General features: G+C 39.7%; 58 protein-coding genes, 1 rRNA gene and 1 pseudogene (1 of these 60 running past the window's edge). 40 read left to right on the forward strand and 20 right to left on the reverse strand.

Going from position 1 to position 56,930, the window contains the following annotated elements; all coding sequences use genetic code 11:
* A 5S ribosomal RNA gene (gene rrf, locus I6F42_RS14635) occupies positions 1–115 on the forward strand.
* Between the two features lie 424 nt (positions 116–539).
* Here the strand turns inward: rrf and I6F42_RS14640 are convergent.
* Positions 540–875: pseudogene (locus I6F42_RS14640) on the reverse strand (DapH/DapD/GlmU-related protein); the annotation flags it as partial.
* Between the two features lie 145 nt (positions 876–1,020).
* Here I6F42_RS14640 and I6F42_RS14645 point away from each other — a divergent pair.
* On the forward strand, positions 1,021–1,614 hold the full coding sequence (locus I6F42_RS14645) for a hypothetical protein (protein WP_007584915.1): 594 nt from the start codon (positions 1,021–1,023) through the stop codon (positions 1,612–1,614).
* Positions 1,615–1,616: 2 nt separating this feature from the next.
* On the opposite strand, the gene I6F42_RS14650 is transcribed toward I6F42_RS14645, so the two are convergent.
* Positions 1,617–1,997, reverse strand: coding sequence for a hypothetical protein (locus I6F42_RS14650; RefSeq protein ID WP_197152622.1), 381 nt, complete (start codon positions 1,995–1,997; stop codon positions 1,617–1,619).
* A 99-nt stretch (positions 1,998–2,096) separates the two neighbouring features.
* Between I6F42_RS14650 and I6F42_RS14655 the strand changes: the two genes are divergently transcribed.
* Positions 2,097–2,537 (forward strand): TerB family tellurite resistance protein, encoded by a 441-nt coding sequence (locus I6F42_RS14655; RefSeq protein WP_169045274.1) that lies wholly within the window; start codon positions 2,097–2,099, stop codon positions 2,535–2,537.
* Positions 2,538–2,558: 21 nt separating this feature from the next.
* Here I6F42_RS14655 and I6F42_RS14660 read toward each other — a convergent pair whose 3' ends face one another.
* Positions 2,559–3,125 carry an NADPH-dependent FMN reductase gene (locus I6F42_RS14660; RefSeq protein WP_007584922.1) on the reverse strand — a complete coding sequence of 189 codons (567 nt, stop codon included), beginning with the start codon at positions 3,123–3,125 and terminating at the stop codon, positions 2,559–2,561.
* Positions 3,126–3,244: 119 nt separating this feature from the next.
* Here I6F42_RS14660 and I6F42_RS14665 point away from each other — a divergent pair, with 119 nt between their 5' ends.
* Positions 3,245–4,144: a LysR family transcriptional regulator gene (locus I6F42_RS14665; RefSeq protein ID WP_197152623.1), complete on the forward strand. Its 900-nt coding sequence runs from the start codon at positions 3,245–3,247 to the stop codon at positions 4,142–4,144.
* A gap of 32 nt (positions 4,145–4,176) precedes the next feature.
* Here the strand turns inward: I6F42_RS14665 and norR are convergent, their stop codons facing one another.
* Positions 4,177–5,733 carry a nitric oxide reductase transcriptional regulator NorR gene (gene norR, locus I6F42_RS14670; RefSeq protein ID WP_197152624.1) on the reverse strand — a complete coding sequence of 519 codons (1,557 nt, stop codon included), beginning with the start codon at positions 5,731–5,733 and terminating at the stop codon, positions 4,177–4,179.
* Between the two features lie 160 nt (positions 5,734–5,893).
* Here norR and I6F42_RS14675 point away from each other — a divergent pair, with 160 nt between their 5' ends.
* Genes I6F42_RS14675 through hmpA form a run of 3 tightly spaced genes read left to right on the forward strand, consistent with a single transcriptional unit; the run spans position 5,894 to position 8,597 of the window.
* Positions 5,894–6,163, forward strand: coding sequence for a hypothetical protein (locus I6F42_RS14675; RefSeq protein WP_007584928.1), 270 nt, complete (start codon positions 5,894–5,896; stop codon positions 6,161–6,163).
* Positions 6,163–7,395, forward strand: coding sequence for an NnrS family protein (locus tag I6F42_RS14680; protein WP_197152625.1), 1,233 nt, complete (start codon positions 6,163–6,165; stop codon positions 7,393–7,395). The genes I6F42_RS14675 and I6F42_RS14680 overlap by 1 nt, the downstream gene beginning before the upstream one ends.
* Before the next feature lie 20 nt (positions 7,396–7,415).
* Entirely contained in the window at positions 7,416–8,597 is a 1,182-nt protein-coding gene (gene hmpA / locus I6F42_RS14685) for an NO-inducible flavohemoprotein (protein ID WP_197152626.1), read from the forward strand.
* An 80-nt stretch (positions 8,598–8,677) separates the two neighbouring features.
* On the opposite strand, the gene I6F42_RS14690 is transcribed toward hmpA, so the two are convergent.
* From I6F42_RS14690 to I6F42_RS14700, 3 genes are all read right to left on the reverse strand, one after another.
* On the reverse strand, positions 8,678–9,049 hold the full coding sequence (locus tag I6F42_RS14690; protein ID WP_197152627.1) for a hypothetical protein: 372 nt from the start codon (positions 9,047–9,049) through the stop codon (positions 8,678–8,680).
* Positions 9,049–10,668, reverse strand: coding sequence for a S41 family peptidase (locus I6F42_RS14695; protein ID WP_197152629.1), 1,620 nt, complete (start codon positions 10,666–10,668; stop codon positions 9,049–9,051). The genes I6F42_RS14690 and I6F42_RS14695 overlap by 1 nt, the downstream gene beginning before the upstream one ends.
* 99 nt (positions 10,669–10,767) lie before the next feature.
* A complete protein-coding gene (locus I6F42_RS14700; RefSeq protein WP_029751433.1) occupies positions 10,768–11,421 on the reverse strand; it encodes an endonuclease in 654 nt (217 codons plus the stop codon).
* A gap of 231 nt (positions 11,422–11,652) precedes the next feature.
* Here I6F42_RS14700 and I6F42_RS14705 point away from each other — a divergent pair, with 231 nt between their 5' ends.
* Positions 11,653–12,621 carry a DnaJ C-terminal domain-containing protein gene (locus I6F42_RS14705; protein ID WP_197152631.1) on the forward strand — a complete coding sequence of 323 codons (969 nt, stop codon included), beginning with the start codon at positions 11,653–11,655 and terminating at the stop codon, positions 12,619–12,621.
* The gene (locus I6F42_RS14710) at positions 12,621–12,941 is read left to right on the forward strand and encodes a chaperone modulator CbpM (protein ID WP_007584937.1); all 321 of its coding nucleotides are present in this window, start codon (positions 12,621–12,623) and stop codon (positions 12,939–12,941) included. The genes I6F42_RS14705 and I6F42_RS14710 overlap by 1 nt, the downstream gene beginning before the upstream one ends.
* A gap of 75 nt (positions 12,942–13,016) precedes the next feature.
* Here I6F42_RS14710 and I6F42_RS14715 read toward each other — a convergent pair whose 3' ends face one another.
* A complete protein-coding gene (locus I6F42_RS14715) occupies positions 13,017–13,742 on the reverse strand; it encodes a membrane protein (protein WP_024591693.1) in 726 nt (241 codons plus the stop codon).
* A gap of 313 nt (positions 13,743–14,055) precedes the next feature.
* Between I6F42_RS14715 and I6F42_RS14720 the strand changes: the two genes are divergently transcribed.
* Positions 14,056–14,436 (forward strand): hypothetical protein, encoded by a 381-nt coding sequence (locus tag I6F42_RS14720; RefSeq protein ID WP_008138697.1) that lies wholly within the window; start codon positions 14,056–14,058, stop codon positions 14,434–14,436.
* On the opposite strand, the gene I6F42_RS14725 is transcribed toward I6F42_RS14720, so the two are convergent.
* A complete protein-coding gene (locus I6F42_RS14725; RefSeq protein ID WP_007584940.1) occupies positions 14,437–14,877 on the reverse strand; it encodes a PaaI family thioesterase in 441 nt (146 codons plus the stop codon).
* Positions 14,878–15,044: 167 nt separating this feature from the next.
* Here I6F42_RS14725 and lexA point away from each other — a divergent pair, with 167 nt between their 5' ends.
* The 5 genes from lexA (at position 15,045) to I6F42_RS14750 (ending at position 20,321) form a co-directional block, all read left to right on the forward strand.
* Positions 15,045–15,662, forward strand: coding sequence for a transcriptional repressor LexA (lexA, locus tag I6F42_RS14730; protein WP_197152633.1), 618 nt, complete (start codon positions 15,045–15,047; stop codon positions 15,660–15,662).
* Positions 15,663–16,145: 483 nt separating this feature from the next.
* Complete coding sequence (coxB, locus tag I6F42_RS14735) at positions 16,146–17,288, forward strand: cytochrome c oxidase subunit II (RefSeq protein WP_024594300.1); 1,143 nt, start codon at positions 16,146–16,148, stop codon at positions 17,286–17,288.
* The gene (ctaD, locus tag I6F42_RS14740) at positions 17,288–18,880 is read left to right on the forward strand and encodes a cytochrome c oxidase subunit I (protein WP_007584944.1); all 1,593 of its coding nucleotides are present in this window, start codon (positions 17,288–17,290) and stop codon (positions 18,878–18,880) included. Before coxB ends, ctaD begins: the two co-directional genes overlap by 1 nt.
* Positions 18,880–19,410, forward strand: a complete 531-nt coding sequence (locus I6F42_RS14745; protein WP_002959612.1) for a cytochrome c oxidase assembly protein — start codon at positions 18,880–18,882, stop codon at positions 19,408–19,410. Before ctaD ends, I6F42_RS14745 begins: the two co-directional genes overlap by 1 nt.
* A gap of 35 nt (positions 19,411–19,445) precedes the next feature.
* Positions 19,446–20,321 carry a cytochrome c oxidase subunit 3 gene (locus I6F42_RS14750; protein ID WP_002959610.1) on the forward strand — a complete coding sequence of 292 codons (876 nt, stop codon included), beginning with the start codon at positions 19,446–19,448 and terminating at the stop codon, positions 20,319–20,321.
* Here I6F42_RS14750 and I6F42_RS14755 read toward each other — a convergent pair.
* Positions 20,224–20,532, reverse strand: coding sequence for a DUF2909 family protein (locus I6F42_RS14755; protein WP_197152635.1), 309 nt, complete (start codon positions 20,530–20,532; stop codon positions 20,224–20,226). The two genes, I6F42_RS14750 and I6F42_RS14755, sit on opposite strands and share 98 nt — an antisense overlap.
* Before the next feature lie 14 nt (positions 20,533–20,546).
* Between I6F42_RS14755 and I6F42_RS14760 the strand changes: the two genes are divergently transcribed.
* The 13 genes from I6F42_RS14760 to I6F42_RS14820 all read left to right on the forward strand — a co-directional run bounded on the left by I6F42_RS14760 (position 20,547) and on the right by I6F42_RS14820 (position 32,627).
* Positions 20,547–21,287 (forward strand): SURF1 family protein, encoded by a 741-nt coding sequence (locus I6F42_RS14760; protein ID WP_197113245.1) that lies wholly within the window; start codon positions 20,547–20,549, stop codon positions 21,285–21,287.
* A complete protein-coding gene (locus I6F42_RS14765; protein ID WP_007584950.1) occupies positions 21,277–21,771 on the forward strand; it encodes a hypothetical protein in 495 nt (164 codons plus the stop codon). Before I6F42_RS14760 ends, I6F42_RS14765 begins: the two co-directional genes overlap by 11 nt.
* Before the next feature lie 28 nt (positions 21,772–21,799).
* Positions 21,800–22,789: a heme A synthase gene (locus I6F42_RS14770; protein ID WP_007584952.1), complete on the forward strand. Its 990-nt coding sequence runs from the start codon at positions 21,800–21,802 to the stop codon at positions 22,787–22,789.
* A gap of 12 nt (positions 22,790–22,801) precedes the next feature.
* Positions 22,802–23,731 carry a heme o synthase gene (gene cyoE / locus I6F42_RS14775; RefSeq protein WP_002959598.1) on the forward strand — a complete coding sequence of 310 codons (930 nt, stop codon included), beginning with the start codon at positions 22,802–22,804 and terminating at the stop codon, positions 23,729–23,731.
* A complete protein-coding gene (locus I6F42_RS14780) occupies positions 23,728–24,345 on the forward strand; it encodes an SCO family protein (protein ID WP_101163186.1) in 618 nt (205 codons plus the stop codon). Before cyoE ends, I6F42_RS14780 begins: the two co-directional genes overlap by 4 nt.
* 152 nt (positions 24,346–24,497) lie before the next feature.
* Positions 24,498–24,770, forward strand: a complete 273-nt coding sequence (locus tag I6F42_RS14785) for an STAS domain-containing protein (protein WP_002959595.1) — start codon at positions 24,498–24,500, stop codon at positions 24,768–24,770.
* Between the two features lie 8 nt (positions 24,771–24,778).
* Positions 24,779–25,141, forward strand: coding sequence for a response regulator (locus tag I6F42_RS14790; RefSeq protein ID WP_007584956.1), 363 nt, complete (start codon positions 24,779–24,781; stop codon positions 25,139–25,141).
* 10 nt (positions 25,142–25,151) lie between these two features.
* On the forward strand, positions 25,152–27,242 hold the full coding sequence (locus I6F42_RS14795) for a chemotaxis protein CheA (protein ID WP_197152638.1): 2,091 nt from the start codon (positions 25,152–25,154) through the stop codon (positions 27,240–27,242).
* Positions 27,239–27,724, forward strand: a complete 486-nt coding sequence (locus I6F42_RS14800; protein WP_165722797.1) for a chemotaxis protein CheW — start codon at positions 27,239–27,241, stop codon at positions 27,722–27,724. The genes I6F42_RS14795 and I6F42_RS14800 overlap by 4 nt, the downstream gene beginning before the upstream one ends.
* Before the next feature lie 45 nt (positions 27,725–27,769).
* A complete protein-coding gene (locus tag I6F42_RS14805) occupies positions 27,770–30,076 on the forward strand; it encodes a methyl-accepting chemotaxis protein (RefSeq protein ID WP_197152640.1) in 2,307 nt (768 codons plus the stop codon).
* Positions 30,077–30,155: 79 nt separating this feature from the next.
* Positions 30,156–30,986, forward strand: coding sequence for a protein-glutamate O-methyltransferase CheR (locus tag I6F42_RS14810; protein WP_197152642.1), 831 nt, complete (start codon positions 30,156–30,158; stop codon positions 30,984–30,986).
* Positions 30,970–31,587: a chemoreceptor glutamine deamidase CheD gene (gene cheD / locus I6F42_RS14815; RefSeq protein WP_007584962.1), complete on the forward strand. Its 618-nt coding sequence runs from the start codon at positions 30,970–30,972 to the stop codon at positions 31,585–31,587. Before I6F42_RS14810 ends, cheD begins: the two co-directional genes overlap by 17 nt.
* An 8-nt stretch (positions 31,588–31,595) precedes the next feature.
* Positions 31,596–32,627, forward strand: a complete 1,032-nt coding sequence (locus tag I6F42_RS14820) for a chemotaxis response regulator protein-glutamate methylesterase (RefSeq protein ID WP_010554950.1) — start codon at positions 31,596–31,598, stop codon at positions 32,625–32,627.
* On the opposite strand, the gene I6F42_RS14825 is transcribed toward I6F42_RS14820, so the two are convergent.
* Complete coding sequence (locus I6F42_RS14825; protein WP_197152644.1) at positions 32,617–33,654, reverse strand: polysaccharide deacetylase family protein; 1,038 nt, start codon at positions 33,652–33,654, stop codon at positions 32,617–32,619. The two genes, I6F42_RS14820 and I6F42_RS14825, sit on opposite strands and share 11 nt — an antisense overlap.
* Before the next feature lie 42 nt (positions 33,655–33,696).
* On the opposite strand from I6F42_RS14825, the gene I6F42_RS14830 reads away from it, so the two are divergent.
* Positions 33,697–34,968, forward strand: a complete 1,272-nt coding sequence (locus I6F42_RS14830; protein WP_197152646.1) for an MATE family efflux transporter — start codon at positions 33,697–33,699, stop codon at positions 34,966–34,968.
* A gap of 14 nt (positions 34,969–34,982) precedes the next feature.
* Here the strand turns inward: I6F42_RS14830 and I6F42_RS14835 are convergent, their stop codons facing one another.
* Together I6F42_RS14835 and nfuA are read right to left on the reverse strand one after the other, a co-directional pair.
* Positions 34,983–35,252 carry a hypothetical protein gene (locus I6F42_RS14835; protein ID WP_002959572.1) on the reverse strand — a complete coding sequence of 90 codons (270 nt, stop codon included), beginning with the start codon at positions 35,250–35,252 and terminating at the stop codon, positions 34,983–34,985.
* A gap of 9 nt (positions 35,253–35,261) precedes the next feature.
* Positions 35,262–35,837, reverse strand: coding sequence for a Fe-S biogenesis protein NfuA (nfuA, locus tag I6F42_RS14840; RefSeq protein WP_007584966.1), 576 nt, complete (start codon positions 35,835–35,837; stop codon positions 35,262–35,264).
* Between the two features lie 146 nt (positions 35,838–35,983).
* On the opposite strand from nfuA, the gene I6F42_RS14845 reads away from it, so the two are divergent.
* Positions 35,984–38,533, forward strand: coding sequence for a M14 family zinc carboxypeptidase (locus tag I6F42_RS14845; RefSeq protein ID WP_197152649.1), 2,550 nt, complete (start codon positions 35,984–35,986; stop codon positions 38,531–38,533).
* 224 nt (positions 38,534–38,757) lie between these two features.
* Here I6F42_RS14845 and I6F42_RS14850 read toward each other — a convergent pair whose 3' ends face one another.
* Complete coding sequence (locus I6F42_RS14850) at positions 38,758–39,435, reverse strand: ComF family protein (RefSeq protein WP_197152650.1); 678 nt, start codon at positions 39,433–39,435, stop codon at positions 38,758–38,760.
* Positions 39,436–39,509: 74 nt separating this feature from the next.
* On the opposite strand from I6F42_RS14850, the gene bioH reads away from it, so the two are divergent.
* The 3 genes from bioH to I6F42_RS14865 all read left to right on the forward strand — a co-directional run bounded on the left by bioH (position 39,510) and on the right by I6F42_RS14865 (position 41,505).
* Positions 39,510–40,247, forward strand: a complete 738-nt coding sequence (gene bioH, locus I6F42_RS14855; protein WP_101163194.1) for a pimeloyl-ACP methyl ester esterase BioH — start codon at positions 39,510–39,512, stop codon at positions 40,245–40,247.
* A 90-nt stretch (positions 40,248–40,337) separates the two neighbouring features.
* Complete coding sequence (locus tag I6F42_RS14860) at positions 40,338–40,646, forward strand: hypothetical protein (protein WP_007584971.1); 309 nt, start codon at positions 40,338–40,340, stop codon at positions 40,644–40,646.
* Positions 40,647–40,650: 4 nt separating this feature from the next.
* Positions 40,651–41,505 carry a putative metalloprotease CJM1_0395 family protein gene (locus I6F42_RS14865; RefSeq protein ID WP_197152651.1) on the forward strand — a complete coding sequence of 285 codons (855 nt, stop codon included), beginning with the start codon at positions 40,651–40,653 and terminating at the stop codon, positions 41,503–41,505.
* 72 nt (positions 41,506–41,577) lie between these two features.
* Here I6F42_RS14865 and I6F42_RS14870 read toward each other — a convergent pair whose 3' ends face one another.
* The 4 genes from I6F42_RS14870 to greB all read right to left on the reverse strand — a co-directional run bounded on the left by I6F42_RS14870 (position 41,578) and on the right by greB (position 45,613).
* Positions 41,578–43,905, reverse strand: coding sequence for a Tex family protein (locus tag I6F42_RS14870; protein ID WP_197152652.1), 2,328 nt, complete (start codon positions 43,903–43,905; stop codon positions 41,578–41,580).
* 168 nt (positions 43,906–44,073) lie between these two features.
* Positions 44,074–44,655, reverse strand: coding sequence for a CBS domain-containing protein (locus tag I6F42_RS14875; protein ID WP_010554942.1), 582 nt, complete (start codon positions 44,653–44,655; stop codon positions 44,074–44,076).
* A 50-nt stretch (positions 44,656–44,705) separates the two neighbouring features.
* The gene (locus I6F42_RS14880; RefSeq protein ID WP_007584977.1) at positions 44,706–45,017 is read right to left on the reverse strand and encodes a hypothetical protein; all 312 of its coding nucleotides are present in this window, start codon (positions 45,015–45,017) and stop codon (positions 44,706–44,708) included.
* 116 nt (positions 45,018–45,133) lie between these two features.
* Positions 45,134–45,613 (reverse strand): transcription elongation factor GreB, encoded by a 480-nt coding sequence (gene greB, locus I6F42_RS14885; RefSeq protein WP_007584978.1) that lies wholly within the window; start codon positions 45,611–45,613, stop codon positions 45,134–45,136.
* A gap of 195 nt (positions 45,614–45,808) precedes the next feature.
* On the opposite strand from greB, the gene ompR reads away from it, so the two are divergent.
* The gene (gene ompR / locus I6F42_RS14890; protein ID WP_002959552.1) at positions 45,809–46,528 is read left to right on the forward strand and encodes a two-component system response regulator OmpR; all 720 of its coding nucleotides are present in this window, start codon (positions 45,809–45,811) and stop codon (positions 46,526–46,528) included.
* Between the two features lie 5 nt (positions 46,529–46,533).
* Positions 46,534–47,847, forward strand: a complete 1,314-nt coding sequence (gene envZ, locus I6F42_RS14895) for a two-component system sensor histidine kinase EnvZ (protein WP_024607434.1) — start codon at positions 46,534–46,536, stop codon at positions 47,845–47,847.
* Between the two features lie 22 nt (positions 47,848–47,869).
* On the opposite strand, the gene I6F42_RS14900 is transcribed toward envZ, so the two are convergent.
* Positions 47,870–49,912, reverse strand: a complete 2,043-nt coding sequence (locus tag I6F42_RS14900) for a glycoside hydrolase family 97 protein (protein WP_165722791.1) — start codon at positions 49,910–49,912, stop codon at positions 47,870–47,872.
* Between the two features lie 158 nt (positions 49,913–50,070).
* Between I6F42_RS14900 and I6F42_RS14905 the strand changes: the two genes are divergently transcribed.
* Positions 50,071–50,694, forward strand: coding sequence for a hypothetical protein (locus I6F42_RS14905; protein WP_010554939.1), 624 nt, complete (start codon positions 50,071–50,073; stop codon positions 50,692–50,694).
* Positions 50,684–51,916 carry a hypothetical protein gene (locus I6F42_RS14910; protein ID WP_197152653.1) on the forward strand — a complete coding sequence of 411 codons (1,233 nt, stop codon included), beginning with the start codon at positions 50,684–50,686 and terminating at the stop codon, positions 51,914–51,916. The genes I6F42_RS14905 and I6F42_RS14910 overlap by 11 nt, the downstream gene beginning before the upstream one ends.
* A 221-nt stretch (positions 51,917–52,137) precedes the next feature.
* Here the strand turns inward: I6F42_RS14910 and speE are convergent, their stop codons facing one another.
* On the reverse strand, positions 52,138–53,001 hold the full coding sequence (gene speE, locus I6F42_RS14915; protein WP_010554937.1) for a polyamine aminopropyltransferase: 864 nt from the start codon (positions 52,999–53,001) through the stop codon (positions 52,138–52,140).
* Positions 53,002–53,199: 198 nt separating this feature from the next.
* Here speE and speA point away from each other — a divergent pair, with 198 nt between their 5' ends.
* The 3 genes in view from speA to I6F42_RS14930 are tightly spaced (at most 60 nt apart) and all read left to right on the forward strand, a layout consistent with a single transcriptional unit that may run on beyond the window.
* Entirely contained in the window at positions 53,200–55,080 is a 1,881-nt protein-coding gene (gene speA, locus I6F42_RS14920; protein WP_024591379.1) for a biosynthetic arginine decarboxylase, read from the forward strand.
* Between the two features lie 60 nt (positions 55,081–55,140).
* Positions 55,141–56,019: an acyltransferase gene (locus tag I6F42_RS14925; RefSeq protein WP_197152670.1), complete on the forward strand. Its 879-nt coding sequence runs from the start codon at positions 55,141–55,143 to the stop codon at positions 56,017–56,019.
* Between the two features lie 25 nt (positions 56,020–56,044).
* On the forward strand, positions 56,045–56,930 hold the 5' portion of the coding sequence (locus I6F42_RS14930) for an acetyltransferase (protein ID WP_197152654.1). Its footprint extends 35 nt past the window's final position; only the first 886 of its 921 coding nucleotides appear in the window; the start codon lies at positions 56,045–56,047; its stop codon lies beyond the right edge, outside the window.

Below are 56,930 nucleotides of genomic sequence, written 5' to 3' on the forward strand. Positions count from 1 at the left end.
CTTGGTGACAATAGCGTTTTGGACCCACCTGATTCCATGCCGAACTCAGTAGTGAAACGAAACAGCGCCGATGATAGTGTAGCATTTGCTATGTGAAAGTAGGACATTACCAGGCTTCAAATTGTAGAAAGCCCGAATCTAACGATTCGGGCTTTTTTACGTCTGCAGAAAAGTAAATGCGCGCAATTAATACACACTCACATCAACACACATCACGTAGGGCGGCCGAGCATAGCGACTCCCGACGCTAGAATCACACCAAAAACCCTCAATACCCCAGTCGGCCAATAAAGTAGCATTTGCTACGTGACTCTCCACCGCTGTGGGCACTACGACATCCTACTGCGTAGCGCACCGACTTCAAATTGTAGAAAGCCCGAATCTAACGATTCGGGCTTTTTTACGTCTGCAAAAAAGTGATTCAGGGATTCCTCTATAGCGGAGTGTCTCTTAGTGAATAATTCACTTAATTTAACGAGTTAAAGTGCTCGCTGATGCGAGCGTAGCGACTCCCAACGTTAAAATCACATCGAGAATAACTACAGTGTTCTTATTTCACGAGCTGGGTTACCCGCTACTGCGGTATTAGGCATTACATTTTTAGTAACGACAGCACCCGCACCCACAATACTGTTTTCACCAATACTCACACCCGCTAAAATAATTACACCTGTGCCAACCCATGCGTTATTGGCTAACGCGATAGGCGCTGCAAAGTTTTCTTACTAAGCCTTTTTGCTGGATTAGTAGCATGTAACACAGCTAAAAGCTGAACTTTCGGGCCAATTAAGCAGGCATCACCAATGGTGATTAAGTAATTGGCCAGTGGCTAGTTGAGGTGTGTAATTAATATTTATAAAAGTAGGATTGTTAATGAAGGCTGAGATATTTAGTCGTTAATCGCTATTTAGTAGTTTTACCTAGTTGTCTTGTTCTAAATTTTATATAGATACTTCTAATAAAGTACTTAAGAAAACTGTACTATTACAGGTGTTTTAAAATAACTATAACGAGAAACATATGAAATTATTAACTGCAGCAACTTTAATAGTTGCTTCATCGACAGCTTTTGCACGCCCTGCACCGCTAGTGTCTATTCCTACTCATGATGCCTTTTTTAATAGTATTGCAGCGCATTGCGGTAAAGCTTTTGAAGGTGAAGTAGCGGTAGATAACGCGAAAGGGCCAAGCTCATTTACAGATAAAAAGCTGGTTATGCATGTACGTAAATGTAGCGAGACTGAGTTACAAGTGCCGTTTCATGTAGGAGACGATGCATCACGTACGTGGATCATAACTAAAACGGGTAGTGGCTTGAGTTTAAAGCACGATCATCGTCATAAAGATGGAATAGACGACGCATCAACTATGTATGGTGGCCATACGCTTGATGCAGGGTTCGCGCAAATGCAGTCGTTTCCAGCAGACCAATACTCTAAAGAGTTATTCGTGAAAGAAGGCATTGCACAGTCTGTAGGTAATACATGGCAAATGTATATTTACCCAGAAGTATTTACTTATCGATTAATTCGCCAAGGACGTGAGTTTAAGGTGGATTTTGATTTAACTAAACCGATTACTCCACCATCAGCACCTTGGGGTTATAAAGACTAAGGTTACTTACCCTTGTTTGTATCTTCTTTAGTTTCGCATTGTAGTAAAACACTTAAATCTGGTTGGTAAGCACGTGGTTTTGTTGGAAAGCGCTCGTACTCTTGCACGCCTTCAAGTATTTTCAACATAAAGGTATTGCCGCGGCATAGACGGTCAGCATGGCGTAATAAAAATACACTTTGATTGGTAAAGTGTTTGTAATCGTCTGACTGGATTTCTATTTTATAGTTGTCTTCGCCAATTTTTGTCTGGTAGTAATGCACTTTGTTGTCAAAGTCGTAGAGCTTCTCTGTTTCGGCTTTTTCAGCAAGTGCAGTATTTCCACTCGAAAGGGCCACCAGTGTAGCGCCTATAAATAAGCGTGGTGCGTTTATTCCTTTCATAAAATGTATCCTTTAATTTGCGAACTTTATACCCATTAATAAGAGTAATAAGGTCGATTTCTTTACGTATTAGTCTAACACCCAAAAAGGGAAAGTGTGATGTTCAAACAAATAAAACAACTTTTTGCTGTATTCGATGAACCGCAGCCAAGTATGCAAGAGCACGATTTAAAAACAGCTGTTGCTGCATTATTAATTGAAGTTATGCGTGCAGATACCAAGCTTGAACATGATGAGCAACGAACCCTGACTGTAACCTTAAAAAAGTATTTTAATTTAACAGATATTGAGGTTAATGAGCTTACTAATAACGCGGCAAGCAGCTTAGATGATTCGATAGATTACTTTCAGTTTTCAAAACAGATTAATGAGCATTGCAGCGCGGCGCAGCGAATTGAAATAATAGAGTTATTATGGCGCTTAGCGTATGCCGATGGAGAAATAGATCCCCAAGAAGACTACGTAATACGTAAAGTAGCAGGGCTTTTATATGTAACGCATACCGATTTTATCGCCGCAAAACTCGCGGCGACAAAGTAATTAGTTATTTAGGCGTGCAAGTTACCTTAACTTACTTGCAACGCTTACTAACTGATGAGCAAGCGCCGATACTCGCTCTGCAGTAACAGGTTCATTAATTTGCCCATTTTCATCAAACAATGTGTGTACAGCGGGTACTGCAAGTTGATCGGCAAGCACTAACGATCCAATACCACTTAATATATCACGTACATGATTTAAACCGCGTAACCCACCAAGTCCACCTGGTGATGCTGAAAACAGCGCCACTACTTTATTGCGAAAAGCAGGAACAGCACCTTGTTCCGTGCGCGATGCCCAATCAATCGCATTTTTAAGTGCTGCAGTTATAGATCCGTTGTACTCTGGGCTTGCTAGTAAAATACCGTCAGCTGCACGTAGTTTGTCTTTTAAAAGCTGTACATCGCTTGGTGTACCTTGCGCTTCAATATCTTCGTTAAATAGTGGGATGTTTAATTCGTTTAGTTTTATTACTTCTACTTCAGCACCTGTTTGTAGAGCAAAACGTGCTGCCTCATTAATAATTTTTTGATTAAAGCTTTCTTGTCGAAGACTTCCTGCTAGGGCGATAATTTTTGGTGCTGACATGCTATTGACCTTTTAGTGTTTAAACTTACAACGCTAATGTAGCAAAATTTTGCTTGTAGAAAACCCCAATAAACGCAACACTTGTGTGCGTAAATGCACATAAGTATAAGGTAAGCAGCATGGCGATAAAATTTGAAGATTGGCAAGACGTTAAAGTAGCGTTTGAAGTAGCACGATTAGGCACGTTAACGGCGGCAGCAGAAGAGCTTAATGTGCACCACAGCACAGTACTTAGGCGAATTAATAATCTTGAAAAAAACTTAAATGCACGCCTTTTTCATCGCCATGCCCGTGGTTACAAGGTTACTGAAATTGGCACCAAGTTATTTGCAACGGCGCAGACTATCCATGGCTCCTTAGAGCAGTTACATAACGATATAGCAGCAGCTGATAGCACCCTTAGAGGGAGTTTATTGCTAACGACGGTAAGTGGCTTTATGGATGTACTTGGTGATGTATGTGAGCAATTTCAGGCATTACATCCGCAAGTGCAGTTAGAAGTTATTTTAGAACAAAAAAGGTTAAGGCTCGATCACGGACAAGCACATATTGCAGTTCGTGCAGGCCCAAGGCCTGATGAAGGCGATTATATTGCTCAGCATTTAGCGCAGTTATCATCGGGTTTATACGCTAATAAACGTTACATTAATAAGTACGGCATGCCTAAATTATTAAGTGATTTACAACAACATAATTTTGTATCGGGTGTGGCGGGTTTTAATGCTCGCGTGCCTTATTTTGCATGGGCTGATGAACATATTCCTGCATCGCAAATTAAGCTGCGAGTATCTGAAACCGCAGAAGCGACTCGTGCAATAATTAAAGGGCTAGGCATTGGCGGATTACAGCATGACGTAGCGGCGCAATATTCTGATTTAGTGCCTATATTACACAGTGAGTTAAGCTGGCCTACCGATGTATGGTTAGTCACGCATCACTTAGTGCATCGCACTGCTAAAGTACAAGCTTTTGCAGGGTTGTTAAAAATACATTTTAGTAAGTTAGCTGCTAATCAATAGTTTTAGCAGCATTTTAGCTGTGTTTTAAATAATTATAGCGTTTTTTTTATTTCTATCCCTAGGCGTTTAGCCAAGCGTACTAAGTTAGCTCTATCTAATTCAAGTACTCTTGCTGCTGCTGACCAGTTGTAGTTATGCTTCTTTAATTGCTCGGTTATTACGTTGTATTGCAACGATTCTACAGCTTGCTTTAAAGGTTGGTTGATTAAGCTGTTGGTTGTAATTTGGCTTGCTACTAGAGAGTTTTGCGGCGCACTCGGGGTTAAATCACAGTGCTCGCTTGTAATGGTTATTATTGGATTTTGCCATTGGCTTTGTTTTGCTTTTAGGGCGCTGCGGCTAATGACATGTTCAAGCTCGCGAACGTTACCTGGCCAGTTGTACTGATTAAGCAGTACTTGTGCTTCAGGGCTTAGTTTTAATTGTTTTATCCCTAATTTACGGGCTGTTTGCTCAATAAAATAACCAGCTAAGAGTGTTATGTCGTGCTCGCGTTTACTAAGTGGTGGCACAGTAATAGGGTAGACACTGAGGCGATGGTATAAATCGGCTCTAAAGCGACCTTGAGCTACTTCTTCTTTTAAGTTTCTGTTGGTTGCAGCAACGACGCGTACATCTACGTACTTTGGCGTGTCTTCTCCTACCGTTTGTATTTCGCCACTTTGTAGCACTCGTAATAGTTTACTTTGCATGGCCAGGGGCAGTTCGCCTATTTCATCTAAAAATAACGTGCCGCCATCAGCTAATTGAAATTTACCTTGGCGCGAGTTTTGTGCGCCTGTAAAAGCCCCTTTCGCATGACCAAAAAATTCACTTTCGGCGAGGTTTTCAGGAAGTGATGCACAATTTAAGTGAATAAGCGGTTGATCTTTTCGAGCTGAATTTAAGTGAATATTACGCGCTACAAGCTCTTTCCCTACTCCTGTTTCACCTAATATAAGCACACTAAAGTTAGATGCTGCAACGAGTTTAATTTCGTTTTTAAGTGTTTGCATTAGCGGACTTTGACCAATAATTTCACCGCCGTCCCGTGTTAACGCTTCACGATTTAGTTCTTGCACTAATGCACTTGAGTGCTGTGCATGCTGTTTGTAATGGGCAAGCTCTAAAGCTGTTTTAAAATGCGCACTACACAGCGTTTGTAAGGTATTGAGTGTATCAGCGCTTATGCTGTTAAATGCATTGGCGTTAAGGCTATCAAACGTAAGTACGCCAAGTAGCGCGTTTTTATCATAAAGAGGTAAGCCTAAACATGCATGTACCGGTATGTCGCCGGTTTTAGCTAATAGCAATCCGTCGTATGGATCGGGTAGTGGGCAGTCGTGCGCAAATTGCAGCGCGAGTGTGCTTTTGCAAATAGCTTCTAGGCGAGGGTGTTCTACTATTTTAAATCGTCTGCCAAGGCTGTCGGACATTAACCCTTTAATTGCCAGTGGTTTTAATTGCTCGCCCTGAAGCACTAATAACGCACTTGCATCACTAGGGATAACCCGCTCAACCGTTGCTAGTAATTGATCAAAGCTATGCTCGTGTAGTGTACTTTGAGCAAGCTCTAGAGCAACTTGTGTAAGGTTGAATTGCTGGTTCATGTCAAAATGACCTGTTTGTGTTCTTATGAGTTAATTTATAGTAGGTCATAAAGACTCATACTGTAAAGTGGTTTAATTTAACTTATTGAATTTAATTAATTAAATTTGTTGGCACAGTATGTGTAATAGCTAAGTAACGTAGTTAGTTACAGAGATCGCCATGAACACACTAATGCTGAATAATTTAAATAATCAAACACAGTTTAGTTCACTATACGAAACAGTATTATTTGCTGCCAATACTGCATTAGCTGTGAGTTTAGTGTGTATTACGGCAAGTATTTTAATTAGCTACCCGTTTGCTGAGTACTTTTCCATGGCGGTGCAAGTATCAGCTCATATTGGGACTATTGTTATTGCTGCTATTTTAAAAGTAAGTTACGTACTGCGCTGTGTTGCACAACATGGTTTAGGACAGGAGGTACGATAATGCGCCCTATAAACTTAACTGAGCCAATGCCAGCACGCGTTGCTATTCATCAAGTATCTCAATGGCCATTATGGATGCTCGCTTTTAGACCTTTCTTTTTAGGCGGTGGCTTATTGGCATTTTTGTCGGTGGGGTATTGGCTACTTATTTTAACAGGCTATGCAAGTTGGCACTTATCGATACCTGCAACATTATGGCACGCGCACGAAATGCTGTTTGGCTTTGCAGGAGTTGTAGCTGTTGGCTTTTTACTTACCGCTGCACAAACATGGACAGGCGTACCGAGCATAAGTGGCAAAGTTCTTATGTGGCTTACGTTTATATGGCTTGCAGCGCGCTTAGCCTTTTTTGTGATATTGCCTGATATTGCTCATTTTAATTTATATGCTGCACTTACATTACAAGTTATTTGGTGGCTAGGCGCCATAGCAGTACTGGCTAATATGTTATTAAAAGCCAATAGCAAAAGTAACTATCCGTTTTTAGCTATTTTAGCTGTGCTTTGTGGGCTCAATGTATTGTATTTAATACTTGTTTTAAAACAAAACATGCAGCTTGCACTTGGTGTGGTTGATACCGCAGTACTGGTAATTACTTTACTAGTTGGCATTGTTGCGGGTCGCGTTCTACCATTTTTTACCGCTAAAGGTCTAGGTTTAACCGCACAAGTTCGCACTCCTAAAATAGATAAAGCGGTGATGTATTTATCTATTTTGGCTATCACTTTATTTTTCATCAACAAGTTGTTTTTGAACACGATTAATCCTGCGTTAGTTGTTGCAACTGTTGCTGCGCTTCACCTGGTCAGGGCTGGTTTTTGGTGGGATAGCAAGGTATTGAGAGTGCCGTTGTTATGGTCTTTACATTTTTCCTACTTAGCGTTAGGCGTAGGGTTAATGATGGTTGCATTTAGCTTTTATAGCAGTGCAATACAATTTAAAGATGCGCTGCACTTAATCACTATTGGCACAATAGGTATGATGATTTTAGCAATGATGACGCGTGTATCACATGGTCATACAGGGCGTACACTCGCTATTCCTCATTACATGGCTGTTGCTTTTGCGTTTTTGCTTGTGGCCGCTATTACTCGTTCATTACTCCCTTTTATTATTGGGCCTCACCTTGCTTGGCAAATAAGTGCTTTGCTGTGGTTAGTGGCTTTTTCATTATTTTTAATTCACTGCACACCTATATTAACGCGGCGTCGTGTTGATGGGCGTCGTGGTTAGTTCATCCATAGGAAACACATATGTTATCTGATAAAACCATTGAGATTGTAAAAAGCACAGTTCCGTTATTAGCGCAGGCGGGTACGGTTGTTACCGATCATTTTTATAAGCGTTTATTTAGCCATAATCCTGAGCTTAAAAATATTTTTAATATGGCGAATCAAGATACAGGTCGTCAGCAATTTGCACTTTTTAATGCATTGGCTGCGTATGCACAAAATATTGATAATTTAGCCGTATTAAAAGAAGCGCTAACACGTATTAATCATAAGCATACAAGCTTGAATATTTTACCTGAGCATTACCCTATTGTAGGTGCACACTTAATTGGTACGCTTAAAGAGCTTCTTCCTGAGCAATTTACTCCCGATGTTGAATACGCTTGGCGCGAAGCTTACGGCGTACTTGCTGATATTTGTATAACCGAAGAAGCTGCTTTGTATGAGCACAGTAAAAATAAACACGGTGGTTGGGCGGGAACTCGCCAATTTGAAATAACCAACAAACAGGCTGAATCAGAACTAGTAACGAGCTTTACACTTACGCCAGTTGATGGCGAAGCTGTTATTACACATAAACCAGGGCAGTATTTAGGTATTAAAGTTAAGCCAGAGGGCGCTGAATATGAAGAAATTCGCCAGTATTCTATTTCGCAAAAAAGTAACGCTAAAAACTACCGTATTAGTGTTAAAAAAGAGCTACAGCCAAAGCCTGGCATGGTGTCTAATTATTTACACTCATTAGAGCAAGGCACTATTGTTGAGTTATACCCGCCGGCAGGAGACTTCTTTTTACGCAATAACACAAACCCAGCGGTACTCATTTCAGCAGGTGTTGGGCAAACGCCAATGTTGGCTATGCTTGAAACGTTATTAAGTGACAACTCTAATCAAGAGATTATGTATTTACATGCCTGCGAAAATACTCAGCAGCATTCGTTTTCAAAATATTTAAATGAGTTAAATGCAGTTTATAACCGCTTACAAACAATGACGTGGTTTAACCAAGCGACAGAGGGCGCTGACTTTACTGGGTTAATGAACCTAAACGCAGTACAAGCACAGCTACCATTGAGTAATGGTGACTTTTACTTATGTGGTCCTGCCGGTTTTATGGCATTTATAAAAAACCAGTTACTTGAGTTAGGTGTTAAAAACGAGCAGATTCATTATGAAGTGTTTGGTCCGCATCAAGACTTGTAATAACGCTTTAAAATAGAAAAAGGCGCGCAGCGATATGCTGCGCGCCTTTTTTATTAATTTATAAACATTAATAAAGTGCCTTATAACTCTTTACAGGTAACACCTTCAAGTACTGTAGTAAGCTCTTTTTTAGGATAGTAAAGCTCGCATTGGTTATTACGTAGTTGCAAAATAAACTTCTCAGATTTTATATTATGCGCGCCCATAATTACTCTGCCATCAGACCCTTTACTCATTGCATGATCAATTAGCAGTTCGCTACGTTTAGTAAATACCGAATCGGCAAGTGTTACTAATGTGCCTCCCTTAGCATGTTGAATTGCCTGTTGTAGTGTTGTAATAACGCTGGGATTAACGCTCGTTAATATAGCGGGTTTAGCAGGCTCACTATCTACACTTTGGCATCCGCCTAAAGCGAGCAAGGTGGCTAATGGGAGTAATAATTTAGCCATTACCTTTCCTCACCCAGCGTTGGCCAAGTTAAGTCCATATTACGCTGGGTAAATTGTACCGGCATATTTAAAGGAATGAGAGATTCACGAGAGCTTGAAAAATTAGCTGGTTCTGCTTTTGCAGCAGCCGTTCTAACTGGACAACTGCCATTTTCAACATGAAATAATGCGGTGGCTAAAACGGCCTCGTCACTGTCGCCTAACTGATGATCAAAGTCGTCCTCAATTTCACAACCTTGAACATCAGCATCAAATTGTGGAGTAGGGGTTGGTGTAAAACCCGCAGCGTATTCGCCAAATCCTTTGCTATTTACGCCACTAAACTGAATAGTGTAATAGGTTGTTGCGCAGTTATGAGTTGGGGTGAAGCCATAGGGCTTACCGCAGGTTGTGTCGCCAATTAAAATAACTTCTGCGTCTATACCTTTTAAACCATTAATAAAAGCTTCTGATGCCGAACAGGTGCCTGATGTGCTTAATACATAAACCTTCGATAGGTTTAAATCAGGTAGGTTTTCACCTGTGCTAAAAAAAGTAGAGTAATCTATTTCTTCATCAATAAATGGGAAGGGCGAATCAACGGGTTGTTTATCGTTTTGTTGAGTTTGATAATAAAAGCGGTTGTTAACGTTGGCATTACCGGCAACCATATAAGCTAATTGTGCCGACAGTGCTAATAAACCACCACCGTTATATCTAAAGTCGATTACAAGCTCATCAATACCATCGGTTTTAAACTTATTTACCGCATCAATAAGCCCTTCTTGGGCAATGCTTATATGGCTATTAAATTGCATGTAACCCACGCTTGAACCATTTGCGGTTGTAATCGTTTTAACATTTTGAACAGGTGTTTGTTCAATATTACCAGCGGTTACATTAAATGTTTTTTCGGCGCCATCGTTACTGCGTACAACAATAGTATGTGAGTCGCCGTTAGTAGGACTAAATAAACCTTCGTTAAGCGTATCTACACCCGACTCTGTATTGGTATTAATGCTAACACCGTCAACTGAAAGTACGGTATCACCACGTTGAAAGCCTATTTGGCTTGCAGGCGAATCATCTTCAAGATAAGCAACGCGTAAAATACGATCGGCTGTATCGCCAATAAACGCCCAATTTATACCGTAACCAGAAGTAACGCCCGATTGCGCTTCTTGAAAGTAATCTTCAGTAGGTTCTGAAAAATGAAAGTTATCTTTTTTTGCACCTGAGTCGGTAAGCTGCTCTGTTTTTAATTGAGCGAAGTAATCGGCTACTGTTGTAAAGCTTTCAGGGTCGTTATCGGCAATCTCATCATACCAAAGGTAGGTTTCGTCGCTCCAAGAGCGAAGCCAAATTTTTTCATAAAGGGCAGAACCCGCTTGATCTGGGTAGGGGTTGTTGTTATTAAAAGGATCGTTACCCGTACGAAGGGTTTCGCAAAAGTTTTTTAAATCGTTAGAGGGTTCAAATACCCCCGCAGTCCATGTAGGGGGGTTACTTGAGGTTTTTGTAACTATAGGTGTGGTAACTACAGGAGCTGAGTCGATACCGCCTCCGCCGCCACAACCCGTTAAAGCAAAGCCCGAAAGTGCTGCAAAAATGGCAAGCGAGGTTTTATTATTTTTAAACATAGTTAAGGACTTTCTGTAAATAAGTTGTTTAAAATATTACAACACTCGCTCGTTTATTCAACATTTATAACTTTGATTTATGTAAATGAGTGTTAAAGCTTAGAGCTTGCTCGCACTACTTGTATCTGCAAATGCTTGCTTTTTCCACGCATTAAATAACTTTTGCTGTTTATCAGAGATTTTTAAACCGTATGTTTTCTGCATGTAAGCGTAAGTGTCGGCTATACGTTTACGTGCATAGACAGGCGGTTCAACTACACGTTGCTTAAAGTTTACTTTTACTTCGCAGCGACCATACTGTGTGGCGTTTTCGCTAAGCATGCCAAAACGATAATTAGAGCGATCGGCATTAATTTCGCCAATAGCTGGCGCTAAGTTATTTATATCAGCTTCCATTTTTCTAAATTTAGCACTTACTTTACGGCAGTTTTTACGTCCGCCATCTTGCCAACATTGTAGCTGATGACCAAATTCCCACGCCGGAACAATATGTTCCCACTCAATGCGTAGTGCTCGCACATTTACTTTGCCTGAGCGGGTAAGTGTATTTCGAGGAATGTAACCACAGTTAGAAGGATCAGGAATGAGTTTTTTGCCTTCTTTTTTAATATCACAACCGCAGTAAATACTTTTGGCGTTGTCAGGGAGGGTTTTAATTAAATGTCTTTTAGCCGTTGAAAAACGGGTAAATTGTTCGGCAGATACCGAAAAACACACACAACAAGCCAGTAAGGCCAGAATAAATCGAGTCATATCCATCACAAATGTGAACTACAGGAACAGGCAGTTTAAAGCCTTGAAGATAAAAGATAAAGTTAACTTAAGGCCTGCACTTATATTACTAAAAAGTGTCCGATTAATTTTTTATTCAAAGTTATTTTCACTATTCATTTATTTCTTACGATTTATCGTATTTTAATCACACAAGATTATACGTTAAGGAGTATGCTTAAAGCTTACTCAATATGGGGATTTGGATTGCAAATGAAATTTGTTGATTATTATGCAGTGCTTGGAATATCGCCTGACGCAGACGATAAAGCAGTTAAAGTAGCTTATAAAAAGTTAGCCAGAAAATATCACCCAGATGTAAGCAAAGAGCCTCAAGCAGAAGATAAGTTTAAAGAAATAGCAGAAGCTTACGAAGTCATTCATAACAAAGAAGAACGCACTAAATACGACGAGTTACGCCGTCATCAACAAAATCGTGCTCGTCAACAGCAAGGTAATTATGGTGGTAACAATGCCTCATCACAAAGTAATTATCAGCAAAGCGATCCTCAAACCGATCAAGAGTTTTCTGATTTTGTTAATTCAATGTTTGGCGGCGCCGGTGGATTCAATCGTTCCGGGCAGGGCCGAAGTAACGCCGCTCGCGCGCAAAAAGGACAAGATGTGGAAATAGAGTTCCCGATTTTTCTTGAAGAGACTTTAGTTGATACCGTTAAGCCTGTTGAGTTTATGTTACCGCAGCGAGATAGTAGTGGTCGTGTCTCTGAAATTAAAAAATCACTTAAAGTGAAAATTCCCGCAGGTTCAGTAAATGGCGAACGAATTCGACTAAAAGGGCAAGGCGGATTAGGGTCAGCGAACGGGCAAAATGGCGATTTGTACTTACAAATTAGTTTAGTGCCCCACCCATTATTTGATGTTGAAGGTCATAACCTAAATATAATCGTCCCTCTTGCACCATGGGAAGCGGCTCTTGGTACAAAAATAAATTTACCTACGTTGGCAGGCAAAATCCAATTAACTATTCCATCTAATAGTCAGTCTGGCCAACGCTTGCGTATTAAAGGCAAGGGATTAATGAGTAAAAAAGCCAAAGGTGATTTATTTGCTGTGCTTAAAATTGTTAATCCAACATCTGTTGATGATACCAGTAAAAAACTTTGGGAAGAATTAGCCGAAAAAGCTCACTTTGATCCCCGTAATAACTGGAGCAAGCCATAATGCAAATTATCGTGACACAAAAAGATGATTTACTTACTAGCAAAGAGCTATGTTTGAGTAGTGATATTAGCGAAGCAATTTTATATGAGCTAGTTGAGCACAATATTGCGGTTCCAATTGAGGGGAAGCATGTTACGCAGTGGCAATTTACGGTATCTGCAGTGACCTTAGTTAAAAAAGCGGCCCGTATTCAACATGACTTTTCGTTAGATTGGTCGGCAATAGCTTTAGTTTTACAATTGCTGGATGAGCGTGATGAGTTGATTTTCGAAAACGAAATGTTAAAGCGACATTTGAGTCGATTTAAACACTTGGAATAAAATCTGCCCTTGGGTACTTCCTAGGGCTTATTTACTCTTTGGTGAGAGTGCGCTAGTTCTTAAAAACCAATATGACTACTTTGATTTATTCTTACTTTTAATTCGGATAAATCGTTTTAGTCGTATGTTTTGCATAAGTAGTAATATTCCACTTAGGCAAAAAAGTACGCTGGTTGCTGCAAAACTAATAAGCAGCGGATTATTAAAATCCTCTCGCTCATCGTAATCCATAATATGTAACATCCAAAAAAAGTCGAAAATTCGCCATAGTGTGCTGCGAACGGTGACAACTCTGCCGTTATTTTCTGACAAGTACAGTGTTGTGTTAAATGTGTCGTCAAATTGTACCTGCCAAACATTGGTTTTATATCCAACTTCTCGCATACCTTGCTTTAGCAGTACAGCGCTTGTCACTTGAGCATCAATAAGTAAGTGTGCTTTAGCATTTGCGGTAATTTGTATTTTAGTTGGCGGCTCAAAAGGCCGGCCTGTTATACCGTTAAAGCTTTGCTGTTCATCTTTATTTATTACTGTAATTATAGGTGTGGTTAAAAAGTTCTCAAAAATTATTTGTGTTGGATTAACCACCTGAGATGCAATATCGTTAAGGGAGGCAACATAATCAGCCTGCGTAAATGGGTTATTAAGAGTACGTGTTGCAAGATGCTCCCCATGAACTTTATCAAGAGGAATAGCGCTCATGACTAAACCGCCTAATAGCCAAGCTAAAATTTGTAATGTGAGCAAATAACCGAGCCATTTATGTAACTTGCGAGCATACTTAAATATTTTTTTATTCATGTTTTAGTCTTATTATTTTTAGAGGCTAGTTTATTACATTAATGGGATTAGTTACTGCGACATTTTGTCGCAGTTTAAACTATAGCTTACTGTAATCATTTAAAAATAAAAAAGATTACACTTAAATTGCTAACATGACTTATTTGTTTAATTGAGCTGAGTGTTTGATATCCAGCTAGCTTTAAACGCTAAAAAATACTTAAAAGCTGCGAAATATCCATATAAAGTGGTTAATAGAGCATAGTTGATTTGGTATAACGGTAAAACTGCGTTAAAGTTTGCAATGAAATTATTAGAGGATAAATACGAAACGATGTCGGAAATTCAATTTTTAAATGTAGATCTTGAGCTTGAATCAAAGCAAGATATTAGTTTGCTAGTGGCAGACTTGAAAAAAGTCGCGACGATTTTACATTATGACAAAGACGAATACCGTCAATTAGCGCGTATTGAAGCAACAGGTGTAGTAAACACGCCTGACAAAGCAATAAACCATATATGTGAGCTTATTGAATCGTGTTCGCGTAACGCGCTAAAGCAATGGTTAAGCTGTTCACGTAGAACGTTTGATATTGGTTTTGAATCAGGCACTTCCCCTAAGTGCTTTAATCAAGCCTTAGATGCAGATACATTACTACGTATATCTGCGATTGGTGCGGGTATGGAAATTACAATTTACCCAATCGAAAAGTAACTACCTTCGCTCTACGACTGCTGCGGTCATTTTTGATACGCAGCACAGCTCATTGCGGCTATTTGTAATTTTTATTTCCCACACTGAACTACGTTTGCCAATATGAAACGCTCTTGCCGTTGCTGTTAAAGTGCCGTTGCGAGATGCTTTTAAATGACTTGCGCTAATTTCCTGCCCCACGCAGTAAAATTTTGTAAAATCGACAACAAAGTTAGCTGCATAGCTGGCAACTGTTTCGGCAAGTACAACGTTAGCACCGCCGTGAACCATTCCCATTGGGTTATGATGCTCAGGAATTGCCGGCATAGTGGCTACTAAGTAATCATCACCAATTTCAGTGACTTCTATTCCCATGGTTTTCATTAATGTTCCTTGGCCATCAATGCCTTGTTCTAACTGCTTGCACAGCTCTAAAGTGATGGGCTGGTACCAAATACTCATAATGACTCCTTTGCTTTTTTAATCATTTATAAACCTAGCTTTAGTTATATCCCTAAAATGTACACAAGTGAAATTACTTTGGCTATTTTAAGGCTTAATTTAAATTTGCGATTTTTATTTAACTGTATATACTCACAGTTAAATGTACTGTATGGAAAACCAGTTGTATGCGACCATTAACGAACCGCCAAGCTCAAATACTCGAACTAATTAAAGTTTTTATTAAAGACACTGGTATGCCTCCTACACGTGCTGAAATAGCGCAAACATTAGGTTTTAAAAGTGCCAATGCTGCTGAAGAACATTTAAAAGCACTTGCTAAAAAAGGCGCAATTAAAATGAAACCAGGTGCAAGCCGTGGTATTCAGTTAATTGAAGAAGAAGAGCCAGAACAATTAGGTTTACCGCTTATAGGGCGTGTTGCTGCTGGTTCACCTATTTTGGCGCAAGAGCACGTTGAAAGTCACTGCAGAATCGATCCATTAATGTTTAAACCGGCTGCAGATTTTTTACTACGCGTTAACGGTATGAGCATGAAAGATATTGGTATTATGGATGGTGATTTACTTGCTGTACATCGTACTCAAACCGCTGAAAACGGGCAAATTGTTGTTGCCCGCCTAGACGAAGACGTAACTGTAAAACGTCTTGAGAAAGCGGGTCGTAAAGTATTACTTCATGCTGAAAACGACGATTTTGAATCTATTGAAGTAGATCTTGAGAATGAGTCTTTTAATATTGAAGGCTTAGCCGTTGGCGTTATAAGAAACGCTGATTGGATGTGACTTTAAAAATAGCTTTTAAACAAGCAGTTTTATAAATGCGTACTAATTAGTACGCATTTTCTGTTTTAAATTCGCACTAAAAATAGGGCATAAATAGCTCACTGACAATTTAAGCTGTAAACTTTTTTACACTTATATTTTCCCCCTCCGAATGCGTTAAACCCCTTTGTTTTACTCATCTTTTGAACTTCCTGTTACCTAGTTGGTTACTGATTTTTTATTAATTACTCAATATCACCTGATTGTTTTTTATACTAAAACTTGCTTGTTGTTCATTTTTTAGCTAATTATTAATGTGCTGAGCTAATAATAACTCACAGCTTTTTAGTTTTGAGAACACACAATATACACAAACCCGTTGTTGGCGCAGCAAAACCAATCAATATTAAATGAGATTGACTAAAAAAATAAAAATAACGAATTGGCGTTTAAGCCGTATGCCTCTTCGCTTTGCATTCGCAATAGCATCAAAGGAGCCGTCACATGGGTAAACTGACCTCTACCTTGTGGCTTATATTATGTGTTTTTTCGCACCCAGTTTTGGCAAACAGCCAATACAATATGCGCAAAGGCGTAACCGATATAAGCAATAATGTATATCAGCTGCACATGACCATATTTATAATATGTTGTGTGATTGGGGTGATAGTGTTCGCAATTATGTTTTGGGCACTTATTCATCACCGCAAATCTAAAGGGGCTGTACCTGCCCAATTTCACGAAAGCACTAAAGTAGAAATACTTTGGACTGCAATCCCGTTTGTTATTTTAATTGCTATGGCAGTACCAGCCACTAAAACCCTAATTGCAATGGAAGATGCCAGCAAAGCTGATCTCACTATTAAAATTACAGGCTCGCAATGGAAATGGCATTATGAATATATGGGTGAAGATGTAGAGTTCTACTCTATTTTATCTACCCCGCAAGATGAAATCGCGAATCTTGCAGATAAAAATCCTAACTACTTACTTGAGGTTGATAAACCTCTCGTACTGCCAATAAATCAAAAAGTACGATTTTTAATGACTTCTGACGATGTTATTCACTCTTGGTGGGTACCTGATTTTGCAGTTAAAAAAGATGCGAATCCCGGCTTTATAAACGAAACATGGACGAACATAAACGAAGAAGGTACTTACCGAGGCCAATGTGCTGAGTTGTGTGGTAAAGATCATGGCTTTATGCCCGTTGTGGTGGTCGCTAAATCTGAGGCTGATTTTAAAACGTGGCTTGCAGATGCAAAGCAAGCTAAACAAAAAGCAGCATTAGCAGATGCCGCATTACTTGATAAAACCCTCCCAAAAGAAGAATTAATGACTTTAGGCGAACAAGTATATATGGCCAATTGTGCTGCATGTCATCAGCCTACTGGCATGGGGTTACCGGGTGTATTTCCTGCACTTAAAGGCAGCCCTATAGTGCTTGGCGATATAAAAGATCACATTGATGTAGTTATCCATGGGCGACCCGGTACGGCAATGCAAGCATTTGCCAAACAGTTATCTATAAAGCAATTAGCAGCGGTTATTACTTATAAACGTAATGCGTGGGGTAATGATACGGGTGATGTTATTCAACCGAGTCAAATACAGGCAGCACTTGATGCCAAAGTGGAGGCGAACTAATGAGTAGCATAGTAGAACAACCTAACGCCAATGAAGCTCATCATGCTCATCACCCAGCTAAAGGTTTTAAACGCTGGCTTTACACAACTAATCATAAAGATATAGGTAGTTTATATTTAATTTTTTCGCTGACCATGTTCTTAATTGGTGGTGGAATGGCCATGGTGATCAGAGCTGAATTATTTCAACCAGGTTTACAGTTGGTCGATCCTCACTTTTTTAATCAAATGACCACAGTGCATGGTTTAATTATGGTGTTTGGTGCGGTTATGCCGGCCTTTACAGGCCTTGCTAACTGGATGATACCACTCATGATTGGCGCGCCAGATATGGCATTGCCAAGAATGAATAACTGGAGCTTTTGGATTTTACCGTTTGCGTTTTTAATCCTATTGGCATCGTTATTTATGCCAGGTGGGGGTCCTGCATTTGGTTGGACTTTTTATGCACCACTGTCTACAACATACAGTAATGATAATACTGCATTGTTTGTATTTGCCGTACATATTATGGGGATTAGTTCAATAATGGGCGCAATCAATGTGATTGTAACCATAGTGAACTTACGTGCCCCAGGCATGACATGGATGAAGTTGCCCTTATTTGTATGGACGTGGTTAATTACTGCCTTTTTATTAATAGCGGTAATGCCAGTGCTTGCAGGGGCTGTCACTATGGTACTTACCGATAAGTATTTTGCGACCAGCTTTTTTGATGCCGCAGGCGGTGGCGACCCGGTGATGTTCCAACACATTTTTTGGTTTTTTGGCCATCCCGAAGTATACATAATGATTCTTCCTGCCTTTGGCATTATATCTACAATAGTACCTACCTTTTCTCGTAAAAAACTTTTTGGCTATGCCTCAATGGTATACGCCACATCCTCCATAGCACTATTGAGCTTTATTGTATGGGCTCATCATATGTTTACCACTGGGATGCCGGTCGCTGGCGAGTTGTTTTTTATGTACGCGACCATGCTTATATCGGTACCTACAGGAGTAAAAGTATTTAATTGGGTTGCCACAATGTGGAAAGGCTCAATAACTTTTGAAGTGCCAATGCTTTTTAGTATTGCGTTTATTGTGCTGTTTACCTTAGGTGGCTTTTCGGGGTTGATGCTGGCAATTACACCTGCTGACTTTCAGTACCACGATACTTATTTTGTAGTGGCGCATTTTCATTATGTATTAGTAACAGGGGCTGTATTTTCGATAATGGCGGGGGCCTATTACTGGCTGCCCAAGTGGACGGGCAATATGTTTAATATCACGCTAGCTAAATGGCATTTTTGGCTATCGCTGGTGAGTGTGAACGTATTGTTTTTTCCTATGCATTTTGTAGGGCTTGCCGGTATGCCGCGTCGAATTCCCGATTATGCACTTCAATTTGCCGACTTTAACGCAATCATAAGTATTGGTGGATTTGCCTTTGGTTTATCGCAATTGTTGTTTGTAGCTGTGGTAATTAAATGCGCGCGTGGCGGTGATAAAGTGCCTGCAAAAGTATGGGAAGGGGCAGAAGGGCTTGAGTGGGAAGTTGACTCTCCAGCGCCATATCATACTTTTTCTACGCCGCCGGTAATTAAGTAATGACACACGCACCGCTACTCAAACGTTTGGTACTTATTTGCATAGGCATGTTTGCCTTTGCCTTTGCTTTAGTACCTTTGTATGACGTGTTTTGTGATGTAACAGGGCTTAATGGAAAACCTTCGCTTGAGCAGGCAGAGCAAAGTACACAAATAGTACAAAACCGAGAAGTCGGCGTTAGCTTTACTACTCACGCACAAAGTGGTGCACCGTTTGAAGTTAAATCAAAAGAATACAGTGTAGTGGTAAAACCCGGTGCAATGCGTGAAGTAATGTTTAGTGCAAAAAATAACAGCAACCTAGATAAAGTAATGCAGGCTGTACCATCAGTCTCACCAGGTAAAGCGGCAAAGTATTTACATAAAATAGCCTGTTTTTGCTTTGATCAGCAACCTCTAAAAGCAGGGGAAGAACTTGAATTTAAATTGCTTTTTTATGTTGATACCGCACTGCCAAGCGACATTGAAGAATTAACTTTATCTTATACCGTATTTGATATTAGTGAACAGCTGGTGGCAAGTAATAACTAGCTTTTTAAACTAGTGTGAAACTAGGAGTAAATAAAATGAATCAAGAATATGAGCATTATTACGTACCAGAACAAAGCCCGTGGCCTATTGTAGGTGCTGTTGCATTGTTTTTTATTGCAGTAGGGGCAGGCTTAACAGTTATGAGTGTAGGTAAAGAAGGTGGTAGCGGGGTTTATCTGCTTTATGCCGGTATTGCTGTACTTGTGTATATGTTGTTTAGCTGGTTTAAAAATGTAATTAGTGAGTCAGACCAAGGTTTGTACTCAGCACAAATGGATCGCTCTTTTAGACAAGGTATGAGCTGGTTTATTTTTTCTGAAGTTATGTTTTTTATGGCCTTTTTTGGTGCGCTTTTTTATGCACGGGTATTGTCGGTACCTTGGCTTGGAGGCGCAGGCAATAATGCAATGACTAACGAGGTTTTATGGCCAACTTTTGAAGCCGTTTGGCCGCTAGTTTCAACACCTGCTGGCGAAACTACTCAAGCTATGGGCTGGCAAGGCTTACCGCTTATAAATACCTTAATACTGCTTACTTCCTCAGTTACTTTACATTTTGCCCATGTAGCGATGGAAAACAATAAACGCACTCCACTTAAAGTTTTTTTAGGCGCTACTATTTTGTTGGGTGTTTGCTTTTTAGGGCTGCAAGTTGAGGAGTACATGCATGCATATAATGACCTTAACCTAACGCTAGATGCGGGTATTTACGGTAATACGTTCTTTTTATTGACTGGTTTTCATGGCATGCATGTAACGTTAGGAACCGTACTTTTATTTGTAATATTTTTACGGATATTAAAAGGGCACTTTACTAAAGATAAGCATTTTGCTTTTCAAGCAGCTGCTTGGTATTGGCACTTTGTAGATGTGGTGTGGCTGTGTTTGTTTGTATTTGTATATGTGCTGTAGCGTTTATTGGCGAATTATTTGCTTTAATAAAACCAAGTTTAAGCGCTGCAATAACAACAACTAAAACAACGACCGAAAACAATACGCGACGACCTAAAAAGTGAGACATAGGTCGTCCCTCAGTTTTCCCTGACACCATAATAAACAATGCTCTAAATAAGTTAAAAAGTATAAATATTAACAACAGTACGATAATAATTTTAATAATCACTGAGTTGACCCTTTATGCAGTTAGTTTTATGGCACAAACAAAAGCTTAGTTCACTAATCACACTTTGTATGGTTGTGGTTGTTGTACTTGTGTGTGTGCGACTAGGATTTTGGCAGTTGGAGCGGGGTGAGCAAAAACAGCAGCAACTAACCGCTATTGCTAAGCAACAGAATCGGGGTGTGGTGAGCTGGTCTCAATTACTTAACCTGCCTGATAGCTGGAACAAAACAGGTGTATTGGTTGAGTTAAAAGGGCGGTTTGTACAAAACCAATATTGGCTTTTAGATAATCAAGTTTATAACGGACAAGTAGGGTACGACCTACTTGCTTTACTAAAGCCAGCCAGCGAAGAAAAAGTGATTTTAGTTAATTTAGGATGGGTAAAAGCGCCTATATCTAGAGATACACTGCCAAAGGTTACTCTGCCTACAGGTGTTTTTATTCTTAAAGCGCAAATAAAAGAAAATAACCTAAGTAGCTTTACGCTTGAAGATAAAACTACAAATAACGACTTACCTACAAGAATCCAATCTATCGACTTGAATATGCTGAGCACTCAAAGCCAGCAATCATTAATTAATTTTATGGCTTACAGACAAGGTACTGGTGATGAGATTGCAACACCTCATTATGAGGCAGTTGTTATGAGCCCTCAAAAGCATAATGCCTACGCTGTGCAATGGTTTTTAATTGCTGTTGCATGTGCTGTTGTGGCTATTTTTGCGAGCAAAAAAAGGACACTTAATGAAAAATAATCCCCTTGTGTTGTTTGTGGGCTGCTGCGCTATCCCATTAATTTTGGCATATGGCGCATTAAAGTTTGATTGGTTGCCTACTGCAATTACTAATAATGGCGAGTTTTTAAGCCAAGAAATAAAACTTAAAAATTGGCCGCAAAATAATCCCAAGCAATGGACTATTGCACTTAATTATTCAAACGAATGTAACACCCCATGCAGCGAACAACTCAATGCACTTAATAATTTATATGTGGCACTTGGTAAAAACCAAGGCAAGGTTGATATGGCTGTAATGGGAAGTCCCGACAATAAAAACCTACCATGGAAAATTATTACCGAGCAACAGAGTTTAAATCCTGCAAGTTTGTATTTAATTGATCATATGGGGTTAGTGGTACTTGAATATCCCTTTAAGGTCGAGCCACAAGAAAACCGTTTAGTACAAAAAGGGTTATTAAAAGATCTAAAAAAATTACTTAACTATTCTCGTTCTAGCTAACTAAGTTGAGCTTAAGTTGGAGTATCTGATGTATAAAAATTATAAAAACTTAGTATTAATAACAGGATTACTCGCTTTAATTGTAGTTGCTTTAGGTGCGTACACCCGCTTAAGTGATGCAGGTTTAGGGTGCCCCGATTGGCCTGGTTGTTATGGCTTTTTAACGGTACCTAAGCATGAGGCTGACATAGCCTTAGCAACTCAAAGCTACCCCGATATGATGTTCGAAACCGCAAAAGCGTGGAAAGAAATGATTCATCGCTACTTTGCAGGTGCTTTAGGCTTACTTATTTTAGGTTTATTTGTGTTGGCTTTTTTAAAACGCCAATATCCAACTACGCCAGTTAAATTGCCTTTGGCTTTACTTCTACTAGTGGTGTTTCAGGCTGCTCTTGGTATGTGGACAGTAACCATGAACCTTCAGCCGCTTATTGTAATGGGCCACTTATTAGGTGGCTTTAGTATTTTGTCACTTATAACGCTTTTATATTTACGGCTAACCGCAAAACCTATTATGGGTGGCGATAGCGGCGCAAAACGCTATTTCGGTTTAAGTTTAGTAGCGCTCAGTGTATTAATTATCCAAATTGCACTTGGTGGTTGGCTGGCTGCAAATTACGCCGCTCCACATTGTAGTGGTTTGCCATTGTGTAATTACGCACAACCGTTTTCATTGAGTAGCGTATTTCAATTACCACTTGAGCACAGTAATTATGAGTTTGGTGTGTTATCGCAGCAAGCGCGTATGTCTATTCATTTATTACATCGCATTTGGGCACTCGTTACTTGCATTGTTCTGGCGTTAATTATGTGGAAAATATACAGCCAAGCGTACTCTAAAAAAATTAAAAATTGCGTTGTGAGTGTATTACTTGTTCTGCTTTGCCAAATTAGCTTAGGGCTTATTTTAGTACATTGGCATATTCCGTTGGGAGTTGCACTGGCGCATAACTTGATGGCAGCCATACTGTTATTAAGCATGGTTAGGTTGTGTTATTACCTAAAATCACGCACATAAAGGGGAAATATGATGGCACTTATAATTGATAAAAAAATACTGCTACCCGTTAATACTCAATCGCTAATTTCGCGTACACATAGTTTGCTGCAAGACTACTTAGCAATTAGTAAATTTAAAGTGGTAGCTATGCTGGTGCTAACAGCTTGGGTTGGTTTAGCGCTGGCTCCCGATGTAGGGCGCGGTATGGTCGTACAGTTTATTAGCTTGTTAGGTATAGGGCTACTTTCTGCTGCTGCAGCGGTTATTAATCATGTGGTTGATAGCGAGATAGACTCAAAAATGGCGCGGACTCGTCATCGCCCTGTGGCTAAAGGGCGTTTAAGTAAAACACATGCGCTTAGTTTTGCAGCTGTTATTGGGGTTGCTGGTTTTATTATGCTGATGGTGTGGGCTAATACCTTAACCGCTATATTAACGTTATTTGCATTGGTAGGTTATGCATTTGTTTATACATCATTTTTAAAGCGTGCAACGCCGCAAAATATTGTTATAGGTGGGTTGGCTGGCGCAATGCCTCCATTATTAGGTTGGGTGTCAGAAACAAACCAAATGGCAGCAGCCCCTTGGTTACTCGTAATGATAATATTTACCTGGACCCCACCACACTTTTGGGCGCTGGCTATAGCACGAAAAAGTGATTATGAACGCGCTAAAATCCCTATGTTACCAGTAACCCATGGTATCGATTTTTGTAAAACGTGCGTCGTTGCTTACTCTGTTTTACTCGCTGTTGTTTGCGTATTACCTTATTTAATCGGTATGTCTGGATTAATCTATTTGATAGGTGCATGTGTATTAAATGCCGTGTTTATATATAAGGCGGTCAATTTAAAAATTGCTGGAAATGATGAGACTGCAATGGACTTATTTCGTTTTTCGATTATTCATTTAATGGTACTCTTTGTAATCTTATTTATAGATAAATGGCTCCCTTTATGAAGCAGTTATGGCTTGGATTAATTGTTATTTTAGTTTCGTTTTTATCAGCATGTTCAAATGAAAATAGTCCACCAGATGTAGATGCATTAGTTTACGAAAATGCAAAGCCACTGTCTGATTTTACGCTAAACGATCAGCGCGGCGAATTAGTGACTAAGCAACAATTTTTAGGACAGTGGAATTTAGTATTTTTAGGCTACACAAGCTGCCCAGATATTTGTCCATTAACACTTGCTAAGTTAAATGCTGTTTATAAAAATTTACAAGCAGATTATCCGCTACAAGTTTGGTTTTTATCGGTTGATCCAAAACGCGATACACCAGCTAAACGAAAGCAATATATAGATTACTTTAACCCAGACTTTTTAGCTGTGTCAGGGGAACATAAACACCTTTTTCCTGTTGTTCGAGAGCTTGGTTTAATTTACGCCATTAGCGATAGTAGTGAATCAGAATATGCTGTTGATCATAGTGCCTCGGTCGCTATGGTTGATCAAAATGGAGCCGTTAGAGCTATTTTTAAACCAGAATTTAAACAAGGTAGTGTGCCATTAATTAATGCGACGACTTTAACCGAAGAGTTTAAAAAAATAGCTGATTACTATAAAAACTAGTTTTTTACTTTTTACCAATTTTAAAGGAGCTTTAGGCTCCTTTTTTTGTATTTTAACGACAGGTTAAATTTAATTAAGCATTTTATGGCAATTTTAATAACTAGGGCTAAGCTTTTGTTATGAATTGAATTGACAGGGAATGCACTTACTAAATGCTAAAACTTCCGAGCGAACTTGCTATTACGCAAGTTGAAACACTACATCAAGACTTACTACACGAACTCAATAGCAACGATGATATCTGTCTTGATATTAACGATGTGATTTCTGCTGATACTGCCTCAATTCAACTTTTATGCGCCTTACAAAAACACCTACTTACTATACAGCACAAAATAATATGGGTAGGCAGTAGCGAGGCCTTAACGCATACAATTAATAAACTTGGCTTAAGCCAATACTTAACAACCGAAAGTAAAAGTTAGGGGTATATATGAAAAGAATTTTAGCGGTTGATGATTCAGCATCGATGCGTCAAATGGTGAGCTTTACATTAAAAACTGCCGGGTTTGATGTAACCGAAGCTAAGGATGGCAGTGAAGCTCTCGCTATTGCCAAGCAACAAGACTTTGATGCCGTGATCTCAGATGTAAACATGCCAATAATGGATGGAATTACATTAATACGAGAGCTGCGTACTTTACCTAGTTATAAATTTACACCACTACTGATGCTTACTACAGAGTCGGGCTTAGAAAAAAAGATAGAGGGTAAAGCTGCTGGTGCAACAGGTTGGATTGTAAAACCATTTAATCCCGATCAGCTACTAGCGGTAATTAAAAAAGTTATTCGCTAAGGAGCGCAGTGTGAGTATAGATTTAAGTCAATTTTTTGAAGTTTTCTTTGAAGAGAGTTTTGAAGGCCTAGATACCATGGAGGCTGAGTTATTAAACTTAGTGCCAGGTGAGGAAGATTTAGAAACTATCAACACTATTTTTAGAGCTGCTCACTCAATAAAAGGAGGCAGTGGCACTTTTGGTTTTAGCTCCGTTGCTGACTTTACTCATGTACTTGAAACACTACTGGATCAAATTCGCCAAGGTGAACGAGAGCTTAGTACCGAGCATGTCAATTTATTACTCAAAGCTGTGGATTGCTTGCGCGCTTTACTTGCTGCACTTCAAGGTGAGCAAGAGCCAGATTTAACCGAGGCAGATTTGTTAAAAGTACAATTTGAACATGTACTTGGAATGAAAAACGAAACACAAGAAAATAAACCTCAAAGCTTTGGCGAGCAAACAAGTAGTAACACCTATCAAATAGACTTTAAACCCCATCATCATTTATTTAAAACAGGAAACGAGCCACTGTATATGATCAGTGAGCTTGAAGAGCTAGGTGAGTTAGAAACCACAGTATTTTACGATGAAGTTCCAGAAATTACAGATTTGAGCAGTGATGAATGCTTTTTACATTGGCGCTTTTTTTTAGATACTAGCCATGATGAAAAAGCCATAAAAGAAGTATTTGAATGGGTAGAAGACGATGCCGACATAAAAATTGAATTATGCGGAGGCTTATTTGGCAATGATGAGCAAATACAACCTAATCAAGGTGAGATATCTAAAGCTGTTGAGCTTGAAACATCCGATTTAATAAAAGTAGCTGAGCTACCTAGTAAGCCAAAGCAACCCGCTGCTAATAAAGATAAAAAACCTGCAAGTACACCAGAGTCTACCTCCATTCGAGTTGGTATTGATAAAGTTGATTCGTTAATAAACATGGTTGGCGAACTTGTTATTACACAAGCTATGCTAAATCAACTCAGCGAACAAGAAATCACACCAGCCACAATTACTTTACTACAAGAAGGCCTAGCGCAACTTGCCCATAATACGCGTGATTTACAAGAAAATGTGATGCGCATTCGTATGCTGCCAATAAACTTTGTATTTAGTCGTTTTCCTCGATTAGTGCGAGATATAGCGCAAAAACTAAATAAGCAAGTTGAGCTAAAGTTGATTGGAGAGCAAACCGAGCTTGATAAAACAGTAATGGAAAAAATATCCGATCCTATGGTGCATTTAGTGAGGAACTCACTTGATCATGGATTAGAGACTGTTGAGCAAAGACTGGCGGCAGGTAAAGATCCCGTTGGCACAGTAACCTTAAATGCATTTCATCAGGGTGGAAACATTGTTATTGAAATAATGGATGATGGGCAGGGGTTAAATACAAAAAAAATAAAAGAAAAAGCCATCGCTAACGAATTAATCTCAGCTGATAACCATCTCAGTGACGATGAAATAAATGAGCTTATTTTTATGCCCGGCTTTTCGACAGTGGATGAGGTAAGTGACTTATCTGGTCGTGGAGTTGGGATGGATGTAGTTAAGCGAAATATTCAATCATTAAATGGCTCAGTGGAAGTAACCTCAGCGCCCGGTGTTGGTTCTACGTTTACTATTAGATTACCACTTACTCTCGCTATTTTAGATGGGCAATTAGTTAAGGTGGCTCAGCATACTTATATTATCCCGCTCATTTCTATTGTGGAATCTCTGCAAATTGATATTGCTAAAGTGAGTCGAGTGGGTAAAAACCTTGATGTATTGAGGCTTCGGGACGAATACATTCCTATTTTAAGGCTCTACGATATTTTTAATCATAAAAATGCCATTGAATCACTCGATAAAACGCTGCTTGTTGTTGTAGAAACAGATAACCAAAAGGTGGGTTTATTAGTTGATGATTTACTGTCTCAACAACAGGTTGTTATTAAAAGTTTAGAGGCTAACTATCATAAAGTTGATGGCGTATCGGGAGCTACTATTTTAGGCGATGGGCGTGTATCGCTGATTGTGGACATTAGCGGCTTAATAAAGCTCTCAGGTTTAAAAAAACCAGGTAGCCAAGAATTAACGATTGAAACGCAAGCCACTTTGGAGGCGTTATGAGCTCAGAGCAAAGCCAGTTAAGTAATCAATTAAATCTTCAGCAACAGCAAGGTGTAAAACAGTTTTTAACTTTTATTATGGCTGATGAAGAATACGGCGTTGATATTTTAACAGTACAAGAAATTCGCAGTTGGGAAGAAATTACAGTATTGCCCAATGCGCCTGAATTTGTAAAAGGCGTTATTAATTTACGTGGAACAATAGTGCCAATTATTGATTTACGGTTGCGCTTTGGATTACCAAGTGTCGACTATGGGCCATTAACGGTGGTTATCGTTGTCAAAATAGAATTTGAACTAGGTAGTAAAATTATAGGTATTGCTGTTGATGCCGTTTCTGATGTTTACAGTATTGCGGAGCAAGATGCGAAAGCGGTTCCTAGTTTATCTGAGTCGAATAATTGTGAATATGTAGCTGGGTTGGTGAATGTTGGTGAAAAAATGGTAGCGCTAATTGACCTGCAAAAAACAATGAATATTTAGCAAACAGAAATTAAATGAATAATAAACTTAAAGGTGGTGATGAGCATGGGATGGTTTAGTAATCCAAAGCAGTCAAAATCAAGTAATGATTTAATTGTAGACGCATTGAATAAATCATTAGCGGTGATTGAGTTTGAACCTAACGGAAAAATAATTACTGCAAATATGAATTTTCTAAACGCTATGGGCTATCGCCTTGAAGAGGTTCAAGGCCAGCATCACTCTATGTTTGTTGACCCAGATGAAGCTCAGGGCAACGATTATAAGAACTTTTGGCAACGCCTGCGTAATGGCGAGTTTATCTCAGATGAGTTTAAGCGTAATGCAAAAGGTGGAGCTGAGGTATGGATCCAAGCAACTTATAACCCAATTGTTGATGAGCAAGGGCAAGTATTAAAAGTAGTTAAGTTTGCCACCGAAGTGACCGAGCAAAAGTTAATAGCAGCAGAAGCTTCAGGGCAAATTAGTGCTATAAGTAAATCTCAAGCGGTTATCGAGTTTAATTTAGATGGCACTATTATTGATGCCAATGATAACTTTTTAAATGCACTTGGTTATCAACTTAGCGAGATTAAAGGTCAGCACCATAGGCTTTTTATTGAACCCGAACATGCAAATAGTATCGAATATAAAGAGTTTTGGGCCAAACTAGGTCGCGGTGAATTTGATTCAGGGGAATATTTAAGAATAGGGAAGCAGGGTCAGGAGGTTTGGATTCAAGCATCTTATAACCCAATTTATGATATGAACGGCAAGCCGTTTAAAGTGATTAAATACGCATCTGATATTACTGAACAAAAAGAGCTTGAAAAAGCATCTCGTAAAGCAGCCGATTTAGCAAATGCGCTTAAAGTTTGCCAAGCGAACGTAATGATTGCTGATGAAGACCTTAATATAGTATTTGTGAACGATCGTGTTCAGCAAATGCTAAAAGTCCGCGAAAAAGAATTACAAACTGTATTACCAAGCTTTTCTGTTGATAATTTAATTGGCACCTGTGTTGATGATTTTCATAAGCACCCTAATCATCAGCGCGATTTATTAAAAAATCTCGATAAGCCTCATAAAGCCGAATTACTTTTAGCAGGTGTCACTTTCACCTTGATTGCTTCACCTTGGATTAGCCAAGATGGAAAGCATTTAGGCACCATTGTTGAGTGGGAAGATAGGACCAATGAGGTTGCGCTTGAAAAAGAAATAGCCGAACTTATTAGCGCTGCAGGTAATGGCGAATTAGATACAAGAGTCGCGGAAGAAGGCAAGGAAGGATTCTTTTTACGTTTGGCTCAAGGGCTAAATAGCTTAGTTAAAATAGTTGATGATGCAGTTGCTGACACGGGCAGTATGCTCGATGCGATGGCAAATGGTGATTTATCAAAACGAGTTGAAAAAGAATATAAAGGCTCATTTGATAAACTCAAACGCGATGCTAATGCTACGGCAGATAAGTTAACGGAAGTGATTAATCGCATTAATTCATCGGCAACGCTTGTAGCCAGTGGTGCAGAGGAAATCTCTCAAGGTAATGCTGATTTAAGCCAACGTACAGAAGAGCAAGCCTCGTCACTTGAAGAAACAGCGTCGAGCATGGAAGAGATGACTAGCACCGTTCGCCAAAATGCTGATAACGCAAAAGTAGCAAACGATTTAGCAGAAGAAACATGCGAAAAGGCGATTCAAGGTGGTGAGGTTGTAAATAGAGCAGTTACGAGCATGTCGGCAATTAATGAGTCGAGCAAGAAAATTGCAGATATTATTGGTGTCATTGACGAAATAGCATTTCAAACTAACTTATTAGCGCTTAATGCTGCAGTAGAGGCTGCAAGGGCTGGTGAACAAGGTCGAGGCTTTGCGGTTGTTGCAGGTGAGGTGCGTAATTTAGCACAGCGCTCTGCAGGCGCAGCGAAAGAAATTAAAGAGTTAATAAGAGATAGTGTAGGCAAAGTAGCTGATGGCTCTCAATTAGTTAATGAGTCGGGCGCTACACTTAAAGAGATTGTTGTATCGGTACAAAGAGTGACGCAAATGATTTCTGATATTACAGAGGCATCTGAAGAACAAAGTGCGGGTATTGAACAAGTTAATACCGCCATCTCACAAATGGACGAAATGACGCAACAAAATGCCGCCTTAGTAGAGCAAGCCTCTGCCGCTGGCGAGTCTATGGCTGAGCAAGCTAATGAGATGCGCCAACTACTCAACTTTTTCTCAATAGGTCAGCAAGAGATGGCGATGATTTCGCCGACTATGCGCACACCTAAATTATCTCATAAGTCGCAAAGCAGTTTTGTAAGTAATAAACCCAGAGGCGATAACTTTGTAGACTCTGCTGATGAATGGGAAGAATTTTAACAACGAATCTTCTTATATACCTCGCTGAATACATAATCACAGCGAGGTATTATTTGGCAGGCTAAATTGAGAGCGAACAATGAAAGAGTTTTTGTGTACCGACCGCGACTTTAAAGAAATTGTCAGTTTAGTTTATAGCGCATGTGGAATTGTATTAGGTGAGCATAAGCGAGAGATGGTTTATTCACGCTTAGCAAGACGTATTAGAGAGCGAAAACTAACTGACTTTAAAGGCTATTTAGAGTATTTAAATAGCCATAAAGATCAGGAGTTTGATGCCTTTATTAATGCAATAACAACTAACTTAACGTCTTTTTTTCGTGAAATACACCACTTTGAATTTATAAAATCTGAGCTTGTACCTGCTCTCTTAAAGACAAATAAAAATAGTAAGCGAGTAAGAATCTGGTCTGCAGGTTGCTCAACAGGAGAAGAGCCCTACAGTTTGGCGATGACTTTAAATAATGCATTTCCGAGCAATTGGGATGTAAAGATACTAGCAACCGATTTAGATTCTAATGTATTGGCAAAAGCACAAAAGGGTATTTACACCGCAGCGAATGTTAACGGCTTAGATGACGTGCAACTTAAGCGTTGGTTTTTAAAAAGTAAAGACGGTGAAAACTATAAAGTTAAAGATAGGCTAAAAGAGTCTATTTCATTCAAGCGTTTAAACTTATTGCAAGATTGGCCAATGAAAGGATCATTTGATCTTATTTTATGTCGTAATGTTGTTATTTACTTTGATAAAGAAACAAAAGATCAGCTTTTTAAGCGTTACGCCAATATATTAAATGAACAAGGTTATTTGTTTTTAGGTCACTCAGAAAGTATGGGAAAAGAGCATACGCAATTTAAAAATTTAGGGAAAACTATGTACCAAAAGGGACAAAATGCACGCAGAGTTTAGGCCGGTATTACCTAACTTTGAACATATTAAACGATATTGGGACTCGGGCCGAGGTAGCGTTGTTGCTAAAGTGCTTCCGGGTGAGTTTTATGTTTCTAAAAATAATGAGCTGATCTCTACAGTTCTGGGTTCGTGTATTGCGGCTTGTGTTTACGATGAAGTACTAGGGATTGGGGGCATGAATCACTTTATGTTACCAATTCAAAAGGGAGTAGAACTTAAGAATGCGCATAGTTTAAGTTGTCGGTATGGCAATTGGGCTATGGAGTATCTTATAAACGAAGTTTTAAAAAATGGTGCATCTCGCCGTAACCTAAAAGTAAAACTTTTTGGTGGGGGTAAAATTATTAGTGCGATGACTGATATAGGGCTGGGTAATATTAGTTTTGCAGCGGCGTATATTAAAGAAGAGGCATTAAATCTAGTTGCCCACGATATGGGTGGACCATGGCCACGAAAAATATTTTTTCATCCGAACACCGGTAAAGTTCATATGAAAAAACTTAAAAACCTACATAATAATACGATTGAAAAACGCGAAGTCCGTTACTTACAAAACCTTAAAAAGCAAGAAGTAGTAACTGATATAGAGCTGTTTTAGGAGTATGCATGATTAAAGTATTAATAATTGACGACTCCCCCTTAATTAGGCGTTTACTCACTGAAATATTACAGCAAGCTAAAGATATTACGGTAGTGGGGAGCGCTGAGGATCCCTACGAAGCTCGCGAAATGATAAAAAAGTTAAATCCTGATGTATTAACGCTCGACGTAGAAATGCCAAAAATGGATGGCATTAGTTTTTTAAAAAACTTAATGCGATTAAGACCAATGCCAGTAGTGATGATTTCAACACTGACCCAAAAAGGCTCTCCTATTACACTCGAGGCACTTGAATTAGGGGCTGTTGATTTTATAGCTAAGCCTACTAATAACGTAAGAGAGCAATTGAGCCAATATGCATCACTTGTTCAACAAAAGGTGCGAATAGCTGCTGGAGCAAGAGTAAGAAGCTATAAAAAAACGGTCGTCACAAATGAGCCTATTAATACCCATTCTGAATTTTTACTTAATAAAGTAATTGCGATAGGTGCTTCAACGGGTGGTACTGAGGCTATCAAAGAAGTACTTATTAAAATGCCACAAAATTGCCCGCCCATTGTAATTACTCAGCATATTCCTCCTGTGTTTAGCGCCTCATTTGCTGAGCGAATGAATCGTACATGCACGATAAATGTGAAAGAGGCTGAACATGGCGATAAGCTTAGCACTGGCTGGGCTTATATAGCACCAGGTGGTTTTCATTTAAGTATTAAAAAGCGAGGTGTTAGCTTGTATTGCCAGCTTGATGATGGCGAGCCGGTCAACAGGCATAAACCTGCGGTAGATGTGCTGTTTAACTCATTAGTTGAGACAGGAGCTAAAAACGTAGTTGCAGCCATACTAACAGGGATGGGGAGTGATGGCGCAAAAGGGTTACTTGCACTAAAACAAAACGGTGCGTATACCTTGGCTCAAGATGAGTACTCATCGGTGGTATGGGGTATGCCTAAGGCTGCCGCTGAGTTAAATGCAGCGGACGAGATAGTTGCGCTGGATAAAATAACCCAGCGACTATTACATCAGGCAGTTAAGGTTTAGGCGCTTCAATTACCCAAGGCTGCGAAAACCAAAAATAATCACCAGGGCTAGAAATAGAAGGGGCCGTGCAATTAAAACGAGAGCGCCCTTTATTAAGCACCTTTGGTGAGGTTATTTCGACTGTATTCTTATTTACCCATTTTAAATCTGCTTGGCCTACGCTTGATACGTAACAGGCAAATTGGCTTTTATGAAAGTCACCCATTTTAAATTCAATTGTGAGCGTGGGTGGGTTTTGTTGTGTAACGCTATCTTGATAAGTTAAATTGGTGATATTAAACGCGCGTGAGTTAAGCTTAGTAATAAGAGTTTCTAGTTTGCTGTAAAAGCCTGATGCAGGAAAACGCGGTAAGCGGCTAAAATTAGAGTCTTTATTTACAGCGCCGGAGTGCTGACCAATACCCACAAAACCAAGCTCTGTCACAAGTGCTTGCAGCTCGTTATTAAACTCACCATACGGGTATGCTAAGTATTTATAGTCGTGGCCTATTTCTTCTTTTATACGCTTTTGAGAGCTAATAATATCTTGCTTAATACGTGATTGCCATTGTGCATCGGTTTCGTTTTCAAGCTTAAGGTGTAAGTAATCATGTTGTCCGCTATGATTGGCTATTAATGCCCCTTTTTTAGATAATTCTTTGAGCTTATCCCACCCCATTACGTAGCTCATGCCCTCGTCTATTAATTTAGGATTTACAAAGATAGTGTACGGGTAGCCAAACTTTTCTAAAATAGGCGCGGCTTGTTCATAGTTATTGTTATAACCATCATCAAAGGTGATGGCGACAGTTTTATCAGGTAAGGTTTCACCTTGCTGAAGTGCGCTTATTAAGTCATTAAGAGGAATAACGTTAAAGTTGTGCTCTTTTAAATAGCTCAAATGTTTAGTGAATGTATTGGCGCTAACGCTCGTTACAGCGGGTAGGGTTTCACTAACATGATGATACTGTAAAATAACGGCTGCTTGAGCCCGCACAGATACACTAATGAGGATAAATAATACTAAATGAAACAATTTCTTATACATAATAAGGCACACCATAAAAGCTTGCTGTTGTTAGCGGGTCCGATGATACTATCAAATATCACAGTGCCGTTGTTAGGAATTGTTGATACCGCTGTAATTGGGCACTTAGGAAGCGCTCATTACTTAGCGGGTATTGCCCTTGGCTCTGCAGTTATATCTATTTTATTTTGGCTTGCTGGTTTTTTAAGAATGAGCACCACGGGACTCGTGGCACAAGCATACGGAAAAAACGATTTAACCCAACTTGCCGCTTTACTTAAACGAAGCCTATTGCTTGCAAGCGCAGTGGCCGTGCTATTAATTGTGTTATCCCCATTAATAAAGCACGCTATTGCTTACCTCTCCGCCGCCAATAGCGATGTACTTATCCAAGCGTATCAGTATTTTAGCATTCGTATTTTTAGTGCTCCAGCAGCATTGTGTAATTTAGTGTTACTGGGTTGGATGCTTGGTGTACATTATGGTCGAGGCCCATTTTATTTATTACTCGTCACTAATATCGTTAATATAGTACTCGATATTTATTTTGTTGTTTATTTAGATTGGGCAGTTGCAGGCGCTGCGTGGGCTTCACTTATTGCTGATTATACGGCTTTAGTATTTGCACTGTTTTTAGTGGTTAAACTAGCTAAAAAACAAGACATTGATCTAAATGTACCGAATTGGTTGAGTATTAGCAAAATGGCTGAATTATTGAGTTTGAATAGAGATATATTTATTCGCTCTTTAATACTGCAATTATGCTTTAGTTTTATGACGTTTTACGCAGCGCGTATAGGCGAAACCACATTAGCTGCTAATGCTGTTTTACTTAACTTTCTAATGTTGGTGAGTTTTGCTCTTGATGGCGTTGCTTACGCGTCTGAGGCAAAAGTAGGACAAGCTAAAGGCCAAGGAAGCGTTAAAAATATAGAGCTTTGGGTTAAAATAAGTGTATTTTGGGGCATGCTTTTTGGCGTCTTATATAGCGCTTTTTTTGCATTATTTGGCCGCGGTATAATCAAGCTTTTAACCAATGTGCCAGAGGTTATTCAAGAGGCAACACACTATTTACCATGGCTAATAGTGTTGCCTATTTTGGCCATGAGTTGCTTTTTGTTTGATGGTGTTTTTGTAGGGCTTACGCGAGCAAAGAACATGCGTAACAGTATGATACTTTCAGCTGGAGTTGGCTTTTTTGGTGTGTTTTGGGTGTTTATAGACTTGCAAAATAACGGGTTATGGCTGGCTATGAGCTGTTTTATGTTAATGCGCGGGGTTACATTAATAATTAAATATCACCACTTAAAAATAAATAATCAGCTATTAGATTAAACTAAATAAATGGTTTATTTCCAGAGATCGGGGTCGTGGTGTTTAGGGCCCATATCTTTTAAAACTTGTGAAAAACGATTAGCAAAAATACCGCAGTAGCCCCAACCGGCAAAAAATAATGCGGGGAGTAAAATTATAACGCCAATTATTTGTAAGCTGTAGTGAGTGTAATACCCAATAGATATGAATATCACGGCTAGCACAAACAGTGCTAAGCCGCGAAAAAAGCGCTTTAAGCTCAGCTTAGGGTTGCTCCCTAAGCGATAAATAAGCTGCTTTAGCATTTACAAGGCCTAATAGTAAGAGTGATCGCCCGCTTCGTGTTCTGTTATATCAGCAACACCGGTGATTTCTTCAAACTTAGCTATCATTTCTTTTTCAATGCCTTCTTTTAGCGTTACATCGATCATAGAACAACCGTTACAACCACCACCAAACTGAAGTATAGCTATACCTGCAGCTGTAATTTCAACAAGGCTTACTTGACCACCGTGGTTAGCAAGTTGTGGATTTACTTCGGTTTCTAGCATGTGCTGTACACGTTCGTTTAACGATGCATCGTTACCTATTTTACGCGCCTTTGCATTTGGTGCTTTTAGCGTTAACTGAGTACCCATTTTGTCGGTAACAAAATCAATTTCAGCTTCTTCTAAAAATGGAGCACTTTCTGCATCTACAACGGCATCAAAACCGTTAAAGTTTAGGCGAATATCGCTCGCTTCTACAGCGTCTTCTGGACAATAAGACACACCACATTCCGCTTGTGATGAACCAGGGTTTACAACAAACACACGAATATTGGTTTGTTGTGATTGATCTGCTAATAGTTTAGCAAAATGCGCTTGCGCTGTTTCGGAAATAGAAATCATAAAACCATCTATACTTGACTAAATTACTCGGATACTGCGTATCATACTCCGCTCATCGTGTTGCGGCTAGTGTTGAGCGTAAAAAGTTGGCATCTATTTTAAGCAATGGTAGCGTGCAAACAACGAACATTTTTTGAGTGATTTATATGCGTTTGGTATTAACATTAATGGTGGTGTTGCTTAGCTTTTCAAGTGTAGCTAAGCCACTTTCGTATTATTTTGAACAAGATGTAAAATTTGACCCTTCAATTCCTACTCCTGAGCAAGTACTCGGTTACGAAGTAGGAGAGTGGCACGTGAGACACGATCAGCTCGTACGTTATATGGAAATACTTGCTGATAAAAGCGACCGTATAAATTTTGAGGTGATTGGCCGCACGCATGAAAAACGCCCGTTAGTAATGCTAACAATTACTGCTGCTGATAAGTTATCAAGCATAGAGCAGACACGCCAAGCTCACTTAGCACGCTTAAGTAATAACAGTGGTAAAGCACAAGACGACCCTGCCGTTGTATGGATGGGTTATAGCGTTCATGGTAATGAGTCATCAGGTAGTAACTCATCATTGCTGGTGGCTTATTATTTAGCTGCTGCACAAGGTACTGAAATAGATGAGCTATTAAATAACACGGTTATTTTACTCGACCCTTCACTTAATCCTGACGGGTTTGCTCGTTTTGCTAATTGGGCCAACAGTAACCGAGGCATGAATTTATCAAGTGACCCTAAAACCCGTGAGCATGTTGAAAACTGGCCTAGCAGCCGTACTAACCACTATTGGTTTGATTTAAATCGCGATTGGCTACTGCTACAGCATCCTGAATCGCGTGCACGTATTGCTAAATTTCATCAGTGGAAACCAAATGTCTTAACCGATTTTCATGAAATGGGTCCAAACAGCAGTTACTTTTTTCAACCAGGTATTCCAAGTCGTAAGCACCCTATAACACCTGATGAAAATGTTACCTTAACAAAGGCAATTGCCAACTATCATGCAAAAACCTTAGATGAAAACAATGCACTTTATTTTACAGAAGAAAGCTTTGACGATTTTTACTATGGAAAAGGCTCAACTTACCCAGATGTAAATGGCGGCATAGGCATTTTATTTGAACAAGCAAGTTCTCGCGGACATATTCAAGACACTATAAATGGACCTTTGAGCTTTCCTTTCACTATTAAAAATCAACTGTTAACGAGTTTATCTACCTTTAAGGCAGCAGTTGATAACCGCCAAGCATTACTTGATTACCAGGCTAAGTTTTACAATCAAGCTACTGATTTAGCCAGCGATGAAAGCTTTGAAGGTTATGTTGTTGAAGGTGCAAGCGACAACACCCGTATTATGCACTTTTTAGAATTGTTAAAGCAGCACCAAATTAACGCTTACCCACTTACTAAATCATTAAAAGCAGATGGTAAGAATTTCAGTACACATAGCTATTTTGTACCATTAGCACAACCACAATATCGTTTGGTAAAAGCGATTTTTAGTGAGCAAAAAAACTTTGCCGATAATACTTTTTACGATGTATCTGGCTGGACATTAGCGCATGCGTTTAATTTGCCATTTTCTAAAGTTAAAAGTAGTTGGGGATTAAAGGTTGCTGATAAAGCATGGGAAAAAGTAGCAACCCCATCATTTTCTTCACTCACCGAAGGTTACGCATTTGGTTTTTCGTGGGATGATTATTTAGCACCTAAAATGTTAAATAGCTTATTACAGCAAGGTATAAAAGCACGTGTAGCGCTAAAAGCATTAACGGCTAAATCAACATCAGGAGAAATTAATTTTAAACCTGGGAGTATTATTATACCGGCTGGACTACAAACAAATACAGATTGGATTACCTTGCTAAATAAAGCACAAAATGAGTTTGGTATTGCAATCAAACCTATTACATCAGGTTTAACAAGCAAAGGAGCCGATTTAGGGTCGCGATCAATGGCGGTTGTTAGTGCTCCAAAAGTACTGCTTATTGGCGGGCAAGGCGCAAGCCAGTACGAAGTCGGCGAAGTGTGGTATTACCTAGATCGCTTTGTAGGTGTTGCACCAACAATTGTTGAAATGAACCGCTTTAGTTCACTCGAGTTAAGTGACTACAGTCATATTGTGCTTGCTCATGGCAATTACAATAGCTTATCTGATGCCGACAAAGTGGCTATTAAAAGCTGGGTAAGGAAAGGCGGCGTTATTTGGGGTCACAAAGGCGGCGCTAAATTTTTAGCTGATCAGCAATTACTTAAAGCAAGCTATCTATCACGACAAGATGTAGCAAGTGCATTTAAAACGACAGATTTAAGTTATGGCGATAAAGATCATTTAGCAGGACGTCAACGCATTGCAGGTGCTATTTTTAATACTAATGTAGATTTAACTCATCCGCTTACATTTTCACTTAAGCGTAATACATTGCCCGTATTCAAAAACAGTACTTGGTTGCTAGAAGCTTCCGATGCTCCGTTCGTAAATGTACTTACCTACACTAAAAATCCATTATTGGCAGGCTTTACCGATGCCGTTAATGTTGAGCAAGTTGCTGGCGGCGCAGGCTTAATTGCTCACTCATACGGACGAGGTACAGTAATAGGCATGACCGACGACCCTGTATTTAGAGGTTACTGGTATGGGACTAGTCGACTACTAAGCAACGCTTTATTTTTTGGCCATACGTTTCGTGCAAATGGCGAATAATACTAATTCGCTTAAATTAAGTGATCTATTTTGAGGATGGAAAAACGTGTTGAGAGCTAGGCAAAAAATTCGCTATTTAGTTGTTCTCGGCAATTGCTTCTGCATTGCTCTACCTTCTGCATCCATGCAGTCGTAAATGAAAATTTTTTAACTCAGGTAGCGACACGTTTAGCCCCGTAAAATGATTAAGTATTATTGCGGATTGGTATAATACTTTTTAATAATTAAATAGGCGTTAAGCAAGTTGTAAAAGCCCACACTTGTTTAGCGCCTGCTTGTTTTAGTGCACTAGTAGCTGCGTTTAATGTTGCCCCTGTCGTCATCACATCATCAACAATAGCGACTGTTTTACCGCCCATATCCTCTGTACAAATAAAGGCATTTTTTAAGTTTTTAATACGCTTTGCTTTAGATAGCTCCGACTGAGCTTGTGTGTTTTTATTGCGAATAAGTACGTTACTCACTGATGCGTAATTAGCTAAACATGGTTGCCAAACTTGGCTTACCTGATTAAACCCGCGAGTAATGAATCGGCTTTTATGAAGAGGTAAAATAATAAAGGTATCTGGCAAAGTAGGGCTTTGCTCAAAAAACTGCGTTAATTGTTTTTGTATAACTTGCTGCAATGCCTTTTTATAATGAATTTGATTATTAAATTTTAGCCTTTTAAGCCAATGTTCAAAGGGAGGTTGATAAAAAGCACAGGCAAATAATTTATCAAACTCGCAATTAGGAAACATCTCAACAATATCGGGTCGATGCAGTAAATTCTTATGCTTACTAAAATCAAACAATGGTAAATCTTCAAGGCAATAATCACAAAGCCCTAAAGAGGTCGTAATCGTATTTTGACATTGCATGCAATAAGAGGGAAATAACCAATTTAAAACGGCTTGTTTCACTGACTCGCTCCTTGCATTGCAATCGCCTTTTTAAACGTTATGATGAGCCTAAGTTTGGTAAAGGTTAGGCAAATATGCAAAATGAGTTAGTGTTATTACATGGTTGGGGAATGAATCAGGGCGTATGGCAGTTAGTACAGCCAGAACTTGAGTTTTTATATTCAGGAAGTGTACGTAGCCTTGACCTACCTGGGTTTGGTAATAACCATGTTTGCCCAAGCCCTTATACTTTGCATGATGCAGCAGAAACTTTAAGTAAGCAGTTAAAGCCGAAGACCATTTTAATGGGGTGGTCGTTAGGTGGATTATTTGCACTTTATATTGCTAAGCATTGGCCTGAAAAAGTATCAAAAGTTATTTTAATTGCATCGACTCCTTTTTTTGCGGAGGCAGATAATTGGCCCGGGATAAAAGCGAATGTATTGGCGCAGTTTAAAGAGCAGTTAGTTAATCATCGAGAGAAAACAATAGAGCGCTTCTTAGCTATTCAAGCGATGGGTAGCGAGTCGGCGCGTGATGATATAAAGCTGCTTAAACAATTACTAAATCAGTACAGCGCACCACAAAGCGACGCCCTGAGTGCTGGTTTAGATATTTTACAAAACGACGATTTACGTGATTTATTTGCTCATTGCCCAGTACCTATCAAAGGAGTATTTGGCCGACTTGATGCCTTAGTGCCTTATAAAGCAATTAGTGAAATGTCAGTACTAAATACTGAGTTTGAATACGAAGTGCTAGATAAAGCGTCGCACGCGCCGTTTATTTCTCATAAAAGTGAGTTTTTATCTGTCGTTAAATCAATGCTTTAAAATAGAGCTAAGAATAGCGCTGTTTAAAGCTTTATTTTGAGCAGAACCTGAGCGATAATTAAACAATGTTTATTTGGTGGAGGTTTTAATATGCCAATCGGATCTGTATTTAATAGTGGTGTAGAAGGGTTTAATCGAGCTAGCCAAGGTATTGAAAAAGCCAGTGCTGAGATTAACCGTGCCAGTATAGAACAGCAAGATGACGCACAGTTAGCGCAGCAACGTCAGCTTACAGCAGCACGCCCTGAAGAAGCTATTACTGCACCTGTAGCACAGCCTGCTCGTGTTGATGAAGCGCTTGTTAACTTAAAAGTTGAAGAGTTTAATGCCAAGGCAAATACGCAATCAATTCAAACGGCCGATGATGTACTTGGCACGTTAATCGATATTAAAGTTTAGTATTATGAATATTGTCACGCCATTTCCGTCTATCAATATAAACACTGCAAATGTTTATACGGAAACTGCACGGCGTGACAACCAACTACGCGAAGTTATTCCTGCTCCCGCATCTAGTAGCGCAAGCAATACAGAAACCAAAGCGCAAAGTGATTCTGAAAAAGCAAAATTAACAGGCAGTAGCGATGGTGCGACGTATAACGCAACGGGAAAAATAGCAGACGAAAAGTCAGTTCAGCAGCGCGATGGAAACTCAGAAAACCCTGAGGGCTCTGAGGAAGAAAGTGAAGCAATTGAGAAAAAAGAATCTGAGCAAGAAGAGCTGCAATTAGAACAAGAACAACAACAAATTACAGAGCTAAAAGCACGAGATACTGAAGTACGAATACACGAGCAAGCGCACGCTTCTGTAGGTGGGCAACATGCTGGCTCGCCAAGCTATGAGTATCAACGTGGCCCAGATGGTACTAACTACGCAGTTGGCGGAGAAGTACAAATAGATGTATCTGAAGTTCCGGGTGATCCGCAAGCGACTATAGACAAAATGCAAACGGTACGCGCTGCCGCATTAGCGCCTGCAGAGCCTTCGGGAGCTGATCGCTCTATTGCTGCAGATGCTACGCAAAAGCTAGCAGCGGCTCAGGCTGAGCTTGCACAACCTGAAAAAGAAGACGACGAAGACGCAAAAAGTAAACTTGAAGCGTCATTCTCTAGCGATGAAAGCAGCGATACAAAAACAGCTAAAAGTGACGAGCAAACACGTGATGCCGATGTTGAGGCACGGGCGGGGCGTATTGCTAACTTTTATCAAATGGCTACATCGCCAGCGAGCCAAAGTAGTTTTTCAGCGTTAAGTTAATAATTTAGTAAAACGTAACCACAAAAAAACCGCTTACGCGGTTTTTTTCGTTTTAGCTTAGCTGTACAAGTATTATTTTTTCACTTTAGCATTAGCGAACGCATCGGCAAATGCATTACCCATTAACGCATTGCCATTGTCACGTTTAGGCTTTGCAGCGCGAGGTTGCGAATTATTAGCACGTGTTTGTGGCTTTTGCGTAGCTGGCGCTGCTGACTTATTACTTGTGTCAATGTCGTCATCTAAGCGCATAGTAAAGCTTATACGTTTACGTGCAGCGTCTACTTCAACAACTTTAACCTTTACAATATCACCAGCTTTAACAACTTCACGCGGATCTGATATAAATTTATTCGTGATTGCTGAAATATGCACTAAACCATCTTGGTGAACACCTACATCAACAAACGCACCAAAATTAGCAACGTTTGAAACCACGCCTTCTAAAATCATACCTGGTTTTAGGTCACTAATTTTTTCAACACCGGCTTTAAACTCAGCTGTTTTAAATTCAGGGCGAGGATCTCGACCTGGTTTATCAAGCTCAGTAATAATGTCGGTAACGGTTGGTAAGCCAAATTTTTCGTCAGTGTAATCGTTAGCAGCAAGTTTAGTTAAAAAGTCGCTGTTACCAATTAGGTTACTGACATCGACGCTATTGCGTTCACAAATACGTTTAACAACAGGATAAGCTTCAGGGTGAACTGATGAGTTATCTAGAGGATCGCTACCATTGTTAATACGTAAAAAACCAGCCGCTTGTTCAAATGCTTTTGGCCCTAAACGCTCAACCTTTTTAAGCTCACTACGTTTAGTAAATGTGCCGTTAGCATCGCGATAATTAACGATATTTTGCGCTAATGTTTTGTTCAAACCAGATACGCGTGTAAGTAGCGGTACCGATGCCATGTTTAAATCTACGCCTACTGAGTTTACACAGTCTTCAACTACTGAAATAAGGCTTTGGCCTAATTGGCTTTGCGATACATCGTGTTGGTATTGGCCAACACCAATTGATTTTGGCTCAATTTTAACAAGTTCAGCAAGAGGATCTTGAAGGCGGCGCGCAATAGAGACAGCCCCTCGTATAGAAACATCTAAATCTGGGAATTCATTAGCTGCAAATTCAGAAGCTGAGTAAACCGATGCACCCGCTTCGCTAACCATAATTTTACTAAGCTTAAGTTCGCTGTTTGCTTTTATAAGCTCAGCAACCAACTTATCTGATTCGCGTGATGCAGTACCGTTACCAATCGCAATTAGCTCAACTTTATGCTGACGACAAAGTTGCTCTAACGTACGCACTGATTTATCCCAATGATTTTGTGGTGCATGAGGGAAAATAGTTTGTGTAGCTAGTAATTTACCTGTGCTATCAACAACGGCAATCTTACAGCCAGTACGAAGGCCTGGATCAAGACCTAAAGTAGTACGGGGGCCTGCAGGTGCTGCCATTAATAAATCTTTTAAGTTTTTAGCAAATACGTCGATTGCACCAGCTTCTGCTTTTTCGCGCATTGCTGCAAAAAATTCATTCTCTAGGTGTAATCCTAACTTAATTTTCCACGCCCATTGCACAACGTTTAATAACCAAGGACTTGCCGCTTTATATTTAATATCTAAACGGTAATGGTCAGCAATCATGTTGGCACATAGTTGCGCTGAATTTTCAGCGCTAGGCTCTGGATTAACATTTAACTGAAGTACACCTTCATTTCGGGCTCTAAGCATAGCAAGCGCACGGTGAGAAGGTACTTTTTTGAGAAGTTCTTGATGCTCGAAGTAGTCACGGTATTTTGCACCAGCTTGCTCTTGGCCTTTAATTACAGTGCTTTCAATTGCGCCGTTTTGGCTTATGTGACTTCTAAATTTAGCAAGTAATTTTGCGTCTTCAGCAAAGCGCTCCATCAAGATAAATTTAGCGCCTTCGAGTACAGCTTTTGTATCTGCAAAGCCTTTTTCAGCACTTACAAATTGATCTGCTTGTTGCTCTGGGTCAAGGTTAGCATCTTTAAATAGTGCATCTGCAAGAGGCTCTAAACCAGCTTCAATTGCTATTTGGCCTTTAGTACGGCGCTTAGCTTTATAAGGTAGGTATAAATCTTCAAGTTCAGTTTTACTTTGTGCATTAGTTATATCGGCACTTAGCTCTGGCGTTAATTTATTTTGCGATTCGATGGTCGATAAAATAAAACTACGGCGCTCTTCTAGTTCACGTAAATACGATAAACGCTGCTCTAAAAGGCGTAATTGGGTGTCGTCTAGGCCGCCGGTAACTTCTTTTCTGTAGCGGGCAATAAAAGGAACAGTTGCGCCTTCATCAAGTAATTTTGTAGCTGCAACAACCTGTTGCTGCTGTGCGTTTAACTCACCGGCTAAACGTGCAGAGATATCGCTCATGCAAAAACCTTTTTATACAATAAAATAAGACCAGAAGCGTGTTACTGGCGCCGTTAATTGCTTGAATAATATCACAGGAGGTAGTAATAAAAAGCTCTTAAAGCAAGCTATTTCACTTGCTTTAAGATGGTTGGGAGGGGAGTAAATCAATTCAACTAAAAGAGCGCCCTAGTGAGGGTGCTCAATGTTTTCTAATACTTCACTGAAAGAGTGAGCAATAGGGCTAATATGCAGTGGAATATGTAATGTTTTAGCTATTTGGCGAGCTGAAATTAAACCACAAATTTCGCTACTTGCTGTTGTTACTAATAAAAACATTACACCTTGATGCTCCATTGTTTGCAGCGCATCACCAATACATGCATAGCTTAAACTTTGCATGCTTACACCTGTAAGTCGGCTAATTGGCGTCATAATATCGCGCAAGCTTACTTCACTTCGTGGGGTATTTAAACGCTCTGCAATAATAGTAATTTTAGAGCTTTGTAAATCGGCGCTAGAAACAAGACCAATCAATTTTTGGTTCTCGTCGGTTACTAAAACAAAATCAGATTGTTGCGAGCTAACTTGTTTAAGTGCATCTGTAATCGTTGTTGTATGCTCTGCACGAATAGGCGTTTTTTGAGTAAAGTTATTTACCATTTTTAGCGCTGGAGATGATAAATCAATCAATGGTTGGTCATCTGCAAATGTGCTTGCAATAACGCCGTGAGAAACATTTTGAGTACGTAATTCTTTAAAGTTAGACATAGTAGTCACCTTAGTAGTTATAAAATTTAATTAAGTTGTAAAATAATGAATTAAATTAAATAGCTAGGTGGTCCGCGTTGGTACGCAGTGCTAAAAGGTCTGTTTAGATTGGTGCTCTTATAAAAAGAATCTACGACATTAGGAAGTGGTTGAGGCGACCTAAAGGTAATAGTATTAACGTGAGAGTCTACGTCAAAATCGAGGTTTGCTTGGTCAGGAATGTCACAAGCAATAAAGTGATTAGATAGTTTAGCGTTATCAAGGTTTACTTCAGTGTTACTGGCATGCAGCGTCAAACTTACACTCATTAAAAGTGCAAACAATACGGCATTATTTAATATGCGCTGTACTATGTTTGACATAACCACGACCTTAATTAACTGCTTTCAAATTAAACAAATCAACTTGAATAATTCAGTTATAGCTTATTGGTTTAATTTACACAATCAAAAGTTAACATGATCTGAATCAAAACTTTTTATTTCTTTTTTTGGTAATCGATACTGTTTACATACCACTGTTTTTTACCCTGAGGAGTAGGTACCTCAAAATCGTCATCTACTTGTTTTTTAATCAGCGCCCGCGCCATAGGTGAGTCTATCGATATGTAATCTTTTCGGTCGTAAATTTCATCAGGTCCGACAATTCTGAATTTTTTAGTTTCACCTTCTTCGTTTTCAATTTCGACCCATGCACCAAAAAACACTTTTCCATCTTGAACGGGAGAGTAGTCGATGATTTTTAAATCAGGTATGCGTTTGCGTAAATAGCGTACACGACGGTCAATTTGGCGTAGCAAACGCTTGTTGTACTGATAGTCTGCGTTCTCAGAGCGATCTCCGAGGCTGGCTGCCCAGCTTACTATTTTTGTTACTTCTGGGCGTTTAACGTTCCATAGTTGGTCGTGTTCTTGTTGTAATTGTAAGTAACCTTCGCGGGTAACTAAATTTGTTTTCATGGTGAATTCTTTATTAGCTCTAATGGTGTGCACGTTATTAAATTTGCCAAAACTTGTCGAGCGTAAAATGTAATAAAGTACGAGTAAGTAAGCTTTGAAATGTTCAGTAACAATCTAAGCAAGTAATTAGTTTTTGATTATTAAGTTTTTCATTTATATTAACTAGTAATTGGATATAAAAATAAGAAAGAGATTATGGGACACGAAACCACAAAAGTATTAGTTGTTGATGACGATATGCGCTTACGCAGTTTGCTTGAACGTTATTTAGTAGAGCAAGGCTTTATTGTTAGAACCGCAGGAAACTCGGAGCAAATGGATAGACTCCTAGAGCGAGAAAACTTTCACTTAATGGTTCTCGATTTAATGCTCCCAGGCGAGGATGGCTTATCTATTTGCCGCCGTCTACGCCAAAAAGAAAATGAAATTCCTATTGTTATGCTTACTGCAAAGGGCGACGAAGTAGATCGCATTATTGGCCTTGAACTTGGCGCTGACGATTACATTCCAAAACCATTTAATCCACGAGAGCTACTTGCTCGCATAAAAGCTATTTTACGTCGCCGCGCAAAAGAAGTGCCAGGCGCACCTGCTGCTGAAGAAAACTTAATCGCTTTTGGTAAATTTACGCTTAATTTAGCAACGCGCGAAATGAGTGAAGGGGATAAAACAATATCGCTTACCAGTGGTGAGTTTGCAGTGCTTAAAGCGCTTGTTTCGCATCCACGTGAGCCACTTAGCCGCGATAAGCTAATGAACTTAGCGCGTGGCCGCGATTACAGTGCGCTTGAGCGAAGCATTGATGTGCAAGTGTCGAGACTTCGCCGCATGATTGAAGTAGATGCTGCCAATCCGCGATATATTCAAACCGTTTGGGGTTTGGGGTATGTGTTTGTTCCCGACGGTGAAAAGTAATATTTATGGGCATGTTTCCGCGCAGTGCTTTTGGACAAACTGTTTTTTTAGTGGCGGCTCTGCTGCTCATAAATCAAATAGTGTCTTATGTTACGGTTAGTTTTTATGTTGTAAAACCAACCATTGAGCAAGTTAACTTGATGCTTGCTAAGCAAATTAAAACAGTATTTATTGACTGGGAAGATGGCGTTGAAATAAACGACGAAGTATCTGCAAAGTTTTTTGAAATTACCGGCATTGAAGTCATGACGCAGCGCGAAGCAATGCGCCAAGGGCTTGGGCAAAGCCGCGAATATTCTATGCTATCGCGTAGCATGACTGAGCAACTTGGTGGTTATTCTCGTGTACGTATTAGCCAAACTGATCCGTTGATTTATTGGGTTGAAGCACCGCAAGCGCCAGGTTATTGGGTCAAAGTACCGCTTAAAGGCTTTAAAGAGAACAACTTAGAGTTTTTAACTTTTTACTTATCAAGTATTGGCTTTTTAAGTGTGCTGGGTGGGTGGTTGTTTGCAAGGCACCTTAATAGACCATTAAAAGCACTGCAACAAGCTGCAGTGAAAGTGGGTAAAGGCGACTTTTCTACCAAGTTAGAAGAACAAGGCTCAACAGAAGTAATAGAAGTAACGCGCGCGTTTAACCAAATGTCGCGCGGAATTGCTGCACTTGAAAACGACCGCCGTTTACTAATGGCCGGTGTATCTCATGATTTACGTACGCCGCTTACGCGTATCCGTTTAGCCACCGAAATGATGGTTGATGAAGATGATTATCTTCGTGAAGGTATTATTTACGATATAGAAGACATGAACGGGATTATTGATCAGTTTATTGAGTATCTACGCCACCATAAACGTGAAGAACTAAGTTGCGAAGATATCAATGCTTTAGTTGCCGAGGTTGTCAATTCTGAGCTTCAGCATCAACGTACTATTACGTTTAAAAGTAATCCAAATATAGGCAATATACCGTTAAGCTCTGTGGCTATTAAACGTGTAATTACCAACATGATTGGTAATGCGCTGCGTTATTCTGAGGGCGATATTGAAGTACTTAGCTACTTTAATTCAAACAAAAAATATGTAGTTATCGCTGTAAACGATAGTGGCCCCGGCATTCCTGAAAACGAATTAGAGTCTGTTTTTGAGCCTTTTAAACAAGGCGATGCTGCACGAGGAAGTGAAGGCAGTGGCCTAGGCCTTGCTATTATTAAACGCATTGTTGATATGCACGACGGTAAAGTAAAACTAGAAAACCGCCCAGAAGGCGGTTTAAGTGCACAAGTATATTTGCCAATAAAGGTATCAACCCCTGCATAGTAAATGCAGGGGCTTTATTATATTAAAGTGCTTTAAAACGAATAGCTGTACCGCCACTAGTGGCTAATTTAAGCGTTAGTTTATCGCTTGCAGTTACAATACGTTTTTCGATAGCTATATCGTACGGATTATTTTTCCACTCTGCGCTTTTACCATCTTTATAAATTTGTGCTTCAAACTTTTTGCCTTGCTCTAAAAAGTCGAGTTTTACCTCAACAGTTCTGGCTTTTTCGTCCGTAACAGCACCTAGGTACCAATCATTTCCTGAGTATTTAGTGCTTTTACGTTCTTTACGAGCGAATACAATAAAGTCGCCTACTTCACCATCAATAGCAATACTTTGCTGCCAATCTGTTGGTACGTCTTGAATGAATTGAAACGCATCGGGCTTAGCCAAATAGTTTTTAGGTAAGTCGGCAGCCATTTGAATTGGGCTATACAAAACAACATAAAGCGCGAGTTGTTTGGCGAGTGTGGTTTGTGGGCGGTTTGTATCGCCTCCTAAACCATTAAAGCTCATATCAAAAATACCTGGCGTAAAGTCCATTGGTCCTGCAAGCATGCGGGTAAAAGCAAGCATTGGTACATGCTCTGGTGGGTTAGGTGGTGAACCCCATGCATTATATTCTTGTCCGCGTGCACCTTCGCGCGCGATCCAGTTTGGGTAAGTACGGCGCAGGCCTGTATCTTTAATTGGCTCGTGAGTATTAATGCTAATTTTATGCTTAGCCGCAAGTTTTACGTTATAAAGGTATTCGTTAACCATAAACTGGCCGTCATGCCATTCGTGGCGAGCAATACCGTTTTTGTCTATACGTTTTATATTTCCGCCATCGGCTACATAACCTGTTTTTACTTGGCTTACGTTTGATTTTTCGTAAAGGGCAAAAGCATCTTCCATTTGGTCACGGTAGTTGCTTACATTGCCTGATGTTTCGTGATGGCCAATGAGCTGTACGCCTTTTTCTTTGCCGTATTGAGTAAGCGCTGCTATATCAAAGTCGTCGTACGGTTTGGTAAAGTTAAATACATCGCCATTAAAATACCAATCGCCATCCCAGCCAATATTCCAGCCTTCAACGAGTACGCCATCAAAACCATACTGCGCTGCAAAATCCATATAGTATTTTGTGGTTTGCGTAGTGGCGCCGTGTTTTTTACCGCTACCCCAAGTTTGCGTGTTTATATGCATACCCCACCAGATACCCACGTATTTGCCAGGCTTAACCCACGACACGTCGCCGAGTTTATTAGGCTCGTTTAGGTTTAGTATTATATCTGAATTAACTAAGCCAACAGCGCTGTCGGCTATTTGAATGGTGCGCCATGGTGTTTTAAAAGCACCTTGTTTTTTAACGGCAACACCATCTGACCACGGCGTTAAATCGGCAGTGAACGTACCAGAGCGGCGTTGATTAAGCACCATGCCTGCGTAATCAACAAGTGCGGCTTCATGAATACTAATATGAGTACCGTCACTTGTTTTAAACGTAAATGGTGTGTGAGCTAGTGGAGCTTCGTTAAGTGGAGTAGTGTTGTAAACATATTCGTAGCGGTTCCAGCCACGAGCAGGTATCCACCATGCTGTTGCATCATGACTATTGTTTATTGCAAATTCAGTTAGCTCTTTGGTTATTTCTGTATGTTCGAAGCCGGCTTGTTGTGGTACTTCGTATCGAAAACCTACACCACTATCAAATGCTTTAAATCGAATTGTGTAGGTACCTTTATTTGGCTCGTTTTTTGTAAAGGTAACGGCTACTTCGTTATATTCGTCAACAACGTTTTGACGTTCGCCCCAAGGTTGTTGCCACTGCGAGTTAACGCTTTGTTGTTCAATGCTTTTAATTTTAAAGCCATCGCTAAAAGCTGCTTGTGTTTTAAATTCAAACCCCAGTAAAGATTTGTTTATAACCGCTTTGTTTTTAAATTTTATTGCGTAGCTTGGCGTGTTGTTCTCGTCAGAGATGCTTACTGTTATTTGTGTGTCTGGCGATTTTAGCTCTACGGTTTGTCCGTAGCTATTACTAGCAAAGGCTAAAAGCACAAGTGCTGGTATTCTCATGGTGTGTCCTTAGATGAGTCGGTGGTGACATCTAAGGATAATGACTGTTGATGATTAATACGACTGCTTACATACGTATTCAATGTTTTAAAAAATAGAAAGAATTTGGTGGCTTAATCGGTCTATAATGTAAACAAATTGATAATAGCGACAAGAAAATGATAAAAAGCTTACTTTATGTATTTTTACTAAGTGTTAGTACTGGAGTTTTTGCAGCAAATATTACAATTAAAAATGCTAATAATGACCCATTACCTAATGCTGTTGTATGGCTAACTGCAGGAGACCCCTCTAGCGTTATTCCTCCAGAAGCACCTTATGCGATGACCCAGCAAAATCGAGAATTTAAGCCGCGTATTTTAGTTGTCCCACAAAATGCAAAAGTAGAGTTTCCGAATGCGGACTCAATTATGCATCATGTTTATTCATTTTCTAAAGCCAAAACGTTCGAATTAAAGCTATATAAGGAGCATCCAAAAGCGCCCATTACTTTTGATCAAACGGGTGTTGTTGAGCTTGGCTGTAATATTCATGATTGGATGCTAGGTTATATTGTGGTGGTAGATAGTACTATTTTTGCAATCACTGATGAAAACGGGAATGTTGATTTAAATGCCAATGCAGGCGAATACACGTTAAGTGTTTGGCATTCTGGGTTTAGTGATATTAGTAAGGTTGAATTTCAAACTATTACTGTGGCTACTAACCCTATTACTTATAAAGTAATGCAGGAAATTGCGGAGCAAATTGACTTTGCTACGGATGAATTTGATGACTATTAATCGCTTAATAAGGCTGGCATTTTTAGCCGGTGCTTTATGTTTTAGTAATGTGTTGTATGCACAAGTAAAAGGCTTGATACAAATTAGAGCCGTGCAGGGGGACGATATACGTAGCTTCCAAGAGGGCGGCCTTGGGCTATATCGGCACGATACTAAAAGCGACGAACTTATTTTATCCCAAGGTATTTTAGATTTTAATGTTGATTTAGCATCTAGTTGGTCGGCTCATGGGGTGTTAAATGCGAATCAAGATCCTGACGTTGGCCTTGGTTTTACGCAGGCTTATATAAAGTATCAGCCGTTATCTAACAGCAACTATAAATGGCACATGCGCGTGGGGGGCTTTTACCCACTTATGTCGCTTGAAAACCCTGATATAGGATGGACTTCTCCTTATAACTATACAAACTCAGCTATTAATAGCTGGATTGGCGAGGAAGTACGCACTGTTGGCGCAGAGGTAACTATTAAGCGCCCAGCAAAACGTTTTAACAGCGCTCATAGCTTTAGTTTTGTAGGTGCTACATTTAAAGGCAATGACCCTGCAGGTACTTTACTTGCGTGGCGTGGTTTTGCATTACACGATAGACAAACTACATTTAACGAAAGTGTTAAATTTGCGCCTATAGCGGCATTAAATGCATACGAATTACGTTGGCAGGCTAATCAGGTTTTACCGTTTGAAGAAGTAGACGGTCGTTTTGGCTATTACGCTGGCGTACATTGGGATTACTTAAAAAAATCACAATTTCGAATTTATTATTACAACAATAATGGCGACCCAACCACACTTAATATTAGTACAGGGCAGTATGCTTGGGATACTCGCTTTACAAGCGCCGCTTGGCTTTATAAGTTTAATAGTAAAACACGTTTAATAGCACAGGTACTTAATGGTAAAACTGAAATGGGCAGTAACGCATTAATTGATAATGCTTTTTATAGCCATTATTTAATGCTGAGCCATAAAGAAGGCAAACATCGAGTTTCAGTACGTTATGATTATTTTAAAGTTACTGACAACGACACAACTGCGTTTGACCCTAATGCCAGCAATGGGGAAGGCTTAACCGCAACATGGCGCTACCAGCTCACTAATAAACTACAAATAGGGGTTGAAGGTTCTGCACTTAAAAGTGCTGCAAAAAATAGAGAGCCAATTGGATTTAATGAACGAATCTCGCAGCAGCAAATAATGCTAAATGCGCAATGGCGTTTTTAAAAGTATAAAAAAGGGAGCATTTAAATGCTCCCTTTTTAGTTTAATAAAATTGGTATAGATTATACCAACCTGCATAAATCTTTGATCAATTTAACGAATTAAATTGCACTATAACGTCGTTAAAAATTTTTTATTTAGAACAACTAGATACAAAAATTTTTGCCTAGTTCTAGCGTAATTTTCTTAACGTTAAATAGACCCCATATATAAGCAGATTGGTATTATTTTTTATCGAATGCGCGTTTCATGTAGTTAGGTGTAGCGAGTGCGCCATGATGAATACCGCTATTGTAGTATTCACTGTGCTCGGCTATTTGTGCCGCGCCATCTTCTCTAAAGCCGTCAAATGCTTGTGATTTACGTGCAAGTGTTACTGACCATAAACCGCTTGGGTAAATTGGTTGTGGAAATGGTAATGTTTGTAAATCGTTAAAGCCTACGCTTAACATTGCTTCGCGCATTTCAACTAATAATGGCATGTGCATAAGTGGCGATTCACTTTGTTGTACTAAAATACCACCTGGGCGCAGTGCATCTAAACAGCTTGTGTAAAACGCATGGTTAAATAAACCCTCACCTGGACCTACCGGATCTGTGCCATCAACAATCACTACGTCGATAGATTCGCCAGCGGCTTCGCGCATGTATTTAATACCGTCGTCAAACATAACCGTTGCACGGGCGTCGTTATTAGATTCACAAAGCTCTGGGAAGTATTTTAACGACATTTGCGTTACTACTTCGTCGATATCTATTTGCGTTACAGTTTCTACGCCTGGGTGTTTTAATACTTCGCGTAAAGTACCGCAGTCGCCGCCGCCAATAATAACGACGTTTTTAGGGTTTGGATGCGCTAAAAGTGCAGGGTGGCTGATCATCTCATGATAAAAGAAGTTTTCGCGGGTTGTTACCATAGTACACCCGTCGATGATCATTAAATTACCAAAGTCTGTGGTTTCAAACATTTCTACCTTTTGAAAAGGAGACTGTTTTTCATCTAACTTTTTATTAATACGTAATGAAAATGCGCTGCCATCGCGGTCGCTAATTTCAGTAAACCACTTACTTTGATCTAAATTTGCCATAGTTACTATTACACTTTTTAGGTTGAGTATGAAAAAGGGGCAATTCTGCCAGTGCTTGGCGTTTTGCTCAATGACATTTTAACTGATTTGACGAATAAAGTTAGTTAGGAATGAGTGAAAGTTCAATTTTTGTTAGCCTAGTGGATAGTGACGTATTAAAATGCGCCTTTATACCTAATTGACTAAAGAAGAGTTGCCATGACCTGGGGTTTAGAAACAGCACGCGCCACTTATAACGTTGCTCATTGGAGTGATGGTTATTTTGATATTAACGCACAAGGCGAACTGGTGGCTTACCCAGATGGCGACCAAACAAAACCGGCCATTTCTTTAACGCAATTAACTGAGCAGTTTAAGCAACAAGGTTTAACGTTGCCGGTTTTAGTACGCTTTACCGATATTTTAAAAAATCGTGTAGACACCCTTACTAACGCGTTTACGCAAGCGCGAGCAAATCGTGAATATAACGGAAAATACACCTGTGTTTACCCAATTAAAGTAAATCAGCAACGTTCTGTAGTAAGTAAACTATTAGCGCATCCAAGCGGGCTTGTTGGCCTAGAAGCAGGCTCAAAGCCAGAACTTATGGCTATTTTGGGTGTAGCAAAAGAGCCAATCACAATAGTGTGTAACGGCTATAAAGACAGTGAGTTTTTACGCCTAGCGTGTATTGGTCAAGCAATGGGCCACAGCGTAAAAATTGTGGTAGAGAAGCTTTCAGAACTGACCACACTACTTGAAGAAATAGACAACCTAGGCATTGAACCGGCTATTGGTATTCGCATTCGCCTAAACTCAGTAGGCAAAGGCAAGTGGCAAAACACGGGCGGCGAAAAAGGCAAGTTTGGTTTAACAGCAGGCCAAGTACTAAGTGCTGTTGAAGTGCTTAAAAAGCATAATAAGCTGCACTTAATGCAAATGGTGCATTTTCATATTGGTTCTCAAATTGCTAATATTCGTGATATTCACCGTGCTTTACGTGAATGTGCACGCCACTTTGCTGAGCTTACACAATTAAACGTACCGTTAAATACCGTTGATGTGGGCGGCGGCTTAGGTGTTGATTACGAGGGCTCTGGCTCGCGTAGTGCATGTTCAATGAATTACACCGTAGAAGAGTATGCGCGTAACGTAGTGAATGCATTTGCTGAGGTGTGCGATCAGCATAACCTTACGCATCCGGCCATTATCACCGAGTCGGGGCGTGCTTTAACTGCTCACCATGCGGTATTAATTACCGATGTAATTGACGTAGAAAAAGCGCCTAATCATTTAAATCCAGAGCCACCGCTTGAAAATAGCGCATTAGTGCTTGATGAAATGTGGCAGTGTTTACAGCGTTTAAACCCGCGTATGGCATTAGAGATTTATCACGACGCTATGCACTTATTTAGCGAAGCGCACGATCAGTACGTGCATGGCTTAGTAAGCATGCTAGAGTGGGCGAAAATAGAGCAGCTTTACTTTACTATTTTACATCGTGTACGTGCATCGCTTAGTAATAATGCGCGCGCGCATCGTGAAGTACTCGACGATTTAAACGAAAAGCTTGCTGATAAACTCTTTGTTAACTTTTCATTATTTCAGTCGTTGCCTGATGTATGGGGTATTCAGCAGTTGTTTCCTGTTATGCCAATCGAAAACTTAACTCAGCCACTGACTCAGCGCGCGATTATTCAAGATATTACCTGTGACTCTGACGGGCAAATCCGCGAATACGTTGAAGGCGCTGGTATCGAAACCAGCCTACCTATTCCAGAATATAAACACGGTGAGCAATACCACATTGCTATGTTTATGGTGGGTGCATATCAAGAAATTTTAGGCGATTTACATAACCTATTTGGTGACACTGATTCAGTGCATGTAGAGCTTAACGATGAAGGTTATGTGTTAACCAATGCCATAAAAGGTGATAGCGTTAAGGATGTATTAAAGTTTGTTGACTATGATAGCGCCATTTTAGCTGACAACTTTGCGTACCAAGTTAATAAACTTGATGTATCGACGCAGTGTAAAGAAGGTTATTTAGCTGAGCTTAATGCAGGCCTTGAAGGCTATACCTATTTTGAAGATTAATTTGTAAGCAACTGAAAGCGCAGTATTAGTGGCTGCGCAATGTTTAAAGGAATGGAAGTAATGTCAGTTATTCGCAGTGTATTTAGTATTATTTTTTACACAATAAACACACTTTTTTGGTTTGTGCCTATTTTTGTTTGTGGGCTTATAAAGCTTATCCCTATTAAGCCTCTACAAAAGCTTATGAGCTGGGCAGCTAAGCAATTTGCAACTATTTGGGTTACCTTTAATAGCTTAAATCAAGCGTTATTTACGCCAACTAAACTTAATGTAACTGGCCTTGAAGACCTTAAACTAAAAGATTGGTACCTAGTAATTGCAAATCACCAAAGCTGGGTCGATATTTTAGTATTACAGCGCGTGTTTAATCGTAAAATTCCATTTTTAAACTTCTTTTTGAAAAAAGAGCTTATTTACGTGCCTATTTTAGGTTTGTGTTGGTGGGCGCTTGATTTTCCGTTTATGACTCGCACGAGTAAAAGCCAATTAAAAAAGAATCCAAAGCTGCGTGGCAAAGATTTAGAAACCACGCGCAAAGCCTGCGAAAAATTTAAAGAAATGCCAGTAAGTGTGGTCAACTTTGTAGAAGGCACACGTTTTACTACGCAAAAGCATGCGCGCCAAAATAGCCCGTTTCCACATTTATTAAAACCAAAAGCGGGCGGTATTGCTTTTGTAATGCAAGCAATGGGCGAGCAAATTACTAAAGTGGTTAACGTAACTATTCATTACCCTGATGGCATTCCTACATTCATGGATTTTGCAGGTGGTAAGGTAAAAAATATCAACGTACACGTGGATGTAAGGCCTGTAAGCGAAGAGCTTATTGGTGACTACACCGGCGATTCTGAATTTAGAGTACGCTTTCAAAGCGAGCTAAATCGTTTATGGGAAAATAAAGAGCAAACATTACAATCGCTCGAAAAACACCCCAAATAAAAGGCAAAAATATGAGCTTACAGTTATGCTAAAAAAGTGGTTACCAAATTGGCTTAACGGCTTAATTGTGGGCTGCGTATTGTTTTCTAATGTAATGCTTTTTGGCTCGCTAGTATTTGTACTAGGGCTTATTAAGTTATTACTGCCTTTGTCTGTTGTTAACTCTTTATTGCACAGCGCTTATCGAGGGTGGTGTAATGGTAATCGGTTTGGCTTGTGGCTAGGTTGTCCTAATATTGTGGTTGATATAAGTGGCGATTTAAATTCAAAAAGTTGGTATTTACTTATTTGTAATCACGCGAGTTGGTTAGATATAACCGTGCTTAGCTCATTACATGCATTACCAGCCCCTAAGTTTTTTTTAAAAGATGAATTAAAATACGTGCCTTTTATTGGCACTGGTGCGTGGGCTATGGGTATGCCGTTTATGAAGCGAGTAAGCAAAGCGCAACTAGCTAAAAACCCAAAGTTGAAAGGGTTGGATGTAGAGCGCACAAAACACAGCTGTCGCAATTTTCGTCACTATCCTACTACCATCGTTAATTTTGTTGAAGGCACACGCTTTACGCCGGCTAAGCATAATCTGCAGCAAAGTCCTTTTAAGCACTTATTAAAACCCAAAGCGGGTGGCATTGCTTTTGCGCTTGAAGTGCTAGTCAACCAATTTGATGCCATGCTAAATACAAGTTTAGTATATAGCGGTAAAACAGATCACGTTTGTCGGAACTTACTCAAAGGCGAGCTAGATTCTATTTATGTTTCAATAGACGTAACGCCCATTAATGACAATATGCAGGGCAGCTATCAAACCGATGACGTATTTAAAGCTAATTTTCAACATTATGTGAATGAGCTATGGGTTGCGAAAGATCAGCAGCTTGCCGATATTTATGCTCAACAAGATTTACCTG

The organism is Pseudoalteromonas sp. SWYJZ12, assembly GCF_015864395.1.
GTDB classification, from domain to species: Bacteria; Pseudomonadota; Gammaproteobacteria; order Enterobacterales; family Alteromonadaceae; genus Pseudoalteromonas; species Pseudoalteromonas arctica.

Excerpts from the sequence above, each read along its gene's own strand:
- I6F42_RS14870 (WP_197152652.1), bottom strand. The coding sequence starts at position 43,905 with ATGAGCGATATCTCTGCACGTTTAGCCGGTGAGTTAAACGCACAGCAG.
- I6F42_RS14800 (WP_165722797.1), top strand. The coding sequence starts at position 27,239 with ATGAGCTCAGAGCAAAGCCAGTTAAGTAATCAATTAAATCTTCAGCAA.
- lexA (WP_197152633.1), top strand. The coding sequence starts at position 15,045 with ATGCGACCATTAACGAACCGCCAAGCTCAAATACTCGAACTAATTAAA.
- I6F42_RS14745 (WP_002959612.1), top strand. The coding sequence starts at position 18,880 with ATGACACACGCACCGCTACTCAAACGTTTGGTACTTATTTGCATAGGC.
- cyoE (WP_002959598.1), top strand. The coding sequence starts at position 22,802 with ATGGCACTTATAATTGATAAAAAAATACTGCTACCCGTTAATACTCAA.
- I6F42_RS14690 (WP_197152627.1), bottom strand. The coding sequence starts at position 9,049 with ATGGCTAAATTATTACTCCCATTAGCCACCTTGCTCGCTTTAGGCGGA.
- I6F42_RS14710 (WP_007584937.1), top strand. The coding sequence starts at position 12,621 with ATGCAAATTATCGTGACACAAAAAGATGATTTACTTACTAGCAAAGAG.
- I6F42_RS14880 (WP_007584977.1), bottom strand. The coding sequence starts at position 45,017 with ATGTCAAACATAGTACAGCGCATATTAAATAATGCCGTATTGTTTGCA.
- greB (WP_007584978.1), bottom strand. The coding sequence starts at position 45,613 with ATGAAAACAAATTTAGTTACCCGCGAAGGTTACTTACAATTACAACAA.
- I6F42_RS14845 (WP_197152649.1), top strand. The coding sequence starts at position 35,984 with ATGCGTTTGGTATTAACATTAATGGTGGTGTTGCTTAGCTTTTCAAGT.
- I6F42_RS14645 (WP_007584915.1), top strand. The coding sequence starts at position 1,021 with ATGAAATTATTAACTGCAGCAACTTTAATAGTTGCTTCATCGACAGCT.
- ctaD (WP_007584944.1), top strand. The coding sequence starts at position 17,288 with ATGAGTAGCATAGTAGAACAACCTAACGCCAATGAAGCTCATCATGCT.
- I6F42_RS14760 (WP_197113245.1), top strand. The coding sequence starts at position 20,547 with ATGCAGTTAGTTTTATGGCACAAACAAAAGCTTAGTTCACTAATCACA.
- I6F42_RS14825 (WP_197152644.1), bottom strand. The coding sequence starts at position 33,654 with ATGTATAAGAAATTGTTTCATTTAGTATTATTTATCCTCATTAGTGTA.
- I6F42_RS14875 (WP_010554942.1), bottom strand. The coding sequence starts at position 44,655 with ATGTCTAACTTTAAAGAATTACGTACTCAAAATGTTTCTCACGGCGTT.
- bioH (WP_101163194.1), top strand. The coding sequence starts at position 39,510 with ATGCAAAATGAGTTAGTGTTATTACATGGTTGGGGAATGAATCAGGGC.
- I6F42_RS14900 (WP_165722791.1), bottom strand. The coding sequence starts at position 49,912 with ATGAGAATACCAGCACTTGTGCTTTTAGCCTTTGCTAGTAATAGCTAC.
- I6F42_RS14660 (WP_007584922.1), bottom strand. The coding sequence starts at position 3,125 with ATGTCAGCACCAAAAATTATCGCCCTAGCAGGAAGTCTTCGACAAGAA.
- norR (WP_197152624.1), bottom strand. The coding sequence starts at position 5,733 with ATGAACCAGCAATTCAACCTTACACAAGTTGCTCTAGAGCTTGCTCAA.
- I6F42_RS14785 (WP_002959595.1), top strand. The coding sequence starts at position 24,498 with ATGCTAAAACTTCCGAGCGAACTTGCTATTACGCAAGTTGAAACACTA.
- I6F42_RS14810 (WP_197152642.1), top strand. The coding sequence starts at position 30,156 with ATGAAAGAGTTTTTGTGTACCGACCGCGACTTTAAAGAAATTGTCAGT.
- I6F42_RS14665 (WP_197152623.1), top strand. The coding sequence starts at position 3,245 with ATGGCGATAAAATTTGAAGATTGGCAAGACGTTAAAGTAGCGTTTGAA.
- I6F42_RS14650 (WP_197152622.1), bottom strand. The coding sequence starts at position 1,997 with ATGAAAGGAATAAACGCACCACGCTTATTTATAGGCGCTACACTGGTG.
- nfuA (WP_007584966.1), bottom strand. The coding sequence starts at position 35,837 with ATGATTTCTATTTCCGAAACAGCGCAAGCGCATTTTGCTAAACTATTA.
- I6F42_RS14925 (WP_197152670.1), top strand. The coding sequence starts at position 55,141 with ATGTCAGTTATTCGCAGTGTATTTAGTATTATTTTTTACACAATAAAC.
- cheD (WP_007584962.1), top strand. The coding sequence starts at position 30,970 with ATGCACGCAGAGTTTAGGCCGGTATTACCTAACTTTGAACATATTAAA.
- I6F42_RS14905 (WP_010554939.1), top strand. The coding sequence starts at position 50,071 with ATGATAAAAAGCTTACTTTATGTATTTTTACTAAGTGTTAGTACTGGA.
- coxB (WP_024594300.1), top strand. The coding sequence starts at position 16,146 with ATGGGTAAACTGACCTCTACCTTGTGGCTTATATTATGTGTTTTTTCG.
- I6F42_RS14725 (WP_007584940.1), bottom strand. The coding sequence starts at position 14,877 with ATGAGTATTTGGTACCAGCCCATCACTTTAGAGCTGTGCAAGCAGTTA.
- ompR (WP_002959552.1), top strand. The coding sequence starts at position 45,809 with ATGGGACACGAAACCACAAAAGTATTAGTTGTTGATGACGATATGCGC.
- I6F42_RS14700 (WP_029751433.1), bottom strand. The coding sequence starts at position 11,421 with ATGACTCGATTTATTCTGGCCTTACTGGCTTGTTGTGTGTGTTTTTCG.
- I6F42_RS14820 (WP_010554950.1), top strand. The coding sequence starts at position 31,596 with ATGATTAAAGTATTAATAATTGACGACTCCCCCTTAATTAGGCGTTTA.
- I6F42_RS14770 (WP_007584952.1), top strand. The coding sequence starts at position 21,800 with ATGTATAAAAATTATAAAAACTTAGTATTAATAACAGGATTACTCGCT.
- hmpA (WP_197152626.1), top strand. The coding sequence starts at position 7,416 with ATGTTATCTGATAAAACCATTGAGATTGTAAAAAGCACAGTTCCGTTA.
- speE (WP_010554937.1), bottom strand. The coding sequence starts at position 53,001 with ATGGCAAATTTAGATCAAAGTAAGTGGTTTACTGAAATTAGCGACCGC.
- I6F42_RS14790 (WP_007584956.1), top strand. The coding sequence starts at position 24,779 with ATGAAAAGAATTTTAGCGGTTGATGATTCAGCATCGATGCGTCAAATG.
- envZ (WP_024607434.1), top strand. The coding sequence starts at position 46,534 with ATGGGCATGTTTCCGCGCAGTGCTTTTGGACAAACTGTTTTTTTAGTG.
- I6F42_RS14720 (WP_008138697.1), top strand. The coding sequence starts at position 14,056 with ATGTCGGAAATTCAATTTTTAAATGTAGATCTTGAGCTTGAATCAAAG.
- I6F42_RS14865 (WP_197152651.1), top strand. The coding sequence starts at position 40,651 with ATGAATATTGTCACGCCATTTCCGTCTATCAATATAAACACTGCAAAT.
- I6F42_RS14910 (WP_197152653.1), top strand. The coding sequence starts at position 50,684 with ATGACTATTAATCGCTTAATAAGGCTGGCATTTTTAGCCGGTGCTTTA.
- I6F42_RS14680 (WP_197152625.1), top strand. The coding sequence starts at position 6,163 with ATGCGCCCTATAAACTTAACTGAGCCAATGCCAGCACGCGTTGCTATT.
- I6F42_RS14715 (WP_024591693.1), bottom strand. The coding sequence starts at position 13,742 with ATGAATAAAAAAATATTTAAGTATGCTCGCAAGTTACATAAATGGCTC.
- I6F42_RS14705 (WP_197152631.1), top strand. The coding sequence starts at position 11,653 with ATGAAATTTGTTGATTATTATGCAGTGCTTGGAATATCGCCTGACGCA.
- I6F42_RS14835 (WP_002959572.1), bottom strand. The coding sequence starts at position 35,252 with ATGCTAAAGCAGCTTATTTATCGCTTAGGGAGCAACCCTAAGCTGAGC.
- I6F42_RS14675 (WP_007584928.1), top strand. The coding sequence starts at position 5,894 with ATGAACACACTAATGCTGAATAATTTAAATAATCAAACACAGTTTAGT.
- I6F42_RS14695 (WP_197152629.1), bottom strand. The coding sequence starts at position 10,668 with ATGTTTAAAAATAATAAAACCTCGCTTGCCATTTTTGCAGCACTTTCG.
- I6F42_RS14830 (WP_197152646.1), top strand. The coding sequence starts at position 33,697 with ATGATACTATCAAATATCACAGTGCCGTTGTTAGGAATTGTTGATACC.
- I6F42_RS14655 (WP_169045274.1), top strand. The coding sequence starts at position 2,097 with ATGTTCAAACAAATAAAACAACTTTTTGCTGTATTCGATGAACCGCAG.
- I6F42_RS14765 (WP_007584950.1), top strand. The coding sequence starts at position 21,277 with ATGAAAAATAATCCCCTTGTGTTGTTTGTGGGCTGCTGCGCTATCCCA.
- I6F42_RS14805 (WP_197152640.1), top strand. The coding sequence starts at position 27,770 with ATGGGATGGTTTAGTAATCCAAAGCAGTCAAAATCAAGTAATGATTTA.
- I6F42_RS14780 (WP_101163186.1), top strand. The coding sequence starts at position 23,728 with ATGAAGCAGTTATGGCTTGGATTAATTGTTATTTTAGTTTCGTTTTTA.
- I6F42_RS14860 (WP_007584971.1), top strand. The coding sequence starts at position 40,338 with ATGCCAATCGGATCTGTATTTAATAGTGGTGTAGAAGGGTTTAATCGA.
- speA (WP_024591379.1), top strand. The coding sequence starts at position 53,200 with ATGACCTGGGGTTTAGAAACAGCACGCGCCACTTATAACGTTGCTCAT.
- I6F42_RS14750 (WP_002959610.1), top strand. The coding sequence starts at position 19,446 with ATGAATCAAGAATATGAGCATTATTACGTACCAGAACAAAGCCCGTGG.